Consider the following 57671-nt stretch of genomic DNA (forward strand, 5'->3'; position numbering starts at 1 on the left):
AGTTGATTTGAATAGTGTTTAAATTTTGTTCCCTTTAATGGCATAATAAAATCCCCCAATAGTAGACTGCCCATCCATTTTATCAGATGGGCTTTTTTTCGTGTCTACTATAAGGGGATAATATCAGATCACACAGTCTTCTCATTTTGAAACTTTGCCTCTACGCGATAAATTCGGTTTCCTTTAGATGAAAATTTTTCTTCATATTCAGTCATAATATTTCCTTCAAACTCGCTGTTGTGAAGATCTAAGTTTATGTCCTTCAACAGCATACCATAAGCTGACATACTTATAAGCGAGTACTCAAATAACCCTTGATTATCCGTTTTAAAATGGATTTCTCCTCCTGCTTTTAATACTTGCTCATAGTTATGCAAGAAGCTTTTAGATGTTAAACGGCGTTTTTCATGTTTATTTTTCGGCCATGGATCAGAGAAATTTAAATATACACGGTCAATTTCTTCATCGGCAAAAAACACGGTCAAATCCTTCGCATCTTTATTAATTAGCTTCAAATTGGGTACTTCTTCTTCAATTAATTTATCTAACGCATCTACGATAACACTGGAAAATTTCTCAATACCAATATAATTCACAGCAGGATTTGCTTTTGCCATTTCATAAATAAAACGGCCTCTTCCTGTTCCTACTTCGATATGAATTGGATTGTCATTAGCAAACAACTCTGCCCAGCTTCCTTTATGATCTGCAGGAGAATCAATAACAAATTGAGGATGATTGGTAATCATCTCGATAGCATACGGTTTATGTCTAAGTCGCATAGCTGCACTTCCTTTCAAGCATAGTATTCAAAGAAAAAACCAAGTACATACAGCACTCGGTCAGGCCTGTCTCATTTCTATATAAGAATAAAATACACGGGATTTTCGAAAACTGAAAGTGAATGTTACCAAAGAAAAAGGATGTGTGAACGAATGCCACTGAATCATGAGCATCAAATGGAAATTTTAAAAGATATCTTAACAAATCACCAAACTGATTGCTGCGGGACAGTATCCGAATATGAACAACTAGAACGTCTAATTAAATCATTGATGACAAACGACAATGTTAACAATGAAATGAAAAACATGCTGCCTGATATGTATTCCTACAGTCAATCCGGTAAAAATGCATCTGACTTAGATCAGCATATCACTAGTCACCAAGATGAGCTCTCCAACTGGCTTGGCGGAATGGACAGCTTTTCATAACTATGAAAGCAGCATTTCTAAATAACGTTCCCAGTACTCTGTTTCCACCAGTTTTTGCTTGTTTTTGTACCATTGCATGGAAATGATTGCTTGAGCTGCCACATACCACTTCATGCGGTTTAATAAATTTTCATTTACTTCCATACCATACTGCAGCAGCCAATCATGCCACTCTTGCTTAGGAACATACCAATGCAGCAGCATACCGATATCAAGTGCAGGATCTGCAATAACTGCACCGTCCCAATCAATTAAATACAATTGGTTGTCTTGTGACTCAAGCCAATTGTTATGGTTTACATCGCAATGACAAACAGCGAGCTCTGTTGGCTCAATATCAGGTAAGGATTGGTATAAATAGTGCAGCCCTTTTTGTACAATAGGGCTGCTTTTAATGTCCTCGTCTATCATGGCCTTGATGTGCTTCAAAATTTCCTGCGGATGCAGCGGTTCTTTTCCTAAACGTTTAATCATTTCAACCAACGCTTGAGAAGAATGAATTTTCTTCAATACAGAAGCTACCTGCTCTTTATTCATCTCTTCCGGTTCCAGCTTTCTGCTGCTTAACCAATGCTGAGCTGAAATAACGTCTCCATTTGCAATCCGCTTTGTCCATAACAGCTTCGGTACAATTCCTTCAGCAGACAAAACAGCTAAAAAAGGAGAGGAATTACGCTTAAGAAACAGCTTTTGTTCTCCATGCTGCGCAATGTAAGCATCTCCTGTTGCTCCGCCTGCCGGAGTTATCTTCCATTCTTCTCCTAGTAGATGTTCCATCGATTCCATTCCCATTACCCGTTATACCCTTGTTAGTTTATAGTGTGTACTGACCTTGAACAGTACCTTCTTATTGTATACCGAAAAAATAAAAACCATTATTGTCTTAATAATAAATTACAAGTAAGCCGTCCCTACAATCTTAGGACGTGATGAGCTTACGTCAAAAAGAGACAGCTACTATGGCACTTTACCCCAAATAGCTATCTCTGTCAATTTTAACTTTATTCACTTCTGTCAGTCAAGTAGACAATATTTACAATTTCCCAAGCACGTAGGAACTCACAGGCATAGCTAGCATTGTGTTTCCTTCTATAGATGAAAAAGCTTCTGCAGCAGCTTTCTCATGATTAGCAAGTATCTGCCATTCCCCTTTTTCTGGGAGAAAAACTTGTTGCTGCTGTATATTAATATTAAACAGGACAACCAGCTTATTCCACACTCCAAATTCACCGATATTATTCAATTCACACATCATAATGTTATTGCAATCAATAAATCTCATATGCTTTTGAATAAGAGCGGCGGATGGCAGACGGAATGCACCGTGAGATTTTCGAAGAGCGATAAGCCCTTTAACGTATTCTACCGTTTGTACATATTGCCTCATTCTTTGCCAATCTAGTCTATTCACATCATCTGGAGCATTGTAGCTGTTTTCAATTCCATTTTTCGTTCGATAAAACTCTTGCCCGCTGTGAAGGAAGGGAATGCCTTGCGCAAGCAAAACCATAGAAGTTGCTAGCAAATGTCTCCTTCTTCTCATCTCATCCGTTTCCTCTTTATTACTGATACATATTTTGTCCCACATCGTATAATTATCGTGAGATTCCACATAATTCACTGTTTGATTTGGTTCTAAAAACAAGCTTGACTCTTGCATTTTAAGAGGAATACTGCCAGCTAATAGCCGCTTTACTTCCTCATGGTAAGCATAGTTACCAAACGCATAGCCTTTATCATAAACGTGAAAGGTATTTCCTTTTATAATGTCACGAAATCGATCATTAAAATGAGCAATTCTAGGCATTTTTGCCGCATTCAAAAGGGATGCTTTTTGATCAACGGGTAATGGTGTATTCAATTCCCATCCCTCACCGATAATTAAAATACTTGTGTCTATTTCATCCACAGCACGGCGAATGGCATTCATGGTTTCATAATCCAAAATCCCCATCAAATCAAATCTCAGTCCATCAATCCCATACTCGCGAATCCAATATAAAACCGAATCAATAATAAATTTGCGTACCATCCTTCGTTCTGAGGCAATATCGTTTCCAACACCTGTTCCATTTGACGGCATCCCGTTTGCGTCATGGCGAAAATAATAGCCTGGAACAATCTTTTCAAAGGAAGACAGCTCTCGTATATATACATGATTATACACAACGTCCATCACGACATGAATACCGTTTATATGAAGAGCTTGAATCATATTTTTCAGTTCACGTATACGGGTATACGGGTCTTCGGGGTCTGTGGAATAGCTTCCTTCCGGCGCATTAAAATGGAGAGGATTATAGCCCCAATTGTATAATTTCGATGGGTCCAGCTCGTCTACTCCTGCAAAATCATTAAACGGCAGCAACTCTAAGTGGGTAATACCCAAGTTCTTTAAGTAAGCTAATCCTGTAACCATTCCATCCGAGGCGGCAGTATGTTCTTCTGTCAGCCCTAAATACTTTCCTTTCATACAGACACCGCTGCTTTGATCAATGGTTAAATCCCGAATATGCGCTTCATAAATAACAGCATCTGTAAAGTTCGACAATCGGGGTGGTAAAGCATGGGATGCAGCTTTTACCTTTGAAAAATCAATAACTACACCGTATTCTCCATTAACAGACACCGATTTTGCATAAGGATCTACCGCTTCTCTCCAAACAAGATTAACACATACGAGAAACGTATACAGCATTCCCTCACAGTCTTGTAAAATCGTGCAGGACCATACTCCATTTTGCATCCGTTCCATCTCAAACTCCTGATGGCTCAGGTTTTTTTCATACAATCGCACCTTCACTTTAGCAGCTGACGGAGCCCACACTTTAAACGTGCTGTGTTCTTTTTTGTACGTTACACCCAAATCGTCTCCTGTATAAAAGTAAGCATCATCGAATTCCTTCGTTCGAATCACTGCTCCAATTTGCAGATCTGTCTCACTCCCTCGTTCATCCGCAATTGTATACAGTTCCCCAATTTCTATAAAAGTCTTTACTTTACACTCATACTTAATAAAATGAGCTAAGTATACCTTGTTCATAATTTGAAGCTCCCATTGTTCATTGCCGCGCTTTAAGAAAAAAAAATGGGAGACACCGGAGTGGTAGGTTCGCGGCAATAGAATGGTGATGCTATCCATTTTGTCCAAATATGCTTCAAATGCACGGTCTACTTTTAACATTGCTGTGTTCACCTTCCCCCAGTCTTTTCAACTCTCATAAAAGCAAGATTTTATTTATAGTATATTCATTTTAAGAGAAAACGGTTTCACTTAACTGCTGTGCGAATGCAGGGAAATCTTGAAGTTTTCTTTATACTTTGGAGTCTCTGTTGGGTGTGTTTCAAATAAAACGAGTTGTTCTGCAGAAAAAGAGGCGGTATACAATTCTTCTATCTCATTAGCCTGTAAATCATAAAGCTGCCCTTGCCCTTTCCATCTTCTTGCAACTGTAATATGGGGACGATAAGGTCGGGTTTCTAGTGAAACCCCTGCTTCCTCACATATAGTATGAACTTCTCGTTGCAGTGTGAATAATTCCTTTGAATGCTTCACATCTACCCACAGCACTCTCGGTCGTTCTGATGTTCCAAATGTTCGCAAGCCTTGGAGCTGTAATGAAAAAGGTTTCCACTTATAAACCGCTTTTTCTAATTCCTGTTGGATTGTATGTAAAGAAGAGGGCGGAGCACTCCCTAAAAACGCCAGTGTGATATGATAATCTTCCCAGTGCACCCAGGATTGAAACGAAAGCTGTTGCTGCTGCTTCCATTCATTTAATATTTTTTTGATCTGATTAGGCAATGATAAAGCAAGGAAATAATGCATAGCCATAAGGAACACGCTCCTCACCGGAAATATCTTTTATATCCCATTCAGTATAACCCCGTACTGCAAAATTCATGCCCTGCTAGAATATATCCAGTATATTATTTCCTTTATGTAAAAAGAAGTCCGTCCTTTTCAAAGGACGGATTTCTTTTATCTGGCTAATTCATAAATAGCTTGCGCATAGATGGACGCAGCTTTTATTAATTCCTCTATTTCAATATATTCATCTTTCTGATGAGCCAAGTCTTCTTTTCCTGGGAAGAGCGGACCGAATGCCACGCCAGCTCGCAGAGAACGAGCATATGTAGCTCCGCCAATTGAAAGCAGGGTTGCCTGTTCTCCTGTTTGCTCCTCATATACTCGCTGTAATGTACGAATCAATATATGCTCTTTATCTACATGATGCGGGCGGGAACTTGTCACATCCTGTACCGTAAAATTGGAGGATTCTCCTTTGTTTTTTACAGCTTGCAGCATACTATCGAAATCAGTTGTCACCGGATAACGGATGTTGATTCCAAGCTTCCCTCCTGTCTCCTTACAATAAGAAAACTGGCCTATGTTGGTAGTAAGCTCCCCTGTAATATCATCTCTATGTGCAATGCCAAGCTTCTCTCCTCTTGTATCCCCTAAGCTCATTGTAAAGTTAATAAAGTGTGTGCCATTTTCATCTAAAAGCTGCTTTTCTAAAAATCCAGCTAAGAGCTGCCCTGCATTTCTTCCTTTTTCCGGAGTAGAGCCATGCGCAGAAACACCTTCTATTTCAAAGGTAATTATATCACCTTGCATCATTGCTGTACCTTTGCTGCTCATTTTTGAAAGGTATTCCTCAAAACAGCTCTTCCATTCTTCACTATTCTCGTGTACTTGTACTTTCGCTGTTGCAAGGTCAGGCACCATATTTAAACGTCGACCTGATTGGAAAGAGAGGAGAGTGTTTATTCCTGAAGTTATACTGCTTATTTCCTGTACAAGATACAGATTGCACATTCCTTTTTCAGCATTGATAATCGGAAAGTCTGCGTCCGGAGCAAACCCCATCGTCGGCATTTCCTCATGCTTAAAATAATGATCCACACAACGCCACTGGCTTTCTTCATCTGTTCCTAAAATCATGCGTACCCGCTTTGTCAGCGGAAGCCCTGATTCTTTTACTACCTTCATCGCATAATAAGCAGCCATTGTCGGTCCTTTATCATCTATCGCTCCTCTGGCGAATATTTTACCTTCACGAATATCCGCACTATATGCATCTGTCGTCCATCCGTCTCCTTCTGGCACCACATCCACATGACACAAAATGCCGATTAGCTCTTCTCCTTGTCCAAATTCCACATGTCCAGCGTATCCTTGCAAATTTTTAACTGTGAAACCGTCCTGGTCTCCTTTATTTAATACGTATTCAAGAGCTTTTTGAATGCCTGTTCCAAACGGTGCATTCTCCTGTGCATCTCCTTCATCTAACACGCTCTTGATTTGCAAAAACTGCTGTGTCTCGCGAATCAGTTGTTCTTTTCGTTTCTCTACTTCTTCTACCCAATTGATTGTCATAGTTTCACCCTTTTTACAAAATATGTATATATGTTTTACCTTCTCCTATCATATCAAACCGCTTTTTACAACGCTAGCATACGAAACTGAGTAAATCTCGAACAATCTTCCCGCCACGGAGAATAAAATTGGGATTTTGATAATTTTTTTAATATTTTTAAGAGGATTTTTGACAATTTTCGTAGAATTTTATATAACAAGAATAGAGAGAGAATAAAAACCACCTTATTTTTTATATTCTACACCGCAAGAAAGTTTTGCTTTACAAATTTTGTGGACGTGTTAATTTTGTGTAAAAATTCAGTCAAAACAAGCATGAAATCAGTTTAGCGGAGTAAAATGGAAATGTAGCGGAGAGATTCAACACACATCTTCTTACCTGTTGAATCAACAAAAAATATGGAGGAGTGGTTTTTTGAACTCTACAACTTCTCGTATGTTGACACGTATTAAATCTATTTACATGTACATTAATGAAAAAGGGACTGTTTCCACAAAAGACCTTGTGGATGAATTTGGAATAACACCAAGAACGATTCAACGAGACTTAAATGTCCTACAGTTCAATGATTTAGTTTACAGCCCTAGCCGAGGTAAATGGACAACAACAGGAAAAAGAGTGAAGCTCTCATCATAACCTTCAAACACTATTTTTGAACATACATACCCCTTTCTTCTTTGTGGAGAAAGGGGCTTATTTTATATAGTCTCTTCAATCCGATAGTTTCGCAGTAGGTCTACTTCTTCATCTGTCAATTCACGGTATTCTCCAAGCTCTAAATCTTCATCCAAAGATAAAGGCCCCATCTTTGTACGCTTTAAATAGATCACTTTCTTTCCTACCGATTCGAACATGCGCTTTACCTGATGGAACTTGCCTTCCGTAATAACGAGCTCAATCTCAGAAATATTTCCTTCTTTAATAATCGTTAATTCTGCCGGCTTTGTTTCATAGCCGTCATCAAGTACAACTCCGTTTTGGAAGGCTGTTACATCCCTTTCAGTTACCTGTCCTTCTACCTTTGCATAGTAGGTCTTAGGCACATGCTTTTTCGGAGAAAGCAACTGATGCGCCAGCTGTCCATCATTGGTGATAAGAAGAAAGCCTTCTGTATCCTTATCAAGCCTTCCTACCGGAAACGGTTCAAAAATGATATCTTCCATTTCCAATAAATCAATGACTGTTTCATGTTCATCATCCTCTGTTGCTGAAATGACACCTTGCGGCTTATTCATTAAGAGATATACAAATTCCTTATATTCTACCATTTCCCCATGAACCGTCACTTCCTGTTGTTCTACATTTACATGAAACTTTGCATCCTTGATGACTTTGTCATCTACTTTGACAACGCCGTCTTTTAAGAGCTTTTTCACTTCCTTTCGGCTTCCGAATCCCATATTTGCCAGCAGTTTATCAATTCTCATTATTGCTTCACCTATCCTTTTATGTATAAAGAAAGGGGCTTATGCCCCTTTTACTTTTGCTCTTCTTCTTAATCTGCCCTTAATTTTACTCAAGAACTCCGTACCTAATATTTTCTGAGCTACTCCTGTGCGAACAGCAAGCATAACATACACGACAGCTCCTATCATCGCCGCAAGCGCAACAATGACTATTGATGCGAAACGCCCTTGTTCGTAAGACAAAACAGGCGACAATGCCCATTCCGTCAATTTTGCGACAACTGCCATCGCAGCAACTAAAATGCTGATTTGAAAAATGCGCTTACGTACAAGAGTAAAATCAAACTGCGCATGCTGGCGAATTTTTCTATTTGTATATGCAATCGCCACTAGAAATCCAATTCCTGTAGCCAATACCGCTCCAACTGTTCCCATCATACGGATTAATATAATGTTTAATACAATTTTTAATGTAATTCCCATCAAAAGTGCCACAATGGCATACTTTTGTTTATTGATTCCTTGCAAAATAGCAGCCGTTACGGAGAACACTGAAAATAGTATGGCTACTGGCGCATACCACATAAGCACTTCACCGCCAAACTGATCCTGTCCGTAAAACGCTGTATAAATGGGGTATGCAAGCACGGACATTCCTACAACTGCAGGTAAAGTTAAAAAAGTTGTCACCTGCAAAGTTTGTCCAATTTGTTTTTGCAATACATTCTCATCTTTTTCTGTATACGATTTTGTAATAGCAGGCACAAGCGTTAAACTGAATGCAGTCGCAAGCGACACTGGAATCATCACCAGCTTATGTCCCCACATCGTATAGACAGCAAATGCATGCTCTGCTATTTTTCCTTGCCCGATCGATTCCATGATACGGTTAAAGGTTAAGGAGTCAATTTGCTGAAATAAAGGAATCGCTAATCCCACAAATACATACGGAGCAGAATACGTAAATAACTCCTTGAACATTTGCAGAGTTGTAATGCTTGATGGCTCAACTTTTTGCTGCGTCAATAATTCATCTAGGTGATGCCTTCTCGTATACCAGTACCAAATTAAAATAGCTAATCCGCCAATTGCACCGACAAAGGCTGCAAACGTCGATATACTAATCGCTTGTGCGACTGTCCCTCCAAGAACCTTTATTACAACAAAACTTCCTGCCAGTATAACAATAATACGAACAATTTGTTCAATGATTTGCGAGATTGTAGTTGGTCCCATTGAATGATGTCCTTGGAAAAAACCGCGGATCAAGCTCATGGACGGTACAATAATCAGTGCAAAGCTAACTAATCGTATAACTGTTGTAACTTCTTCTGCAGTATGACCAATTGGTTTTTCTCCGACCATTTGCGCTGCAAACAACGGCGCACTGAAAAATAAGGCTAAAAAAGCAAGTATTCCCGTCAAGGCCATCAATTTCATACCTGAACGAAACATGCGCCTGCTCGTCTCATAATCGCCCATGGCATTATATTTTGAAACAAACTTAGAGACAGCAAGCGGCACTCCTGCCGTAGCTATGCTCAAGAAAATGGTATATGGAATATAACCGTAGTTATACAATGCTCCGCCAGATGTCCCGACGAGCTCTTTAAAAGGGAAAATATAAATCATACCTAAAAACTTTACAAAAAAGGTCCCGCCGGTCAAAATAAGCGTCCCTCTTAAAAATTTTGAATCAGACATGCTTGCACATCCTCCTATATCGCAACCCATCATTTCTAACCTAAGTATTGTAACACAAGTTTGTTTTCAAACAGTAGTAACAAATTCATGAAAAAAAATAAATGGTAACATACATCCTTCTCTATAATTAAGAGGCCTTGCACGGAAAATAGAGGGGTAATCTTTTGCACCAATCTCATTTTTCACACCAAACCCACTCACTAGATGTATTGCTGTAAGACATTGATTTTTCTTTTTCAGGCATTCGTGCTATTCTTTTTTCAGTAGAAAAGAGAGGTTGATATAATGAAATACGATGTAGTCGTGATAGGCGGAGGTCCTTCCGGATTAATGGCAGCTATAGGCGCTGCTGAACAGGGGGCAAAGGTGCTACTTCTAGATAAAGGAGATAAGCTCGGCCGCAAGCTTGCTATTTCCGGCGGTGGACGCTGCAATGTGACAAACCGTCTTCCTGTAGAGGAAATTATTAAGCATATCCCTGGTAACGGTCGATTCCTATATAGTGCTTTTTCCATCTTTAATAATGAAGATATTATACGTTTTTTTGAAAAACTAGGAGTAAAGCTGAAGGAAGAAGACCACGGACGCATGTTTCCTGTTTCTAATAAGGCCCAATCTGTAGTAGATGCTTTGCTGGATAGATTAAATGGACTAGGAGTCAAAATCCGTGTAAATACTGCTGTTGAAACGATAGAATACAAAGACGGACAAACATCCTCTGTCATCCTTCGAGATGGAGAAAAGATTGATACTCATCATGTTGTAATTGCTGTAGGTGGAAAATCTGTTCCTCATACAGGCTCAACCGGTGATGGTTATGCTTGGGCTGAGAAAGCCGGACATACCATTACAGAACTGTTCCCGACAGAAGTTCCCATTACTTCGAATGAGCCCTTTATACGTGAACGAACGCTGCAAGGGTTATCCCTTCGGAGTATCGCTTTAAGCGTAGTAGACCCAAAAGGAAAAATTGTTAAAACTCATCAGATGGACATGATTTTTACGCACTTTGGCATTTCTGGACCGGCAGCTCTTCGCTGCAGTCAATATGTGCTGAAAACGATGAAGAAATTTAAAACGACCGAAGTCGAAGTGCGCATCGATTCCTTTCCGGATGAATCCGAAGAGCAATTATTCCAGCGCATAATCAAGCAAGTAAAGGACGAACCAAAAAAAGCGGTTAAAAATTTATTAAAAGGCTATGCTCAAGAACGATATCTGGCGTTTTTCTTAGAGAAAAATGGTATAGATCTATCTCAAGCTGCCGGTCAGGTACCAAATGATCACCTTCGTTCTTTAGTAAAAGATTTTAAAGCTTTTACCTTTAAAGTAAATGGCACCTTACCTATTGAAAAAGCATTTGTAACAGGTGGTGGTGTTTCTGTTAAAGAAATTCACCCGAAGGAAATGTCATCAAAGCTTATGCGCGGCCTATACTTTTGTGGGGAAATTCTCGATATACACGGGTATACTGGCGGCTATAACATTACCTCTGCTTTAATTACCGGGCGCATCGCTGGTACAAATGCGGGAGAATATGCAGTAGAAGAAAAATAATACAATACAATTCTCAGCGGTACGAAGTTACTCCAAATGTTATAATCTATTAATACGAGAGAAAAAATAAAGCCTAACCCCCATTCACTTATGGGCGTTAGGCTTTATATATAACCATCGCTGTAAAACAATATATTTGATTTTCTTCATCATTGTTACAAATTGCTACTTGATATTTGATATCAATCAGTTTGTCTTCCCCCATCTTCTTTAAAAAGCTGTTGATAGACTCCTCTAAATCCTTTTCATGACTTTCATCAAATACTTTGACACGTATCACCCTAACACCATCCTAGATCGCAGCCTTCTACCGATGGATTCACATCCCGTCTTGTATCAATAATGCGATAAAAGCGGCCGCCTTCATAAATATAGCCATCTTCTAGTACATACTTACTTTCCTCAGCATTTATATAAAATTTTCCTATAATAAATTTATTAGAATATAATTCCAAATATTCTTCTTTGAACTTCGCTACTACTTTTTCAGTAATATCAATTTTTAATGGTTTTCCCATTCATTCCCCCTCCCTTCCATAAAATTGCCATTCAATGTATTTTATTAAAGAAAACAACATTTCATGATAAAGGGATTAGGAATTTCATTAATCATCTGAATCAAGATTTTGGTCTACCGGATCTTCAGATGGTTGCACTAACTTCTGAGGTGTTTGTCCAGTTGCTTGTTGATGCTGTACGCGTTTTCCATTTACAAAATCTGCAATCACAGGACCTGTCGCACCGTTATTGGACTTAGACACTTCTATAGCTCCACTGCTTCCAACAGGACAATTCCCGTAAATGTTCACATTTCCATAATTATTTATAATAATAAACTTTCGAATAAACGCTCCCATGCTGTAACCGACCCTTCTGTTTGTCCTGCTTCATATATATGCAGGAAAAGTAAGAACAGTGCGATTAAGTTTCTATGTCTTGAATTGTCGCCTCCTCAACGACTACATCGCTTAGTCCGCCTGATTCGGTAAAAATCTCAAATAAACTGCCTTCTGTACCTGTTCCCGTTCTTTTTCCATTAACGATCGTCCCGCTGCTATCTCCCCCAGACCCGTTATATCTTTTGGATGCCGTTATTGGAGTAATATTACCGAAGTTTCCGACATGTACATCACCATGATTATTTACAATTCTCAACTTGCGTATAAAAGAAGGCACAGCTCTTTTCCCCTTTCTTTTTTTAGTCTTATTTTCAATATATGTATCGGTTGATGGTAGGGACCATGCAGCAGAGATATTTCCTCCAATTCCCCACTTTTCTAAAGACTGATATTCAACATTTATAAACAAAAAAAAGCTGGCATATGTATGCCAACTCTTTTCTCTTCATCTCTTTATTGTTTGGGCGTGCCTGTATGTTTTAGACTATGTAGAAATATCATCGTTCAAGGTTTTATCTTCCCTGTCTGAATATCAGCTTTTATGAAACTTTCCTTAGAAACTGGAAAACCTGCCATCCTGCGCAGCGTGTACAGCTGACCAATATGAGTCATAACATCCGAAAGAGGACCTTGTATAATTTGTTCTATGGTCAGCGGTGCTGGTACCATTCCTTTGTCTACTGCTTCATCCAGCTTCTCTAGCGATTGGTAAAACCTTTCTGCTTCACCCTCCCAGCTTCCCGTTTCAGTAACACCTTCTGCTTCATATCCATAAGATTGCAGTGCATATGCCAATACATTTCCCATATGGTTCAATATCTCAATCGGCTGACGTACACCTGCTCCAAGTTCAAATTCAGGATAGTTTTCAGGGGCATCTTCGATAGCTTTCGCTGCTCTATATGCAACAGTCGCTATGTAGTGACGAAGGAACTTGCTCTCCATTAGGAACACCTCTCTTTTTATACAAAACTGGCTTTGAAAGGGTCTTCGTGTGGTTTACTTCACTTCTCCAGCCCAGTTCAACATGCCGCCTTCCATGTTAACAACTTTAAATCCTTGCTCTTGCAAATACTCGCATACACGCTCACTGCGCATACCTGAACGGCAAATAAAAATATACTCATTTTCTTTGTCAAAGAAGTCTAACTTTGATGGGATATCTCCCATCTTAATATGAACTGCTTCCGGAATCTTACCGCTTTCTACTTCTTCATCCTCACGCACATCTACTAAGTATAATGTTTCTTCACCTGCGATACGCTTTTGCAGCTCTTCAGTCGTAATAGTTTTAATTGCCATGATAACGCTCCTCCTTAAATATATTCCACCCCATTCTAGCAATTCTGATATATAGAAGTAAAGAAAAGGACCTGCTGTCTAAAGCGATCGATATACACATAAAAATAAAAGAGATATAATGAAAACAAAGTAACTAGGGGGATACAAAAATGTTCTCTGCTTTTTGGCTTTTACTCGTTATTTACCTCATTTACTTTCTCGTTATGATTCCTGTGCAATATAGAATATTGGCTGGATTAAAGGAACGACAAACAAAAACAAGCTTATCCCAGTCAGAGCTGTATGAAAACATGTCCTTTGAAGAAGAACAATTGCACTTTCATAATCAAGGAAACCTCTTCAATTTGCCTTCTGCCATTGTAGCTAACACGATTTATAAACTAAAACACCGTAAGTAAAAATAATAAAAACCCGAGCGAGAATACTCGGGTTTTTTTGTATACTTGAGCAAAATGGGATGCTCTGTAGTTAAAGCAACGATCAGAGAATAAACAATGAAATGACAGCCACACCGTGCAAGTATTACCGCCCATCCCGACATAATACAATTATTTGATACACAACTTCTCAAAGTGACATATTTCTACATTCCTCTTTCGAAATTATATCATTCATGAAACTCGGCTCTAACTTCATTTTATCCTATGCCTTTCACACTAAGATTTTATCCTACCAACCGATAATGTTCACACCTATACCATAGATTTCACCTTCATTTTACTGCATTTTGTAAATTTATTATGAAGTTAGAAAATGTTTCAATGTTAAGATTGTAAAGGTTTTGTAAATTTTTTCGATAAGTTATTCTCAAATTCGACATGTATCATGTAGAATAATGAAGGCAAACTAAGTTTATATTTATAAATGGATGGAGGACTTAGACATGGTTTTCAAGGGAAAGAAAGATAAATTTACAGAACTGTTAAGCAACATCTCTACAAATTTAAAAGAGAGTGCTCAATTTTTTGAAGAGCACAAACTCAACAATGCAAGTGATTTGAAAATCTTTTCAGAAACAATGAAAGAATATGAATCAAAAGGCGATTCATATGTCCATGAAGTGATTATGGAATTGAACAAAGCCTTTATTACTCCAATTGAGCGTGAAGATATCCTTCAGCTTGCAATGAGCATGGATGATATCCTTGACGGCTTAGATCATTGCTCTGCTATGTTTGAAATGTACTCAATTACACAGCCAACTGAATATATGGTGAAATTTGTAGAAGCTATTTATGCTGCTACGATAGAGATTGCTCGTTCTATTGAACTGTTGGGTAATAAAAAGCTAACTGAAATTCGTGAACATGCGATTAAGATTAAAGATTATGAATCCAATTGCGATGCTTTATACCGTACATCTGTGAAGCACTTATTCTCAACTGAAAAAGATGTAATCAAACTTATTCAATTCAAAGAAATTTACGAAAATCTAGAAGATATCGCTGATAGCTGTCAAGGTGTGGCAAACACACTTGAAACAATTATCATGAAGAATGCTTAAGAGGTCCCTTTATTATGGATACTATGTTAATTCTTACTATATTAATTGTTATTGGGGCTTTAGCGTTTGACTTTATTAACGGTTTTCACGATACAGCTAACTCGATTGCTACTTCTGTTTCCACAAAGGCCTTAAAGCCTCGTCAAGCCATTCTTTTGGCTGCAACCATGAACTTTATTGGTGCAATGACATTCACAGGAGTGGCAAAAACGATTACAAAAGATATCGTGGATCCATTCACATTGCAAAATGGATCAGTTGTTATTTTAGCGGCATTGATTGCAGCAATAGCATGGAACTTAATTACATGGTACTACGGAATTCCGAGCAGTTCGTCCCATGCTATTATCGGTTCTATCGCAGGAGCAGCTATCGCTGCTGCAGGATTTAGTGCACTTAACTATACTGGATTCTTGAAAATTTTGAAAGCCTTACTTATCTCACCAATTATCGCTTTTGTACTTGGTTTTATCGTATACAGTATCTTTAAAGTCGTATTTAAAAATGCAAACCTAGCAAAAACAAATAAGCAATTCCGTATTTTTCAAATTGCAACTGCTGCGCTGCAATCCTATACACATGGAACAAACGATGCGCAAAAAGCAATGGGGATTATTACAATGGCTTTGATTGCTAATGGATTTGCAACCACTACAGATATTCCATTCTGGGTACAGGTTGCCTGTGCTACTGCAATGGGGTTAGGTACGTCAGTAGGCGGATGGAAAATCATTAAAACAGTCGGCGGCAAAATCATGAAAATCCGCCCTGTTAACGGTGTAGCAGCTGACTTAACATCAGCAGCCATTATCTTTGGAGCGACATACATTCACTTGCCGGTAAGTACGACGCACGTGATCTCTTCCTCTATTTTAGGGGTAGGTTCTGCTCACCGTATAAAGGGTGTTAAATGGGGAACAGCACAACGCATGTTAATCACTTGGGTGATTACATTGCCAATTTCTGCATCACTTGCAGCTTTAACATACTTTATTTTAAATCTCTTTTTCTAAAAGAAAAGCCTTGGGTAAATCCCAAGGCTTTTGCATGTTTTACAACCCTAAATTTTTAGCAATGATGCTTTTCATAATCTGATTCGTTCCCGCATAAATTGCAGCGACAGGAATGTCTCGATACCGGCGGGCAATCGGATATTCCTCCATATATCCGTATCCCCCGTGCAACTGCATACATTCAACCGCTGTACGTTTCGCCATTTCCGTAGTCCACCATTTTGCCATCGATACTTGCGTAACAATATCCTTGCCTTCCATGTGGTTAGTAATTAAATCATTCAGAAAGGTGCGGCCAATTTCAATTTCTGTTGCCATTTCAGCAATTTTGAATTGTGTGTTTTGAAATTTACTGATAGACTTCCCAAACGCTTTTCTCTCTTTGACATAATCCATAGCCATTGCCAGCATTTCTTCTGCCGCCACTTGTGCGGCAATTGCTACAACCAAACGCTCTTGCTGCAGTTTCTCCATTAAGTAATAAAACCCTTTGTTTTCTTCTCCTAAAAGGTTTTTAGCAGGTACACGTGCATCCTGAAAAATAAGCTCAGCTGTATCTTGACTATGAAGACCAATTTTATCTAATTTCTTCCCTCTTGAAAATCCTGGAGTATCCCTCTCGACAACAAGAAGGCTGATTCCTTTATGCCCCGCCTTCATATCAGTCTTACAAGCCACTACAATTAAATCAGAATGAATACCGTTTGTAATAAAGGTTTTTTCACCATTTACAATGTAGACATCTCCTTCACGCACAGCAGTTGTTTGAATATTAGCAAGATCTGATCCAGTCCCTGGTTCTGTCATAGCAATAGCAGTAATATATTCCCCAGTGATACAACGAGGCAGCCAACGCTTCTTTTGCTCTTCTGTTCCATATGTATCTAAATAAGGTACAACGATATCGTTATGCAATCCGATCCCAACTAAACTGGATCCGATACGCTCTAATTCTTCATGTATGATTACAGAATAAGCAAAATCAGCATTCAATCCTCCATAAGATTCGTCTACCCATGGACATAAAAAGCCTTGTTCACCCATCTTTGTCCAAAATGCACGAGGAATGAGGCGCTCCTTCTCCCATTTCTCATAATAAGGCACAGCTTCTTTTTCTAGAAACTTACGCAAAGAACTGCGAAAAATTTGATGTTCGCGAGTCAAGTATCGTTTAGACATGCTCCCCCTCCTTCTTTCCATGAATGTTTATTTATTTTGGCTGCATGCGAATGGCACCGTCTAAACGAATAGTGTGGCCGTTTAACATCGGATTTTCAATAATACTTTGCACCAGCTTCGCGTATTCATCCGGTCTGCCAAGGCGCTGCGGGAACGGAACCATAGATCCGAGCGCTGTTTTGGCTTCCTCTGGCAACGAATCAAATAATGGGGTTTCAAATAATCCCGGTGCAATCGTCATATTACGAATACCATACCTAGCAAGTTCTCTGGCAATTGGCAGCGTCATGCCAACTATGCCTCCCTTTGAAGCACTATAAGCTGCTTGCCCTATTTGTCCTTCGAAGGCAGCCACAGAAGCTGTGCTAATAATTACCCCTCGTTCGCCTTCTTCATTCGGTTCATTCTGCATCATGCTTTCAGCAGCTAAACGAATCACATTAAAGGTCCCAATCAGGTTGATTTGAATTGTTTTGCTGAACACAGATAAATCATGAGGCTTATTTTTATTGACTACCTTTTCTACAGTCCCAATACCTGCACAGTTCACCACCGCACGCACAGAACCAAACATTTCTTTCGTTCTCTCAAGTGCATGACGTACTTCCTCTTCACGCGTTACATCCGTTTTCATAAATAACACTTTGTCATTCCCTACTTGTTCGGCAAGGAAAAGTCCTTTTTCAACGTTGAGATCAAGAATAACCGCTTTCCCACCGCTCTCTACAATCTTCCGTACAGTTGCTTCTCCCAAGCCAGAGCTTCCACCCGTAACAACAGCTATACAATCCTGTATCTTCATTTCTTTTCCCCCTTATTTACCTCAATCTAATCTTTCAATAATAGTAGCGTTCGCCATACCGTGTCCTTCACAAATCGCTTGCAGTCCATACCGCCCTCCTGTGCGTTCCAGCTCATGCATCAATGTAACCATGACACGTGCACCACTTGCCCCGAGCGGATGCCCAAGTGCAATAGCTCCTCCGTTTACATTCAGCTTGGCAGGGTCTGCCTTTGTTTCTGCAAGCCAAATCAACGGTACAGGTGCAAATGCCTCGTTTATTTCATATAAATCTATGTCATCAATCGTTAAACCTGCTTTTTGTAATACTTTTTTCGTCGCAGCAATCGGCCCGGTCAGCATTAACTCAGGATCAGAGCCGACAACTGAACGAGCAATCACTCGAAAACGAGGCTTCAGCCCATATTCATCTGCTTTCTCACGGGACATTAACAAAATAGCAGCTGCTCCATCACTGATTTGGCTGGCATTCCCCGGATGAATTTTACCGTTTTCTATAAATGCCGGTTTTAAAGCCCCTAATTTTTCTAGAGAAGTATCTCTTCTTGGTCCTTCATCCTCTTTCAGTACTGTTTTTCTTCCATCCTCGAGTGTTACTGCAATCGGAAGAATTTCCCGTTTAAATCTGCCTTCTGCTTGGGCCGCTAGTGCTTTTTCATGACTTTGCAGCGAAAACTCGTCCAACTGTCTACGGCTGAGACCCCATTGTTCGACAATTTTCTCAGCAGATATTCCTTGATTAAACTGGCCAAACCGTTCAGTCAGCTTTTCATTCCACGTTGCTCCTTGCAAATTAGAAAACATCGGTACACGAGACATACTCTCGACCCCTCCTGCTACGACAACGTCCATATCTCCGCTTAAAATGGCCTGTGCAGCAAAATGAACCGCTTGCTGGCTGGAACCACATTGACGATCAATTGTTGTTCCTGGTACTTCAATCGGATATCCAGCAAGGAGTGCAGCAATTCTTGCAATATCTCCTGCCTGCTCTCCAGATTGGGACACACATCCCATAATGACATCTTCCACGATATCTGCAGAAATACCCGCTTTATTCACAACGGCCTTTAATACCTCTGCTGCTAAATCATCTGCTCGAATGCCACTTAACGCCCCTTTTCGTCTCCCCATTGGTGTTCGGACTGCTTCTACAATTACTGCTTCTCGCATACTTTTCACTACCCTTTCTTTTTACAGCTCTTATATTGTTATGTAAATTTATAAACTGAATATTCTATCTATTCTCCCCTTTATTCGACGCTTTATCTTATAATTCCTTCTTATTCCACCGCATCTACCCGAACAGCGACTTTAAAAAGTTCTGCTATGATGATTGTTTCTGTAATGTTCTTGACCGAGTGAAAAACGAGACTATAAAGCAAAATGAACACGGTAAAATTACCCGTGCTCATTTTTGTTATTACATCTATTTATTTAGAATAGCACAACCAACAGACTACACACGCAGTTACTCGGTTTCCAATTGAGCTTCCATCCGTTTCAGCAGCGGCAGCATGATAATAATTCCTACAGCAAAAAGTACAGCAGCCGCTTCAAACATCGCTACAAGAGAGAATGTTTGTTTTAACCATCCGCTAATCCCCATAGTTATAATCATCGCTCCCATAAAGAGCGGATTAAGAATTCCATTCACACGGCCAACAAAGTCCGATTCTGTATTTTTTAAAATCATCGTGTTAATACCAATATGAATACACGGCATAAAAAGACCGCTAATAAATTGCATTGCGAGCGTTAGCCATAGCTGTGTTGATAATCCCATAACCAGGAAACCACAGGCACTTACAGTCATACCAAGCACAAGAAGCATCTGCGGTGTTGTTTTTTTTGATAGACCCATCGCGACCCCTCCGCCTAGAATCATACCAATTCCACTTGCCGCCATCAGCCATTGAAGCTGCTCCTTCGGTAATCCGAGACGTTCCGTAATCAAGAAGATCGTAAGCGGCTGTGTCAGTCCAATAGCCAAACCTGCTGCCGCGAAACATCCCCCAAGCAATGTCAACGATCGATTATTGAGCACATAACGAAACCCTGCCTTTATTTCCTCCCAAAGTGTTGTTTTCTCTTTCCGATTCTCTTCTCGGTCTGGCGGCAGCAGCAACAAAGAAGCAGCAGAGAGCAAAAAGGCCACACCCATAATACCGATAGCCACATTGATGCCGTAATGCTGATATACGAAGGTACCGATAATAGGACCTAAAATCATAAACAAAGCAAAAAGCGTTTGATACATAGACATCCCAAGTTGAATAAGATTTTCTGGTACATGAAGCTTGAACAGCTTCATACCAGATGGCTGTGAAAACTGTGACAATACTGATGAAACAAGCGTCGCGAAAAAGATAGCTTTCCAGCTCCCAAATATTAAAGTCATTAGTACAACAAAAATGGACAGAGCACTAAGCAAATCACACCAGATCATCGTTCGCTTCGGCTTCCAGCGATCGGCGAATGCCCCTCCAATAAATGAAAATAGAAAAATCGGCGTGAATTCAGCTACGGAAATAAAAGAAACCGCCACTGGATTTTCATTCGTTCGTTCGATTACATACAACAAAATTGCATAGTTTCGAACCCAAATACCAATTTGCAGAAAAAATACCGATAAGAGAATGGTACGAATGACTCGATTTTGAAATAATGCTCCTGTTGAAATTTTGGACTCTAAATTAGTCTCAATCATAAAACCCTCCTTATTTTCATCTGTTCTCATATTCGAGCATTGTGTTATACATCGTACGGCACTTTCTAATTCTCTTTCTGCTCTGAGCACCTGGCACAAGATTAAAGGAGAGTTTTTCAGCCATTCACACACCTCCAAACAAGAACGTTAGTTCGTTTTTCTATTTTATAACACAGCTATAAAAATAAACAAGAGGAAATCTCTTGTTTAACATAAAATACTTTATATTTGAATTTCTCTCACAACAGAAGCAGTGTTTTTTCGGAGTAACTATTGAAATATCCATAAAAAACAGATGGAATGTCCATCTGTTTTTTATGGATATTGAATATGGATACCGTTTATCGTTCCCGGCTCATCAACTATCATCATCGAACGCACATACGCTTCAAACTCCTCTTGAACCTCTTCAGGTGCCCCCGATACCAAATGCCAATTCCCCGGTTCATCGATAAAATAGGGACTGTCCATAAAATTCGGTCTTATTCTTGGCATGTTCTCTCTCCTTTCTTTTTCGTAAAAATGCCCCTGTACGAAATGTAAGGGGCTTACGGGTTATTTCTCATTCTTTTTCGTTTGACGCTGCTTTCCTTCTGAGAAATTAGAAGAATCATTAAAGTTCGGTTGTTTTTGGCCAGCGTTATTACTTCTTCCTTTGCCCATCATACAGCCTCCTCTCAATCATTTCTTCTTTATCATGTGCAAAACACCTGCTTATTATGAGAGTGTATGAAAAAGAGATTCTCAGATGAAGGTTTTACTTTATTTGCACCGGTTTCTTCATTAATTGCTCCAGTTCTAAAATACCGGTCCTAAATCTGGCATAATCGCTACAAACATATGATACTTCCTTACATAAAAACGGCTCCCGCACGGGGAGCCGTTTTTTAGTTTGCCACAATATTAACAAGCTTACCAGGTACTGCAATAACCTTGCGTACTGTCTTTCCTTCAATTTGCCCTTTAACTTTTTCGTTTTCAAGCGCTACTTGTTCGATATGCTCTTTTGTAGCATCCTTTGCAACACTTAATTTCGCTTTTACTTTGCCATTAATTTGGACTACAATTTCAACTTCATCCTCCACAAGCTTCGCTTCATCATAAGCTGGCCAGCTTGCATATGTGATTGTATCGCTGTTGCCAAGCATGCTCCAAAGCTCTTCGGAAATATGAGGAGCAACCGGAGCCAATAGCTTCACAAAGCCCTCCATATATGTCTTCGGAAGAACAGGTGCTTTATATGCATCATTGATGAAGACCATCATTTGTGAAATTGCAGTGTTGAAACGCAGAGCTTCAAAGTCTTCCGTTACCTTCTTCACCGTTTGATGATATACCTTCTCCAATACCTCTTCGTTTCCATCTGTAATTTTATCATTCAATGCTCCATTTTCTTGCACAAACAAACGCCATACACGATCTAAGAAGCGACGGGAACCATCCAAGCCATTTTCAGACCAAGCTATGGAAGCATCCAGCGGTCCCATAAACATTTCATAAAGGCGAAGCGTATCTGCACCGTGGCTTGCCACGATATCATCAGGGTTTACAACGTTTCCTTTTGACTTACTCATTTTTTCATTATTCGAGCCAAGAATCATTCCTTGATTAAACAGCTTTTGAAATGGCTCTTTCGTCGGCACCACACCTAGATCATACAAGAACTTATGCCAGAATCGTGCATATAGCAAGTGAAGTACCGCATGTTCCGCCCCGCCGATATACACATCAACCGGAAGCCAATGCTTTAGCTTTTCAGGATCTGCCAGCTGTTCATTATTATTAGGGTCAATATAACGAAGATAGTACCAACAGCTTCCACCCCATTGCGGCATTGTATTTGTTTCACGGCGTCCCTTTTTACCTGTAACAGGATCCACTATGTTTACCCATTCCTCAATGTTTGCAAGCGGGGATTCTCCTGTTCCAGATGGGCGAATGTCCTCTGTTTTTGGAAGCACTAACGGCAGTTGCTCTTCTGGCACAGCCGTTGATGTGCCGTCTTCCCAATGAATGACCGGAATTGGTTCACCCCAATAACGCTGACGGCTGAACAGCCAATCGCGAAGACGGTACGTTACCTTCTTCTCTCCGATGCCTTTTTCTTCAAGCCATGCAATCATTGCTTTGATTGCTTCTTCTTTACCCATTCCATTCAAGAATTCGGAATTTACGTGCTCACCGTCACCAATGTAAGCTTCTGTAGCAATATCTCCACCTGCTACTACTTCTTTTATTGGAAGGTCAAATGTTTTCGCAAATTCATAATCGCGCTCATCATGTGCTGGCACCGCCATGATAGCACCTGTTCCATAGCTTACAAGCACATAATCCGCAATCCAAATCGGCATTTTTTCACCGTTCACAGGATTTACCGCATAGGCCCCCGTAAACACACCCGTTTTTTCTTTTGCCAAGTCTGTGCGCTCAAGATCGCTCTTCACTTTAACTTTATCTAGATATACTGCCACTGCTTCTTGCTGCTCAGTAGTGGTAATCTTTTCTACCAATGCATGTTCAGGAGCTAATACTGCATACTTTGCTCCAAACAATGTATCTGGGCGTGTTGTAAAGACAGTAAACGTTTCATCTGTACCATCTATCTGGAATTGTACTTCCGCTCCTTCTGAACGACCAATCCAGTTGCGCTGCATATCCTTTAAGCTTTCCGGCCAATCAAGCTCATCCAAATCTTCCAATAGACGATCTGCATAAGCAGTGATTTTTAAAATCCATTGCTTCATCGGACGACGTTCTACTGGATGTCCGCCGCGCTCGCTTTTTCCGTCAATGACTTCTTCATTCGCTAGTACTGTACCAAGTGCCGGACACCAGTTAACAGGGATTTCATCAACATATGCCAAGCCTTTTTCATACATCTTCAGGAAAATCCATTGTGTCCACTTATAATAATTCGGATCCGTTGTATTTACTTCACGATCCCAATCATAGGAAAAGCCTAACGATTTGATTTGACGGCGGAATGTATTAATATTCTTCTCTGTAAATTCTGCTGGATCGTTTCCTGTATCAAGAGCATATTGCTCAGCAGGAAGACCAAACGCATCCCATCCCATCGGGTGAAGCACATTATAGCCTTGCATGCGCTTCATGCGTGACAAAATATCGGTAGCCGTATATCCTTCCGGATGTCCTACATGCAGACCTGCTCCAGATGGATAAGGGAACATATCCAATGCATAAAATTTCTCTTTCGCTGTGTCGTCAGTCGTACGGAACGTTTTATTTTCTTCCCAATACGCTTGCCATTTTTTCTCGATTTCATTGTGGTTGAAGCTCATAAAATACCCTCCTTATCATTTGAACCGGCAGGAACACAAAAAGCCCCTCATCCCAAAAGGGACGAGAGGCTGTATATCCTTCCCGCGGTACCACCCAAATTAATGCTAGTGCATTCGCTCAAATTCCGTAACGTGGATAAACGGCAATTGCTACTAATCATTCACAACTGCAACTCCAAGGCGAGTTCGCGAAAATCCATGGGTTGACTCACACCATCCGTCAACTCTCTGAGCCACTTGTTTTCCCTACTACTCCTTGTCACTGTCATTGAGTATTTGTTTAAAGTATATTCTAAATGATTCCGAGCGTTCCGTCAAACAGCGATTTTTTGTTCCACCGGTTCTTCAACTTTCAGCTTGCGATCATATAAACTAGTAATAATTGTTGCTACTACAAGCATGGCAAAAACAAACATAAATAATACATTGATATTAAAATAATCTACAAGAGCTCCGCCGATTACAGGAGCAAACATTCTTCCAAAAGTGGCTGCACTATTTACCACTCCTTGATAGAAGCCAACCTTATCTGGCGGTGCCAAGCTATTAGCAATTGTCGGAATTGCCGGCCAGACAAACATTTCTCCAATAGTAAGAACAACCATAGCTGTGACAAACATCGTAAAACCTTCGGCCATGGTTGTAATAATGTACGAAACAATAAAAATAAAAATCCCAATAATCATTTGTTGCTTTATAGACCGTTTTAAAACCTGAATCACTCCTGTTACAACCGGCTGTGCCACTACAATTAAAGCACCATTGATTGTCCACAATAAGCTATATTGCTTTAAGCTTACATCCAAATCCTGCATATGAGAAGCAAGCGGTCCTTGCCATTGTACATAAACAAACCAACACATCGCATAAGCAATACAAACAGTGATAAGGGCTCCGAATGGACCTGTCAGCTGTATTTTTTCTTTTGTCTGCACTTTTTTCTTATTTTCCACTTTCACTTGCATCGATTTAAAACCAAGCAACGCAATTAGGAAAAAAATAAAATATAACGTCAAGTTCGCCAAAAAAATATAGTCAATACGATATGAAGCAACTAATCCTCCTAATGCCGTTCCAACTGCTACCCCTACATTTTGTGCGACATACATGGCATTAAAGGCACGGCGTCCTCCTTCCGGCCAAACAGCTCCCACCATTGCGTACATCGCTGGAAATACCATACCCGATCCTAATCCAACGAACCCTAGCCACACTACATAAGTCGGCCAATCATGTAAAAAGACAAAACCGATAAGTGCGCTTAATGTCACCAAGATGCCAATTAAAATAGATTTGTAGCCGCCGAGCTTATCAAATAAAACGCCTCCCCATAAATTACCGACTACCCCGGCAAGCGAATTGACCATCAACGCAAATCCCGCCAATGATAATGACTTACCTAAATGATCGTGGATATAAATGGTGTTAAAAGGCCATAAAAAAGACGAGGCTGTTACATTGATAATCATCCCCGTTACTAATAACCAAACCGCCCTTGGCACACGGCACTCCCCCTTTTGCTGATCATTACACGTACGTTTGTGCACCACGTTTGATTGTATTCCTTTTTAATAGGAAGAGCAACAAAGAAAACTTGGTAAAAGAACGAAGCAGAACTATACCCTATACAGTAAATAGTAAACTGTTTTTTTCATAAAAAAGAACCTCCACCTTCACAGTAGAGATTCTTAAGCAAATTTTTAGATTAATACGGCTGCTGCGCTTTTTGGGGCTGTCCCTTTTTTGCATAGTTCTTTTTGGATTGTACTACTGGATCCAATTCATTTGAAAACTCTTGGTTATATCCATTATTCGTTTTTTGCTCAGGGTTGTTTTGCTTAGAACGCTTTGCCATATCTATCTTCCTTTCTTAGTGAGGAGTAGTAATCATTTGATTTTGCAATTGCTGAATTTGCAAGCGGGTTCGATATAAACGCTCTTTTTGTTCAGCATTGGCATGACGCTCCATCTTTTCAACTTCTAAGTATGCTTGTTCAAGATGAACCTGGGCGTCAGTATAATTCAAATCATTATAATGCTCTTGCTTCATTCCTTCTTCTAACTGTTGTTTACCATATTTCAAAGCCTCTTCAGCTTGATGGATACATTGATCAATCGAATAACGATCTGTCATGCACCAATCCTCCTCGCAGTTGTTATCGTGATTATTGTTCCCAAGAGTGTAAACTCTATAAGTATGATATAATGAATTTTGCTTGTATTTTTACTGCAATGTTTTGTTTATATAGATAGTTTTTTGCAAGGAGGAAAGTTATGAATAACCAAAATCCATTTCCATATTCTAATGACAATAAACGTTATCATACATGGAATTATCATTTACGCCAGCAATTTGGCGAAAAGGTATTTAAGGTATCAATTGATGCCGGCTTTGACTGTCCGAACCGTGATGGTACAGTTGCATTTGGGGGCTGTACATTCTGCAGCGCAGCAGGCTCAGGTGATTTTGCAGGAAATCGTACAGAAGATGTGATTACACAGTTCCACAATATTAAAGAGAAAATGCATGAAAAGTGGAAAAACGGCAAATACATGGCCTATTTTCAAGCATTTACAAACACTCACGCACCAGTAGAGGTGTTAAAGAAAACCTTTGAACCTCTTTTGGAGCAAGAAGGAGTAGTGGGTCTTTCCATCGCTACGCGCCCTGATTGCTTACCAGATGATGTTGTGGAGTATTTAGCTGATTTAAATAAACGTACTTATTTGTGGATTGAGCTTGGGCTGCAAACGGTTCATGAACGTACTGCACTCCTCATTAACCGTGCTCATGATTATCAAACGTATGTGGAAGGTGTAGAAAAACTGCGTAAGCATAATATCCGCGTGTGCTCCCACATCATTAACGGCTTGCCTCTTGAAAATTATGACATGATGATGGAAACAGCACGTGAAGTAGCTAAGTTGGATATTCAAGGCATTAAAATTCATTTGCTGCACCTGCTTAAAGGAACTCCTATGGTAAAGCAATACGAAAAGGGAATGCTTGAGTTTCTGTCCCTTGAGGATTACGTAAGCCTTGTTGTAGACCAACTAGAGATTATTCCGTCAGATGTTATTGTGCATCGTATTACAGGGGACGGTCCGCCTGATTTGATGATTGGTCCGATGTGGAGCTTAAAAAAATGGGAAGTATTAAATGCCATTGATGCGGAATTTGTTCGCCGTGGCAGCTGGCAAGGCAAATACGCTGAGAAAGTAGAAAGCGTATGAAGCTAGAGCGTATTTTGCCGTTTGCCCGTACTCTGCTGCAAACAGCCGTGCAGCCAGGAACTTACGCTGTTGATGCTACTGCCGGCAACGGTCATGATACATGCTTTTTAGCCGAGCTGGTCGGAGATACTGGAAAAGTATTCGCATTTGATATTCAGGAACAGGCAATACAAGCTACAGCTGTGCGATTAAAAGAAAACCATCTTGCAGATCGTGCCCAGCTATTCAAAACAGGTCATGAAAATCTTCTTACATGTCTGCCTGAAGACGCGGTAGGTAACGTAACCGGCGCTGTTTTCAATCTCGGCTACCTCCCGGGCGGCGACAAAGACATTGTCACAAAGCCGAATTCTACGATTGAAGCAATCGAGCAGCTTCTTGAAATCATGGCAATCGAAGGCATTATCGTTCTAGTTATATATCACGGTCACCCAGAAGGACAAATTGAGCGTGATGAGGTGCTACATTATGTTTCCACGCTCGATCAAAAGAAAGCACATATCCTTCGTTATCAGTTCATCAATCAAGCAAACAACCCGCCATTTATTGTGGCAATTGAAAAGCGATAACATAGAGCCACTAGTAGAAGAAACCGATACACCTGTATGTATCGGTTTTTTTATTTCTGGAATAAATGAGGATTCCCCTGGACAACGACTTTGATAAAGCTTCACTGATTTCTGCATCTCCTCGCTGATTTCTTCTCCCACTTCGCCGATTTCTGCTCTTGCTTTACCGATTTCTAAAATAACCGCCTCTGTAAAACAATAAAGATTCACAAAATTGAATTGACGCTCATATATTGCGGTGATACAATCCAATTGGTAATTAAATAATCTCTGTTAGGTGAGGCTCTTGTATGGAGATATGCTGCTGCCCAAAAATGTCGAGAGACGCCAATGGGTCAACAGGAACGATCGGCATAAGGTCGTTCTTAATGCAGCTGGTGCAACCCTATGCCATACAATGCTAAAACTCAACGAGGGAGAGGCGGCAAACTGCTTACAAATAAGCAGTTTTATTAGTGCATTTATGAAAAACAGCCTCTGCTCTTAACGAGTAGAGGTTTTCATTTTGAATTCTGGAGGTGAGGAACAATGTCAGTCGGTGATTCGGTGCCGATACCCATATCAATGAGCGAGGCAGGCAGTTGTTCCTCTCTCTTCAATTAGGATAACTGCGGCACCTCGTAACATGAAGAAGAGGTGAACCACAATGATTAAAACATATCTATACAATGCAAAAGAGCAGGTCATGCAGCAAAATATTGCATTGCAAGATATTCGGGAGCATTTGTCCGATCAGGAGAATATGCTTTGGATCGATATATATGATATAAAGACGCATGAGCTTTATGAGATTGCAAAAATATTTAGCTTTCACCCGCTAGCAATTGAAGATTGTCTGCACGACAGCCCGAGAGCAAAAGTGGATGATTATGAGGATTATAAATTTTTCGTATTTCATGCACTTCGGTACAATGAAGAAAGCGATAACGAGATTACGACACTGGAGCTGAATGTGTTTTTAGGACCTAATTATGTGGTAACGATTCATAAGCACACGCTTCGTTGGCTTCGGCAGATGGATGCCGTTTGCTCTGTCAGCGCCAAATATATGAACAGAGGTGCCGATTTTCTTTTATATGCGTTAATAGATGGCATTACTGATGAATATTTTCCGACTTTAGACCGCATCGGGGTGCGTATCGATGAACTAGAAGATGAAATGTATGATGAAGAAGTGAAAGAAGTAACAGAAGAATTTTTGGCCTTGAAACGGACGATTATTTTAATTCGCCGAGTGATTTTGCCTCAAAGAAGGATTTTTCTTACCATCAATGGTCGTTGGAAGTTTAACATTCAGGAAGATAATATTCCCTTTTATACAGACTTGATTGATCATATCGAACGGATTGTGGATTCGACTGAAACCTATCGGGATTTGGTGAACAGTGCGCTTGATACGTACTATTCTATCATTAGCGCAAAGTCCAGCCAAAAGCTAAACGTCTTAACCATCATCTCGACCATTATGCTTCCACTGACATTTGTAACTGGTTTTTTTGGAATGAATGTACCGTTACCGTATCAGCATTCTCCAGTTGCGACAGTTGTTATTTTTGTCAGCTTGATGGGACTGACATGGGGCATGTGGAGATACTTTAAAAAGAATGAATTGTTGTAAAAAAGCTGACGCCCTTTAAGGGTGTCAGCTTTTTCCATTCTTCTATTGCACCTTTCGATACAGCTTTGCATTCATATAAAAGAAATAAGAAGTCATTCCGCCATACTTAACAAGCCGATTCGCGAGCTCACGTATTTCTCTTTGCTCTTGCACCTTTCGATCGGATAAATACAACCCTAACAACCCTCGATTGATGAGACGATGAAACTTTGCATGCGGCAAGCCTTGAATATTACGATCTGCTTCCACTACAAAATGGCGGAAACGCTCCGCTGTTTCTCCATGACTTTCATAATAGCTGCAAAAATTCAAATCTCCACCTTGCCGATCTTCTTCTTGATCAATGAAATAGTCCAGTAAAATATGAAGTCCTTGTACGTAAGGAAAATATCCTTGTTTAATTTTATGAATTTGCTCCTCACTCAATTTGTCATGAAACGCATAGGCGACCAGACAGAAAATCCCGAGAGTAGAACCGGCACAAGCAGAAAATTCAAACCAGTGCATATGAGGAAGCTTTGGTTTATGCATCTCGAACCATGCTTGCAAACGACCTTCTCGTTCTTCTAGCTTCACATGCTTATGTACCTGCAGATCACAATAATACTGTGCCAACTCACGCAAAGTGCTGCCAATTTTATCATAGTGCTTTGTTTTTTTCAGTACATTTTGACAGGTTTGCACTAAAGCTGCCAAATATCCCCCATCATCCTGCTCATCACGGAAACGGTAATAGTTTATTGGTTCACTGCCCGGCGTTAACGCATGGAGCATCGATTCATGTAAAGCTTCAAAATCAATAGGGTCAAGCGAGGTACTTCGATCACAAAGGTTGTCTAAGTAATCACTGATGGTCTGGTATGCCACGACGAATCGAACACATTCTTTAATGTGCTTGCCGGCAAGAAGTGCTAAAATGCCACCGCCTTCACAATGGAATGTCTTATGCTCGATACTGGCAAGCGCTTGCTTTCTCAATTCTTCATTTGGAATTGACCTCGCTAAATGCGTCCAGCCACTCAATTCTTCGTGCACACATGGAAATACTTTACGATATACCTTCCCCATCAAGCTTATAGGATTGTTTGGTACGCCCATTTCTTATCACCTCTTCACAAATGTGCTTCTACATAATGCTTTGCAAATGAAAATACCTTGTCTTTTTCATATTCATCGAACAAATCATGATAGCACTTATCCCACTCTTTATATGCTTTATCCCCTGTTGGAAGCTTATCAAACCACTCCCTGACACGCACTTTGTCCACTAATCGGTCCTCACAGGCCTGCATAATCAAAAGAGGAATATCAGGAAATGTCGCTACCTTCTCATGAGCGATTTTTACAGCTTTTATTAATTCACTATACCATCTCACCGATACTTTTCGCAGGTATAATGAATCATTTTCCATCGAATCGCGAACCTCTCTGTTTCTTGTTGCCATTTCTGCCGTTAAATTTGAATTGAATTGCAAGGTAGGGGCAATAACATTCAGTATTTTGGAAGCAGCACGTAAAGGTGCAGGCAATGGGACACATACCCCTAAGCACGGACAGGACAGAATCACTCCCTCAGCCTTAAAGCTGGATTCTTGAAGAGCTCGAATGATGATAAGTCCTCCCATACTATGACCAAGCAAAAATAAAGGCAGATTGTATTGCTTTGCTTCTGTCACCCATTCCTCGGCTGCTTGAATATATTCGTCAAAGCTATTGATATGTCCTCGTTTTCTCGAACTTGTTCCATGTGCTGGTAAATCTCCCATTACTACATGAAATCCATTTGCTGTCCACATATCAATCAAGCTTAGATACCGTCCGTGGTGCTCCATCGCTCCGTGAACAATGACAAGAACAGCTTTTGCCTGTTCCGCTTCCCACTTCCACATACAATGCCTCCTTACATAAATTTCTTTTGTTTGCTACACTAGAACTAGACTATAGATAAAGGAGCTCGAATGATGATTTATCCCTTTAAAGACAAAGAACCAAAAATTGCAGCCTCTGCCTTTATTGCTGATTATGTAACGATTACAGGTGACGTTGTCATAGGAGAAGAATCCAGTATTTGGTTTAATACTGTAATCCGTGGAGACGTTTCTCCTACTATTATCGGCAACCGTGTTAACGTGCAAGACCAATGCACTCTTCATCAAAGCCCAAAGTATCCCCTGATACTCGAAGATGACGTAACAGTAGGACACCAAGTCATTTTACATAGCTGCACCATAAAAAAAGACGCGTTAATCGGCATGGGATCTATCGTTTTAGATGGTGCAGAAGTTGGCGAAGGTGCATTTATCGGTGCAGGAAGCCTTGTTGCACAAGGAAAAAAAATCCCGCCTAACACATTGGCATTCGGCCGCCCCGCTAAAGTAATACGTGAATTAACAGATGAAGATAAGCAAGATATGGCGCGTATCCGCCGGGAATATGTAGAAAAAGGACAATATTATAAAAGTCTGCAAAACAAGTGAGTATTTTCTCTCGCTTGTTTTTTTATTTATCCTGCACTTGTTAAAATTTCAATTCATCTTACTTATTTAACAGAATTTTCTTTACATTTATTTAGATTTTCTCCACCGTTTCTTTACATTACCTTATCAGTTCCTCAACAAAATCTTATTAAAATGAAGGTGTTGTTCCAAGTATATTTTATTAAGGGGGTGCCGCTGAATGATAGCAAAATCAATCAGCGCCTTATATCAAATAGAGTGTTACATTTTGAGAGGGATTAACCGCCACTTTGACAGAAAAACATTAAATGTGTATTTTCGAACTATTACACATCTCGGCAGTGCCTCTTTTACGATTACAGTTGCACTGGTTACAATGCTGCTTGCAAAAGGAAATTTGCAGCAAACTGCTATCGCAAGTGCCATCTCTCTTGCAATCAGCCACATTCCAGTACAAATTTGCAAAAAGCTATATCCAAGGAAACGTCCATATTTAACGGTGGACGGAATGCGTTATCCATTAAATCCATTGAAGGATCACTCATTCCCATCCGGTCATACGACAGCCATTTTTTCCCTTGTCATCCCATTTATATTATACGCACCGGTGCTCGTGCTCCTTCTCCTCCCGCTTGCTCTGAGTGTTGGCATCTCTCGTATTTATCTCGGTCTTCATTTTCCATCAGATGTATTAGTCGGTGTGGCTTTAGGAACATCAGCGGGCTTCATATCGTACTTTCAACTTATTTTATTCTTGTAAGATGGAGGGTTATTGGATGAAAATTGCAATCTTTACGGACACCTTTGCACCGCAAGTAAACGGCGTAGCTAAAACATTAGAGCGTTTTACTAAATACCTAGAACGCAACAACATGTCCTACCATGTATTCGCGCCTCAAAATACTGCGGAGGAGAATTTTGTTGCCAACGTTAAAAAAATGCGGAGCATTCCCCTCGCATTGTATCCGGAATGCCGCATCGCCATTCCGAATCCCATTTCCATCAAACGTGAATTGCTTGCCTTTCAGCCAGATATCATTCATGTTGCCACCCCTTTTAACATGGGATTGTGTGGCATGTACTACGCAAAAAAACTAGATATTCCTCTTGTAGGCTCCTATCATACTGATTTTGACGCTTATCTCCATTATTACAAAATGGACTTTTTCTCCAATATGCTATGGAATTACTTGAAGTGGTTTCATCGTTCTCTTCAAAAAACCTTTGTTCCATCACAAGAAACATTAAAGCAATTAAAGAAAAAAGGGTTTCAAGACCTTCATATTTGGAGCCGAGGCGTCGATTGCAGCTTGCTGCATCCTCATTATGATGAAGCAACATTGCGAAAACATTACAATATTACTGCCAAGCATATTGTTTCTTATGTAGGGCGTATTGCTCCTGAAAAAGATATCGATACATTATCTTCCATCATGAAACGTACAGAATCCGACGCTTCCATTCATTGGATGATTGTCGGTGACGGTCCGTTAGCGTCCGAATTAAAAGAAGCCTGCCCACATAACGCTACCTTTACTGGATACTTAACAGGAGAGAAATTGGCACATGTATACGCCGCTTCTCATGCGATGGTATTTCCTTCTGCGACGGAAACGTTTGGAAATGTAGTCCTTGAATCTCTGGCATCCGGTACTCCCGTCATTGGCGCCAATGCTGGAGGAGTAAAAAACATCATTACTCACAATAAAAACGGCTATTTATGTGAACCAAAACAAACCGATGAATTTGTTGCACGATTATATGACATCTTATCCAACCCAGAGAAACGAATTTCCTTAGAGCTTCATGCCCGTGAATATGCTCTTTCCCAAAGCTGGGACCAAATTTTTTCAAACCTGCTCATGGAATATGCTGATACAATTCATGCTCCACACAACGAATTATTGGCCTAATTACCTTGGAGGTGTTTTTTCGTCTGGAGCAAAACCTCCAAACAGCAAAAATCATGAATGTCGAGAACACTTATTACATATATCCACCCATAAAAAACCCTTTTACAGTTTCATGCTTTGCTTTTGATTCACTTTCAGTGAAAAATACTAGGACTGTATACAATAAAGAAGCTAAACGAATAAAAACTTGTATGTTGACTTCAGCACCTTTATGTTCCTCTATGAATGCTTATCAGAATATTGATATAACAAACTTCTATATTTAGTCTGTTCAAAAAAAGTGCCCTCACAGGACACTTTTTACTCTTACATAGATATCTCTTCTTTTACAAGCACGGCTTCTCTTTGACGTACAAGACGAGGAAGCACAAGTAAATAATAGAAAGACACAACAAACATTAACAAAGCTAGAACGTAATACATCGTATCCACATTTACCCATCGTGGAAATACGATAGCAACTGCTCCCAATGCTAATGAATGGGCTGACATCATGAGAGGATCAATCCAAGCACTTACACGACCCATAATCTTCGGATCAACAAGCTCCGTCATCCACCCATTTAATGCAATGTTGACAGGAGCTAAAATCAAGCCTGTCACGAAAATTAAAGAGAGATATATCCAGACGTTTTGCGTGAAGCCAAAGGATAAAGTTAACAGCCCTGTTGCAAAAATTCCTCCGATTATCATTTGATACGGCTTCATACTTTTCATAATCGGATTTCCAATTATGCTGCCAATGATAAATCCTGTCCCAAGAAATACAGAAAACAGCGAGGAATAGGTTTCATAGCTGTCAGGAGCAAGCTTGTATTTCATTGTAAAAATTGGAAGTACCGCAAAGCCTCCATTAATTATCCCAAATATAAAGAAACCAAAAATGATGGACAAAAGCAGCTTATACTGGACAATATAGGCAATTCCTTGACGAAAATCAGCCAGTACCGTTCTAAGCTGAATATCCCTCCACTCTGCTTTTCCATTCGGAAGGCGTACTTCATTTGGAATAGTGCAGCTTCGAATAAGAAAGGCTGAAATAATAAAGCTTATGCCATCTGCAATAACAGCTCCTTCAATGCCAATAAACTTATATGCCAGCGCACCTAGACCGACGCCAAACAGCATGAACATTCCAACCACCGTTTGATTCAGACCCGCCGCCTGCATATATTGCTCTTTATTCAATACTCCTTGCACTAAACTCGTTTCCACAGGAGTAAAAAATTTTGCCACCGCACTGCGAATAAATAAAATGAAAAACACAAAAAACAATGCTTCATTGTAAACAGCAATAAACAGAAGCACTGTTAATCCAGCTCGAATCCAATCGGAGTTTTCCGCAATACGCTTCCGATCCATTCGGTCCGCCAAAACACCAACGATAAAAAAGACAAACAAGGTAGGCAGGGCATACATCAATTCTGCCAGTGTCGCATAAGATGGCTGATTGCTAAAGCGATCCAATAAATAAAATGCAAACGCCATATTGCCAACAGTCGTTCCCAGCTGTGATGTAAACATAGCAAAAAACAGTTTTCGAAAGTTGCGGTTTTGAAAGATTCCTATGATAACTCCCCCTTTTCCAGAAAATTTTATCATATTTTAATGCACCTTACACCGGGTATTTACCCTAATATGCTACGGCGCAATGGAATTATTTATTTCACTGATTACTTGCTTTGTTGCACCACTTCCCTCAATTATTTGCTCCATTCCCTCTCTCTTTTTGCACCAACATAAAAAAAGACCCATGCTTTCGCATGAGTCTTCCTATATTATAGTCCTGCTTGTTGTTTTAATGTTTCCGCTTTGTCTGTGCGTTCCCAAGTTAAGTCTAGGTCATTACGGCCGAAGTGACCGTATGCTGCAGTTTGCTTATACACTGGACGGCGAAGGTTCAGCATGTTGATAATGCCTGCTGGACGAAGGTCAAAGTTTTCACGTACTAGTTCCACTAATACTTCTTCAGACACTTTGCCTGTTCCAAATGTGTCAACTGCGATAGATACAGGCTGTGCTACGCCGATTGCATAAGCTAGCTGTACTTCCGCTTTATCAGCAAGACCTGCTGCTACGATGTTTTTCGCCACGTAACGAGCCGCATAAGCCGCAGAGCGGTCTACTTTTGTAGGATCTTTACCAGAGAATGCACCGCCACCGTGACGAGCGTATCCGCCGTAAGTGTCTACGATGATTTTGCGGCCTGTTAGACCCGCGTCACCTTGAGGTCCGCCGATTACGAAACGGCCAGTTGGATTGATGAAGTATTTTGTGTCCTCATCAATTAATTCCGCTGGAACGATTGGCTTGATTACATATTCTTTAATGTTGCGCTCGATTTGCTCATGTGTAATTTCTGGGTGATGCTGTGTAGAAATTACAATTGTATCGATACGAACAGGTTGGTTATTTTCATCATACTCTACAGTCACTTGTGTTTTACCGTCAGGACGAAGGTATGGTAATGTGTCATCCTTACGCACTTCAGTTAAACGGCGCGATAATTTGTGAGCAAGTGAGATTGGCAATGGCATTAACTCTTTTGTTTCGTTACATGCATAACCAAACATTAAACCTTGGTCACCAGCACCGATTGCTTCGATTTCCTCATCTGTCATAGATCCTTCACGAGCCTCTAGTGCTTGATCCACACCCATTGCGATGTCAGGAGATTGCTCATCAATTGATGTTAATACTGCACAAGTTTCAGCATCGAAGCCATACTTAGCACGAGTATAACCGATTTCACGAACTGTATCGCGAACGATCTTTGGGATATCTACATATGTAGAAGTTGTAATTTCACCCGCTACTAATACTAGACCTGTTGTTACTGTTGTTTCGCATGCTACACGTGCATTTGCGTCCTTTTCTAAAATCGCATCCAGAATAGCATCAGAAATTTGATCACAAATTTTATCTGGATGGCCTTCTGTTACAGACTCAGATGTAAATAAACGACGTTTATTTGACATGTGTAAACCTCCCTACTTCCTTTATAAATATGATACGGAACTCATCTCCTAATTGCTGCGACTTGCAGCCGTCATAAAGTAGGTTTCCCAATCTGGAAAAATAAAAAACCTTCCCCTTTTTTGAGGAAAGGTTTAATGTGCTCATTGTTTGCCTTTCGCTCTTATCGTTCAAGGCTTGAGCGCCTTGCATCAGGTTCAGCACCTTTCACTTTTATGTGAGGTTGCTGGGCTTCATAGGGCCTGTCCCTCCGCCAGCTCGGGATAAGAGAGTATCCGTTCAAACGCTATAATATAAAAATGGAACAGATTTGTCAATGAATATTCACATCTTAATACAATATTTTATCTATTTTTGTCGAAAAACTAAAATAGATAAAATTTCATTATAATAACCCAAACAAAATGAAATAAATAGTATACATTATTTATATCAATATGTTATACTTTTTGATGGAGAGAGCATTGATAATTTTCACAATTTAAACAAAGGATGGTATGTATATGAGCACTGTTAATGTCCAGATCGAATTACATGAGCTTTTAAACGGGAAAAATGCGCACGTGCAATTAAGTGTTTCTGAATTAGTAGAAAAAGTACTAATGAGACAAGAGGGTCAATTGACTTCTACAGGTGCGGTTTCTGTGGCTACAGGTAAATATACAGGACGTTCTCCAAAAGACAAATTTATCGTAAAAGAAGCTTCTACAGAGAACAAAATTGATTGGGGCGTAGTAAATCAACCGATCTCTGAAGAGCATTTCAATAACCTATACACGAAAGTATTAGAATACTTAAAAGAAAAAGAAGAGCTGTTTGTATTCAAAGGCTATGCAGGTGCAGATCATAATTATCGCCTGCCTATCCAAGTCATCAACGAGTTTGCTTGGCACAACCTATTTGCACATCAGCTTTTCATTCGCCCTACAAAAGAAGAAATTGGTACGCATGACGCACAATTTACAATCGTATCTGCTCCAACATTCAAAGCAGATCCAATTGTAGATGGAACAAATTCTGAAACGTTCATTATCGTTTCTTTTGAAAAGCGTATCGTATTAATCGGCGGAACTGAGTATGCGGGAGAAATGAAAAAATCTATTTTCTCTATCATGAACTACTTACTGCCTGAACAAGATATCCTATCTATGCATTGCTCTGCAAACGTAGGCGAAGAAGGCGATGTAGCATTATTCTTCGGCTTATCTGGAACAGGAAAAACAACATTGTCCGCTGATCCTCACCGCAAATTAATCGGAGACGACGAGCACGGCTGGTCCGATAACGGTGTATTCAATATTGAAGGCGGCTGCTATGCAAAATGCGTAAACTTGTCTCGTGAAAAAGAACCGCAAATTTTTGATGCTATCACATTCGGTTCTGTATTAGAAAATGTAATTGTTGATGAAAAAACACGCGAAGCAGATTACGATGATACTTCTTTAACGGAAAATACACGTGCGGCATATCCAATGCATGCTATCGACAATATCGTATTCCCAAGTGTAGCAGGTCACCCAAATACAATCGTATTTTTAACGGCTGACGCATTCGGCGTATTACCTCCAATCAGCAAGCTGTCGAAAGAACAAGCTATGTACCATTTCTTAAGCGGTTACACAAGCAAACTAGCAGGCACAGAGCGCGGTATTACATCTCCGCAAGCTACATTCTCTACATGCTTCGGTTCTCCTTTCTTGCCATTAAACGCTTCTCGCTACGCAGAAATGTTAGGGGAAAAAATCGAAAAGCATGACGCAAAGGTCTTCTTAGTAAATACAGGATGGACCGGCGGTGAATACGGCGTAGGAAACCGCATGAAGCTTTCTTACACAAGAGCAATGGTGCAAGCAGCATTAAACGGTGAACTGGACAAAATGGAAACAGTAAAAGACGATATCTTTGGTCTAGAAATTCCGCTTCATGTTCCTGGTGTACCTGACGATGTATTAATGCCTGAAAAAACATGGACGGACAAAGAGGCATACAAACAGAAGGCAACAGAGCTTGCTAACAAGTTTAAAACAAACTTCGAGAAATTCACAAGCGTACCAGAAAGCATTGTAAAGCTAGGCGGACCACTCGCTTAATACTAATAAAAAAGAGAGACTGTGCATTCAGTCTCTCTTTTTATTTTAGTTACATATCCATGTTCTGCTGAATAAACTGATTAGTCTGTTGTTGGGTTTGTGCATATTGCTGAATTTGCTTGGTAACTTCTGAGTTAAACACTGGAGAAGAAGTATTGTACATCCCGTACTGGGACATAAATGTATATACCTGATTTTGTAATAAATGGATAGCTTTATATTTCTATTCTTGAAATACCCTATTACCCAGCCAAATCAAACAATATATCGATTAACGTTCCAACAAAATGGTTACAATTGTAGTAGTTTTTACTCGATTGGAGTTAATAAAAACATGGACTTATTTCATTTAACAACAAAACTTGTTATTGGTTTTTTTCTTTTATTTGTGCTCGTCAAAGTTATGGGAAAGAAAATCATTAACCAAGTTACACCTTTTACCTTTATTGCAGCTGTCGTATTGGGTGAATTGTTAGGAAATGCTTTGTATCAAGAAAAAGTACAAATTCAATATGTAATCTATTCTATGACGTTATGGGCGTTGCTGCTTGTATTTGTTGAAATGTTGGGACAAAAATCGATGCGGCTCCAAACAATATTCGAGGGAAAGCCCTCTATACTAATTCGTAACGGCATTATTGACAGAGAACAGTTAAAGAAGAACAGACTGACCCTAAGACAGCTCCAAAGTCTCTTGAGGCAATCTGAAACGTTTTCTATACGGGAGGTCGCCTATTGCTATTTAGAAACAGATGGTTCCCTGAGCATATTAAAAAAATCACCGTATCAAAAACTCACCCAAGAAGATATTAACCTCTCTCCCGCATCTGTGCATATTCCTCTAACCATCATACGAGACGGAGAACTGCTTCTAGATGCATTACGTGATCTTGATCAAAGTAAAGAATGGCTATTCATTCAGCTTCAAAACCAAGGAGTCATGGATTATCGTGATGTATTTTTGGCAGAGTGGCTGGAAACAGATGGATTATTTATCCAAACATTTGCACAGGTGGTTCAAAAAAAAGGGTAGTACTGTTTCAATAAAAAAGAAAAAAGCGGCCTAGCAGCCGCTTTTTTCTTACTCTCCCATTTAGAAAGTTCACTATATATAATAATGCATTTTATATATCTCTATTTTAAGATTTTAACCCGCACAGTGCGTACGCCCCACTTACGGCCCTCTTCTTTACTCGTAATAAAAACATCGATGCGATTTCCCTTAATGGCTCCGCCAGTATCTAAAGCCTTAGCATATCCATAACCTTCTACCCATACTGTACTTCCAAGAGGAATGATAGACGGGTCTACAGCAATGACCTTTGCATTGGGATTATCAGTTAAGTTAAATCCAGTTTTTGTTAATACTTTTCCATTATAAGTTCCTCCGTTTTCCGATGGGTGAGCGGAATACGCAGTCGCCTTTACATATATTTCACGTCCTCCAGCAGGTTCATTCCCACGTGAAGACAAAGAAGTAGCAGTTTGTTGAGCTTTCTGTAGCTGTTGCTCTTTTTCCTGAAGCTGTTGCTTCGCTTGCTGCAATTCTTGTTCTTTTTGCTGTATAGAATTTTGGATAGTGTCATTTTGCTTTTGCAAGTCTTTCACTTGATTATGAAATTGTTCGTTTTGCTGGCGGATTTCTTGATGCTGTGCTTTCACCTCTTGGTATTGGTTATGCATGCCGACCGTCGTTCCACTGAAACCAATAGCCATAATAAGGCTGGGAATTGCATTGATAGACATCAGTTTTTTTATCCTTCGCAATAACATCACCTTTTTATTCGTATTTGACACTCCTAATGTATACACATGATACCGATTGTAATAACCTTGGGCAAGCAAAGTCACTGAACTGTTATTAGTTTGTTAATAAAGAAATATTACCGTAACATAAAACGACGAACTGTAAGCAAAAAAAGATGAAAAACATCGATATTTCTACAAGAAATCAGCTAATCTTCGACTTTATTACATAGCCGTTACATTACCGTTACATAATTGTAAATATATTCCTAATCCTCTCTTCTCCTCTGAAGTTATGACCTAAAAGCTTCTAGGCATTCACACATTTTTGTCACCCTTCATACTGTACATTAGATTATCTTTTAGGAGGGATGATTTTTGCGTAAATTTTTGATTGTATTAACCATTGTCGTTCTCAGCTTTTTTACTTTTGCTGCTTGTAATAAAAAAGCAGCAACCCAAAAAATCCGTATCGGTGAGGTAACTCGTTCTCTGTTTTATGCTCCATTATATGTCGCTATTAATAAAGGCTTTTTTAAAGAAGAAGGATTGGATATAGACCTGCAGACAACGGCCGGTGGGGATAAGACAATGACGGCTCTCCTCTCCAATAGTATTGATGTTGCTCTTGTGGGCTCGGAAACAACGATTTACGTATATAGCCAAGGAGCAAAGGATCCTGTTATTAACTTTGCACAGCTTACACAAACAGATGGTACGTTCCTTGTTTCTCGAACAAAGCTGGATTCCTTTAACTGGAGTGATCTTATCGGCAGTACATTTCTTGGCCAGCGTAAGGGTGGCATGCCGCAAATGGTAGGAGAATATGTACTGAAAAATCACGGCATCGATCCATTTGCTGATTTAAATTTAATTCAAAACATCGAATTCGCTAATATTGCCAGTGCCTTTGCTTCTGGTACAGGTGATTTTGTTCAATTATTTGAACCTACAGCCAGCATCTTTGAAAAAGAAGGAAAAGGGTATATTGTCGCTTCATTCGGAGCAGAGTCCGGAAAAGTGCCGTATACAACCTTTATGGCAAAAGAAAGCTTTCTAAAAAACAATCCGGAGGCTGCTGAGAAATTCACAAGAGCTTTATATAAAGCACAGCAATGGGTAGATACGCACAGTCCAGAAGAGATTGCAAAAGAAGTGGCAACGTTTTTCCCTGACACACCAGAGGATATTATGATTAAAGTCATCGACCGCTATAAAAATCAGCATTCTTACGCTACAAATCCTATCTTGGATGAAGAAGAGTGGAATAATCTGCAAGCAATTATGAAAGAGGCTGGAGAGCTTCCACAAAAAATCGAACACGATACGTTAGTGAATACAAAGATTGCTGAAAAGGTCGTTAAGTAAAGCATGAGCTGCTTAAGTGTACAAAATGTCTATCATGCTTTTTTTACAAGACAGGAGGCAGCACTCATCTTAGCCAATATAAGCTTGGACATTGAGGAAGGAGAATTTGTCTCCTTTCTCGGTCCAAGCGGCTGTGGGAAAACCACTCTTCTTTCCATTCTTTCCGGGCTTTTAAAGCCTATCGAAGGCGTAGTTTTATTAGAGGGAACACAAATTGAAGATACAGCAGCAGGAATCGGTTATATGCTCCAGCAGGATTATTTATTCCCATGGAAAACAATTGAAGACAATATTTTGATTGGGTTAAAGACTATGGGTCTCTACACTGAACAAACCCATAAAAAGAGCTTGTATTTATTAGCGCAAGTAGGATTAAAAGGAGTTGAAAAACACTATCCTCGTCAGTTGTCAGGCGGAATGCGGCAGCGTGCCTCTTTAGTGCGTACGTTAACGACAGACCCTAAAATTCTGTTGCTGGATGAACCCTTTTCCGCTTTAGATTATCATACAAAAATGAAGCTTGAAGAACTTGTATATGTGCTGTTAAAGCAGTACAAAAAAACATCTGTGCTTGTGACTCATGATATTGAAGAAGCAATTGCGATGAGTGACCGCATCGTGCTGCTGCATGCTAAGCCAGGACGCATCGCTAACATCATTACTGTACCAAAAGAAATTCGCACTCTTTCTCCGTTTCAGGCGAGAGCACACCCAGAATTTACAAAGCTCTTTCAAGTAGTATGGAAGGAGTTTGAAAAGCTTGAACTACAAGAATCTTGACTTGTCCTTTCTTCATCGTAATTATCTAAAACAGGAAACACGTAAAAAACGAGCTGTTCTCTTTATACAATGGTTTCTATTAGTTGCATTTTTCATCTTATGGCAGCTTGCTAGCAATCAGCAATGGATTGATCCGTTGCTTTTCAGCTCCCCCAAAAGCATCTACGAGCTGCTCGTACAAAAGCTGTTTGATGGATCACTATACTCTCACCTTTATGTCACCCTTCTTGAAACCTGCGCCGGATTTTTAATAGGCACACTTCTTGGAACATGTATCGCAACCCTTTTATGGTGGATACCGTTTCTTTCACGTGTATTGGATCCCTATCTCGTTGTCCTGAACGCTATGCCGAAGGTTGCCCTTGGTCCTATCATTATCGTGATTTTTGGTCCTAATATCTCATCTTCAATCGCTATGGGGGTTATTATCTCAATCATCATCACAATTCTCGTCATCTATGCGGCGTTCAAAGAAGTTGATCCAAACTATATAAAGGTACTTCGAACGTTCGGCGCAACAAAATGGCAAAGCTATAAGCAGGTCATCTTACCCGCTTCGTTTCCGACCATCATTTCAACCTTGAAGGTGAATGTAGGGCTATCATGGGTCGGAGTGATTTTTGGAGAGTTACTTGTATCCAAGAAAGGCCTCGGGTATCTTATCAGCTATGGGTTTCAGGTATTTAATTTCACTCTTGTTCTCATGAGTGTTCTACTCACCTGTTTCTTTGCCACCCTTATGTATTTACTCGTCGAGCATTTCGAAAAAATAGTAACAAAAAGCTCTCAAGACCATTCTTGAGAGCTTTCTTTAATTCGCTGCAGCGTATGTACCAGCACATTGTCCCGCATAATGAAGCTGAACCGTCTATCCGTCTTTATATCCTCTGGGAGTTCTTTCAACAAAACCGGCCCCTTTGTTTCCTCATAATGCGTGTACTCTTGTATATCACTTATAAGACCCAAATAAATATTTTTAATAATAATCTTATCTTTACCCGACACCTTATATTGTCCTATATAAGTCAGATGAGATACTATACCGCCTGTTTCTTCTTTCACTTCACGGACCGCAGCTTCCTCCGGTGTTTCCCCAGCTTCCACCTTTCCTCCTGGAAACTCTAGCCCCCTTCGGATATGATGTGTTAAAAGCCATTCATTCTTGTAGCGGCAAATAACCCATACATGTTTTGGCACTTCAGCATATGGATGGTCAGTGAAGGATAATTCTACTTGATTGTGATAGTAATCTTTAAATGTGTACATAACTATACTCCGTTCTTTCCTATTCTCTCCCGATTATTTTGAATTGTAGCACATTATCCTTCTGCTGCCCACTCATTACATGCCGTCAATAATCCCCATTTTTCCAATAAGCTCCTGCGCTTCATCATCGCCGAGCTCATAAACCATACGATACGCCTGCTGTAAGTTCTCATCATACGCATCATTTTGCGGATCATTATGATACTCCTCAAATGGAACATGCGACCGTAAAAACGATTTAACATCAGCCTCATGAGCTCTGTCAAAATACTCCCTAAGCATGATAATTTCGTCATCAGTTGCCTCAATTTTAAAGCTGTAAGTTGTATCTGATTTGGAGCGTGAAATCTCTCCACTCCCCATAGAAATATAATAAGTATGCTTTTCCATAATCTTACCCCCACTCTTTTTGTTACTCAGTTTTTGCAATTACGGGCGAAATATGTAATATTCCATTGCAAATTACCAAAGACTGCAAAAGACATGGTACTATAAAAAGAGAATATCAAAAAGGAGCTAGCATATGTTTACCGTACTGATTATTTCTATTATCGTCGTTATCGTTATTTTGCTTCTATCCGTACTGTCAGTAAATAAGGGCTATTCTTACAAGCACTCTGTCGACAGTGCTGAAGATAGCCCTTATTTAGAAGATGAGGTTTCAAAAAAGAATTAACCGAACACCTTCTCCAATTCATCTTTATCCTGGCTCAACCAATAGTTCATCAAGCGCTTTGCGCCCTCTAAATCATGAAGTTTCGCCTGTCCGCATTGTATTTCGTTGGCAGCCGGAACTTCTGTTATTTTCAGTGCATCCTTCATTGTATCCTCTAATAAGTCGATGATGTCACGCACTGTCGGCGTACCGCTCACCACAAGATAATACCCAGTTTGGCAGCCCATCGGTGAAATATCGATAATATCAAAATGATCGTATTTATAAATATATTTTCTAATGTTAACCGCTAATAAGTGTTCTAACGTATGGATTACATCAGGCTTCATCGCTTGCTTATTAGGCTGGCAAAAACGAATGTCAAACTTATTCACAATCCCATCAGTCCCAACTTTATGCACACCGCAATGTCTTACATACGGTGCTTTTACAATTGTATGATCTAATTCAAAGCTTTCTACTGAAGGCATACTGCTCTCTCCTCATTCCCTTTTAATTTATTGTATTCCGATGTATTTAATATGATATAATCTTTTGATTCATTAGTAAAGAAATATGTGACGTGAGTTCTCTATCCAATATATGCTATAATTTGCGTATCATATGAGTGAAGGAGTAAAAATATGAAGTATGTCTTACTGGGGCTAATTCGCTTTTATCAAAAGTTCATTTCACCGGTGAAGCCGCCGACATGCCGGTTTTATCCGACATGCTCGGCCTACGGAATGGAAGCCATCCAACGTCACGGCGCCTTAAAGGGCAGCTGGCTGACCGCAAAACGTATCGGCAAATGTCATCCGTTTCATCCCGGCGGCTTTGATCCGGTTCCAGAAAAAAAGGAGAGTTAGGCTTCGTACCCGCTTACCATGAGGTCTAATCTTCCTGTTTTTGGGTCAATAACTAATCCATGCACAGGCACATCTTGCGGCATTAACGGATGCTTCCGAATTGTTTCTACACTATGTTTCACACTGTCTTCTACACAGTCAAATCCGTGTAAAAACCGTTCAAAATCTACTCCTGAATACTGCAATGTTTCCAATTTTTCCTCACTTACACCGCGCTCTTTCATCTTCTTTAATGTGCTTTCAGCCTTAAGGCTTGCCATCCCGCAATCATAATGTCCAATGACGCACACTTCATCTGCACCAAGTTCGTAAATCGCCACTAGAATACTTCTCATGATACTTCCAAACGGATGCGATACCAACGCTCCGGCAGTTTTAATAATTTTTGCATCACCGTTGCCCAAATGCATAGCTTTCGGCAGCAGCTCCACTAAACGAGTATCCATACAAGATAAGATAACAAGACGCTTATGAGGGAACTTATCTGTTTGGAATTTCTCATATTCCTTATTTTCAACAAACTGTTCGTTATGGGATAAAATCTCATCTAAAATTTTCATTGTATAATCTCCTTTACTAAAAAAAAATGTATCCTCTTTCATTTTTCTTCTTTTTCTAAAAATAATCAAGTAATTTTACTTTTGTTTTATTAGATCTACACGATAACAATTGCTCCGCTTTAATAAAAGAATTGCTTCCATTCTTTCAATAATTGCTCTTTTTCATCACTCCAATTTCCCGCATCCTTAATAAGCACCTACAATATTTAAAACCTCCTGCGGTGAATGTGCCATATAGTCCGGATTTTTCTTCTGTACCAGCTCAATCGCATCATATCCCCATCCGGCCCAAATGATAGGAACACCGCTTTTTTCGCAAGCTTCAATATCTCTTACCTCATCGCCTATATAAATAACTTCTGATTTATCTAGCTTACGAGTATGAAGAAACTTTTTAATAATCTTATCCTTACCAAAAATTTTACTGGAGCATAAAATTTCTTCAACATGATTGATTTGATTATTTTCAAGAAATTTTTGAATATTATTTGCGGAATTAGAAGAAATAATCGCCATCTTATATCCTCGTCTATTCAGTCCATCTAGTAATTCTTTTATTCCGTCAAATAAAATAACATCCTTAATAGAAACTTGATACCTCTTATAAAACTCCGGTGCCATAATAGGAATTTTGAGAAGAGAAAAATTATAGTGCTTGCAGCGTTCCTTAATCGACAACTTTTGCATTTCCTCAATTTCTTCATATTTAATCTTCTTATATTTATATTTCTCCGAAAGCTGATTCCATATCGAAATAAATACCTCTTTCGAATCTGCCAGCGTGCCGTCAAAATCAAATAGAATGTACTTGATCATGTATTTAGGCTCCTCTCCTTTTTCAGTAACGTGTTAGAGCTATGTTCGTATAAGGCATTTTTTCTCCGTCTGAATCTCCATAATAAGAAAAAAACACCTTAAACAACTTCAATTTCTAGTAATTCACGTTAAAATCCTTCTATATCATACTTATCACGACAGCTAACATTACAAGGAAAGCTAGACTACTTTCCTATTTTGCATAAACTCTACAACAATACATTAGCACTTTCTCAAAATATACTTCCTAAAGGATTCTGCTGATTTTCGAATATGTTCTCATTTCTTTCCATATTTTCGTATATCGGAACTTTGCACAAGGAAAAAACGATCTAAAAGACGAAATCTACTAATGGAAATAAACCGATAAAAACCTTAATTGTAGTCGATGCTCACTTTGCAGCAAAACTCCTCTGAAGATGTTGTATCCGATGTATGTAAGCGGGAACAAGCATAACAGAATGCAGAGCTAAAAAATTGGCCTATCCTCAGAGAAAGAATTGCTAGTATAAGAGAAAAGGGATGATAGTATGGGACTGTTTGATGGATTGATGGGCAATGCTGCCGAGATGAATGTAGAAACAGTGCAAAAAGAACTGACTATGATTTTAGTTAAAGGAGAACAAGTAGAGCAAGCATTTAAACTTATTCGTGATATGTTTGTTTTTACTGATAAACGATTAATTCTAGTAGATAAACAAGGTATGACCGGAAAGAAAGTAGAGTATCACTCCATTCCCTACAAAAGCATTACACACTTTAGTGTTGAAACAGCGGGGACATTCGATTTAGATGCTGAATTAAAAATTTGGATTTCAGGCTCCTCTACACCTGTTTCCAAGGAATTTAAAAAAGACACAAATATTTTTGATGTACAAAAAACATTAGCGACATACACTATCTGCTAAAAAAAGCACGCAACTGCTCTAGCAGCTGCGTGCTTCATATTGTTAACTTTTGCTTCATCACAATTAATAATTGACTGAGTGCTTGCATATATTGCAGCTTAATCCTCTCGCAAATCGGCATAGCCACATCTTCATCGTACGCATGCTGAGCCATATTGCGATCCACAATCATACTGAGCCAATGATCCATGTTATCTAAATGGAGTGCGGTACATGATTCTTTAAAAATTAGGCGCGGCGTATGGATATTGATAATTCCTTCATACTCTAAAAAAGCCTTCATCAACTTTCTTGCTAATTCATATGTAAAGACAAAACGCTGAATAATACCGTCCACAACGATAGATTCCTCAAGCGGTAAATGAATAGCTTGGTCTAATCGTTTTAACGCTTTCTCGTAATCCTCCAATCTGGACTGGAGCTGATCAAGCATATAAGCACCTCCCTGAGCATTAGCTTTTCGTTGCTTGTTACGTTCTCCTTTAAATATATCACGTTGCAGCAAGAATGTCAGATGGAATGATTATCTATTTTCTTTGGAAAACTCCAAGGTTCTCACTGTAACTTCTCTTAGGCGCTCTCTGTCTACAATATGACCCAGTCCAATATTCTGAGGCACAATCACTTTTCCTTTTTCTAATATAACAGGCGGCATAATGATATCCTGCTCCCAATGACGGGAAGATGCCGAAATATCTCCTGGAATCGTAAAATTTGGCAAAGAAGCCAATGCGACGTTTTGCACACGGGAAATACCGGTTTCCAGCATACCGCCGCACCAAACAGGAAGATGATGTCGTTTACAATGATCATGGATTCGAATCGCTTCTGTCAGTCCACCGACTCTCCCCGGCTTAATATTAATAATTTTGCAGCTTCCAAGAGATACAGCAACGCGAGCATCCTCTAAGGAATGAATGCTTTCATCCAAACAAATCGGAGTGACCATCTCTTTTTGCAACATAGCATGTTCAAGAAAATCATTATCTGCGAGCGGCTGTTCGATCATCATTAATCCAAAATCATCCAAGCGCTTAAGCTGCTCTAAGTTTTCCAGCGTATACGCAGAATTAGCATCTGCCATTAACGGTAAATGAGGAAAGGCTTGCCGAATACCCTTTAGCAGTTCATAATCGTTTTCCGGCTTAATTTTCACTTTAAAACGCTGATAGCCTTCTTCAGCATATTGCTCCATCTTTTTCAGCATATTCGAAAGTGTGTCCAACCCGACAACTACACCTACTTCTATTTCTTGTTTCGTACCCCCAAGCGCGGTGGCTAATGACTGTTTACTCCGCTGTGCATATAAATCCCATAGAGCACCTTCTATCCCTGCCTTGGCCATATTATTACGCTTAATAACAGAAAATAACAGCGCCACTTCGGACGGATGTTCAATTTTGTGCTGCAATACTATCGGAATCAAAAAATCCTCCAGTATATGCAAAGCTGTTTGCACTGTTTCTTCGGTATACCATGGCTGCGAAAACGCAACAACTTCCCCCCAACCGATACACCCGTTTTCATCTTCTGCCTCAACCAAAATACTTTGTCTATCGTAATAGGTGCCATAGCTTGTGCCAAATGGTGTAACGAGCTCCATGTTTATTATATGTAACGTAACTTTTTGAATGTCCACATCATAACCTCACAGCAGCTTGCGCAGCTCACGGCGCAGCAATTTTTTAGAAGCATTTCGCGGCAGCTCTTTTACAAAATGAACCTCTTTCGGCACTTTATAACGGGCTAATTTTTCCGTGCAGAAAGTAAGAAGCTCTTCTTCCGTTGTCTCAGTACTGTTTACTATAAATGCAACTGGCACCTGTCCCCATTGCTTATCGTCTTTTCCAATGACTCCCGCTTCTTGGACAGACGGATGCGCTAAAAGGACCTCTTCTATTTGAGCTGGATAAATATTTTCTCCTCCAGAAATGATCAGGTCGCTTCGCCGGTCCAGTACATATAAAAATCCGTCTTCATCTAAATAACCAATATCTCCTGTATAAAGCCAGCCTTCTTTTATACTGCCCTGCGTCGCGTCTTCACGTTTCCAGTAGCCCTTCGTAACATTCGCGCCTTTTACGACAATTTCTCCTGCACCAGTTTCATCTGTATGAACAATCCGCAGTTGGCATGGAAACAAAGGCTTTCCGGCAGATCCAACCTTTTTTAGCATATAATCTGCCGTTAGTGTACAAATTTGCGAAGAGGTTTCTGTCATTCCATATGTTTGGTAAACCGGAATTTGTTTTTTTACACATTCTTGTAGCAATGGCATAGGTGCTGGTCCTCCGCCTAATAACATACAACGAAACGATGATGGGTATGTACTTTCTCCAAGTTCATCTAGCATATCCGTCAGCATTTTTGCAACAACGGAAACAATCGTTACACCTCGTTCCTGTATCAATTCGTTCATACGAATTGGATGGAAGCCTTCCGCTAAAATGATGCGTATGCCATAGATGATGTTTTTCATTAAAATAGACAGCCCGCCGACATGAAAAAACGGCAGACAAGCAAGCCAGCAATCCTTTTCATAAAGCCCGAGATTTAAAGCAGATCCCGCTGCACTCCACCAATGATTTCCATATGTCAGCATGACCCCTTTTGGTTTCCCAGTCGTTCCCGATGTGTAAATGATAGTCATCATATCATCTAATACAAATTCCTCTTGTACTTCATATTCCTGTTCAGGCAGCTGTTCCATTTTTTCAATAGTCATGGTCCGTATACCAGCCCCGCCAAGCTTAGCAATTAACTGTTCTTCTGTTATTAGAAATGTAGCTTCTGCATCTTCTACTTGCCAAAGCAGTTCCTCACGAGAGAGACGAATATTTAATAGCAGTGCAGTTGCTCCTACATATGCCAGCGCATGAATTACCTTCACCATATCAAAGCTGTTATTCATGAACACTGCCACGATGTCCCCCTTTTTTACTGGTAACTGTTTGCTTAACCGAAGCACTATGCTATGGAGCTCTCGAAATGTGTATGTGTCTGCATCTGTTTCGACTGCAACTCGGTCAGGCGTTAAGAAGGCGCGCTGCATAAGCCAGTTTGGTGTAGTCTGTTGCATTTATACCCCTCCTTTATTTTCAATCAGCTTAGTGATAGAAAAAGACTTGATGACAATTCATCAAGTCTTTTTCTCTTTAATCACGGGAAGCGCGGAAATTGGCCAAAATCTGGTTTGCGTTTTTCTTTGAATGCGTCGCGTCCTTCTTTTGCTTCTTCTGTTGTATAGTACAATAGGGTTGCATCGCCTGCAAGTTGCTGTAAACCTGCAAGACCGTCTGTATCTGCATTGAGTGCTGCTTTTAGAAAACGAAGAGCTGTCGGACTCTTTTCTAGCATTTCTTCTGCCCATTGAACTGCTTCTGCTTCTAATTGCTCAAGCGGTACAACTGTGTTGACAAGTCCCATATCCAATGCTTCCTGAGCATTATATTGACGGCATAAGTACCAAATTTCACGCGCTTTTTTATGTCCTACGATACGAGCTAAATAGCCAGAGCCGTAACCTGCATCAAAGCTTCCTACTTTTGGTCCAGTTTGACCGAAGATTGCGTTGTCTGCTGCGATAGTTAAGTCACATACGACATGTAATACGTGACCACCGCCAATTGCGTAGCCTGCTACTGCAGCGATAACTGGCTTCGGAATCACACGGATTAAGCGCTGCAGATCTAATACGTTTAGGCGAGGAATTTCATCTTCCCCAACGTAACCGCCGTGACCGCGTACCTTTTGGTCACCGCCAGAGCAAAATGCGCGTCCGCCCTCACCTGTTAAAATGATAACACCTACGTTTGCATCATCACGAGCGTATGCAAATGCATCAATTAGCTCCATGACTGTTTTCGGACGGAATGCGTTATGTACTTCCGGACGATTGATTGAAATTTTAGCAATGCCATTGTATGTAGAATAAATGATATCTTCATATTCTCTTTCTACTTTCCATTCAATAGCCATTTTTTCTGCCTCCTTCATTTCTTTATTGTAAAAACTCCCTTACTATTGTATCAAACTTTTCTGTTTGTTCCACATGAATTGCATGTCCAGCTTCGGAAATTTGAAACAACTTTGCATTCGGCAGCAATTCTTTCATCCGCTTTAGGATGCGGCAAAATTTTTCATCGTATTCTCCGCACAATAATAAAACTGGCATTGTTAAATTCGGCAGATGCTCCCACCAGGATGGCTGCTTTCCTGTTCCCATACCTCGAAGACTATTAGCTAAGCCCGTCGCATTATTTTGCAAACGCTGCTTTCGGATAGCTGCTTGCTTTTCCCTTGGCAGCCGCTTTTGCGAAGCAAAAAGGGAAATATTCTCCCAATAGTCCATAAAAGCAGAAAGTCCATTCTCTTCTATTTCTTTAGCCAAGGCTTCATCCTGATGAATACGCGCTTGTTTGTCCTGTTCCGTTTCCAAACCTGGAGTACAGCTTTCCAAAATAAGTGATGTAACTCGCTCTAAATATAAACAAGCCATAGTTAAAGCCAAACGGCCTCCCATCGAATAACCGAGAAGATGCACGTTCTGAATCTGCATCCTATCCAATAAGCACCACATATCCTCTGCCACTTTTTCAATTTCGTACCGCTCCGCCTCAGTTGGGCTACCTGTACCCCCGTGACCGAGAATATCGACCGTAATCAAAGTATAGTTGTCCCAAGAAGTCAGAAACGACTCCCAAGTAGTCTTATCGCCAGTAAAACCATGAAGCAGCAGAAGTGGTTCTCCACTTCCCGTTACATCGTACTCATAGAGAACATCATTTATTATTTGTCTCATCTTGCGTTTCCATCCTTCAATAGGGCGGTCAGTTGCGTTGAAATATTGCTCCATAATGAACGATGCATTTTCAGGTTACTTTCACGGTTTGTACGCACTTCTATGACATGCAGCCCATCTGAACCTATACTGTGTTCCATTTCGTTACGAAACTCTTGCCAGTCTTCCGTTCTTACAAATCTTCCTCCATACATCTTAACTGCAAGCTCATAATCTAGACCAAGAGGTGTCCCAAATAAAGATTCAAAATGTTTTTTCTCCGCATATTGAGGCAAAAACGAGAAAATGCCCCCTCCTTCGTTATTCACGACAACAATAGTAGCATTGAGCTTATGAAGCTTCGCGGCAAGCAAACCATTTAAGTCGTGATAAAAGGACAAATCCCCAAGAACAAGCACTAATGGAGATGATGAAACACAAGCTCCTAGTGCACTCGACACGATACCGTCAATGCCGTTAATTCCTCGGTTTGCCATCACCCGAATTGTTTTATCCGTTGTAAAAAAGAACGTATCCACATCACGAATCGGCATGCTGTTTCCGACGAATAAAGTGGATGCATTTGGTAATAGTTCTGCAATTTCCGTAATTACTTTTCCCTCAAATATATCCTCATAATTGTGAATTTCTTGCAATTGCTGCTTCGTAAAAGCATTAATATTCTTCCATTCATCAAGCCAGCTTGTTGGTTCACGCTGCTCCAAAGCCGCGTGAAGTTCTTCACAAAATAACACTTCATTTGCATAGACCATTTCGGTAGACATTAATGCTGGGTCACGCCAGCCTGCTCCTTCGTCTACAACAATAATTTCAGCCTCTTTTTGAAGTGCTATGTATTGTGTTAACGCCTTTGATACAGGCATAGCTCCAAACCGCAAGATTACGTCCGGTTTCCACTGTTCCCGAACTGTTTCATTTCGTAAAAACGTATCGTAGCAATCTACAATATAATTCTTTTCATGTATACCGCTGCGAAGCTGACTCAACGTATCTGCTAAAATTGGATAGCCAAGCTTAGATGCCAGCCTTGTAATGACGCTGCCCAATTCTCCCTCATAATCGCCGCATACGATAATTCCTTTTTCATTATCACCCAAGCTTGCTGCCAGCTGAGCAATATATTGTTTATCCGGATTTCCTTTTGCGACTGTAACAGCAACCTGCTGTGGACGATTGAGCTGTCCTGCTCCCCATATATTAGGTAGTGCTAAATCTGGGATAAGCGGCTCACGAATCGGAAAGTTAAGGTGAACAGCGCCCATAGGAGGAGTCAGTAACGCTGATACAGCTCTTGCCGCCGTTGCTCGTACATAGCGATACATTCGTTCTGATGCTTCAGGCAGTGCCATTTCAGTAAAATTTTTTACAAAGGACCCAAACAGATGAAGCTGGTTCATCGCTTGTGGCGCTCCTACATCGCGCAGCTCATGAGGGCGATCCGCCGTTAAAATTAGAAGCGGCACTCGTGAATGAGCCGCCTCACTTACAGCCGGCATATAATTGGCTGCCGCTGTTCCTGATGTACATAACAGAGCTACGGGCTGTTGTTTGGCTTTTGCCATTCCGAGTGCAAAAAACGCTGCAGACCGTTCATCTACATGCAAATACGTTTGAATATTTTCATGTTCTGCCAATAAAATAGCAAGAGGCGTCGAACGTGAGCCTGGGCTGATTACGACATCTTTAACCTGCAAACGCTGCAGTTCATCAACGAACGCCCCTAAATAATAAGTTAACCCTTCCGTATGATTCATTAAAATCCCCCAAATGCAGTAAGCATAGGCTTAAACTTTATTCTTGTTTCTTCATACTCCGCTTCCGGGTCAGAATCCTTTACCACTCCGCATCCTGCAAACAAAGAAGCTTGACGGCCTTTCATCAACGCCGAACGGATGCCAACTGCGAATTCCCCGTTTCCTTGATAATCTACCCAGCCAATCGGCGCAGCATACCAGCCGCGGTCCAACTGCTCGAGCTCTCGAATACGTTCCAGTGCCACAGAAGTGGGAGTACCGCCCAAAGCTGGAGTCGGATGCATACGTTCTGCTATTGAAAGTAAGCTCTTCCCTTCTTTTACTATCCCCTTAACTGGTGTATATAAATGAAGGACATTTTTCATTTCCTTCAATCCTGGTTCATCTGGTATAGAAACCTCCTTACAGAATTGCTTCATCACTGTACGGATCATCTCTACCACAAAGCCATGTTCTTTAAGATTTTTTTCATCGTTCAATAACATTTGAGCATGAAGGTTGTCTTCTTCAGGTGTATGACCACGCCCAATTGTTCCTGCTAAGCACATCGAAGTAAGTACATCCTCTTCTTTTTTTATAAGACGCTCCGGCGTTGCTCCAATAAAACAGCATTTGTTGTAGTCAAATGAAAACACATAGCAATCTGACTGACTGATACGAAGCACCTGCAGTACATTAGCAGAATCCACTTCCTTTGAAAGAGTAAGCTGCAATTCACGAGCAAGCACTACTTTTTGATACAAACCTTGCTCCATTTCATGTGTTGCCTGTTTTACCGCTTTCATCCACTCAACAGGATCTACCTCATGCTCAATATTAATGGAAGTATCTGTTTCCTGAAGCGGCTGTTTACTTGCCGACATCAGCTTAGCCTCAAGTATTTCCAGCTTCTCGTGAAGATCGGAAACCGAATCCTTATGAGAAACAAGAGAATTGATGGTTAGCCATGCTCCGTCTTCCTTTATCGTCAGCATAAAAGCAGGAACTAACAATAGTGCATCGGCAAACGCTTCCCAAAGCATTGTCTTTTGTTTCATAGGATCGAATGAAAATCCTCCAAATGCAAGCGGTCCCGTACCAAAGCTGTAGGAACCTCCATCAATCAAGCCTGTTTCCAACAGCTTTTCCCATTCATTTTGGGATTCCTCAAATCGATTATGGTGATGATTTGTTATAATATAAGCAGATCCGGCTCCTGCTAACGTAACGCGTTGTTCCGGATCTGACCAATAAAAACGTTCTGTCATGCCAATCTTGGCAGCCGCTGCATAAAAAAGAAGAGGATCAATCCAAGCTACTTTCTTTACTGTGCTGACCAAAACCGCATGATTATTTTTCTTAGCTTGTTGCAGCGCATTGAGGAGCAATACATGCAGACCTTGCTGCTGTGTAGTAATCAAACCTTTCTCCCCCATTCTATCGCAAAATTAGTCGAAATATCCCTTGATTTTAAGATACACCCGCAAGGAAAGTCGTGTCAATGTTAGAGACTCATTCGTACAGAAAACTTGGTTCCTGTGGATTCTCATGAAATAAACATTGACACTCAGTGCCACTTTTCCTAAACTTTAGTTTGTACTTATTTATTTTGTATTAACGGACCAAAAACAGGTGATTGGTTACACTAATCTTAAGCGGCAGAAAAAAGTAGCCGCTTATGGAAACTTCACCTTATAGGATTGAAAAAGGAGGGTTCCCATGCAAACAAATGTACAGACAAAGTCCTCTGTTATAGAACCAAGCCCGAAAAAGCCAAGCTGGCGCGTTTGGTGGAACTTAACACGCCCGCATACATTAACAGCTGCGTTTGTGCCTGTGTTTATTGGTACTGCCTATACACTGCAAAAGTTTGGAAAGATCCATGTAGCTCTTTTTCTTATGATGCTACTTGCCTCTCTTCTCATACAAGCAGCAACCAATATGTTTAATGAATATTTCGACTATAAAAGAGGGCTGGACCACGAAGGATCAGTCGGAATCGGCGGCGCTATCGTAAGAGAAGGTGTAAAACCAAAAACAGTACTGTATTTGGCTTACAGTTGCTTCGGCATTGCAATCTTGTTAGGGGTTTATATTTGTATAAATTCTAGCTGGTGGCTTGCCGCAATTGGATTGGTTTGTATGCTGGTCGCTTATTTGTATACAGGCGGCCCTGTTCCGATAGCCTACACACCGTTTGGAGAATTGACAGCCGGGTTATTTATGGGTGTCATCATCATCGGAATTTCCTTCTTTATCCAAACAGGAACAGTTACCGATGATATCATTCTCATTTCTGTTCCGAGCTCTATTTTAATCGGGGCCATTTTGCTCGCAAACAACATTCGTGACTTAGATGGCGATAAGGAAAATGGACGAAAAACGATGGCTATTCTTGTGGGTCGAAAAAATGCTATCCTTGTGCTAGCAGGCATGTTTATCGTAGCTTATCTTTGGACAATCGGTTTAGTAATCTCTGGTATCGCTTCTGCTTGGGTGTTAATTACAGCCTTAAGCATACCGAAAGCAACGGGTGCGGTGCAAGGCTTTCATGGAAAGACCCAACCTGTTGAAATGATGCCTGCTATGGCAGCAACAGCAAAAACTAATACCATTTTCGGCTTTTTATTTGCTCTCGGTTTATTATTAGGATATTTATTATAAAACACGGTCACACGGCCGTGTTTTTCTTTTCCTTATAATTTGCATGAAGTCGTTCATACTACATATGAGAGCATATTTAGAAAAGCGGGCACAGCCCGCAGGAGCTAGACAAGCCTCATAATTTCTGATTTTCTAAAAAGGAGGAAATCGAATGCTTTCTCCACAGCAAGTAGAGCATTTCAAAACGGTTCTTCTGAAGCAAAAAAAAGAGCTTGAAGCAAGCATACAAATGAGAGAAACAAATGAGCGGGCAAATGAACGAGAATCTGTTGGAGAGCTTTCTCTTTATGATAATCATCCGGGCGATATGGGCACAGAGCTGTTTGAGCGCGAGAAAGATTTAGGGCTGCATGAGCTGATGCAAAAGCAATTGGATGATGTGAACCAAGCACTGCAAAAAATTGAAAAGGGAACATATGGTGTATGTGACGTGTCTGGAAAGGAAATTCCTCTGGAGCGTTTGGAAGCGATGCCGGCCGCGATAACCTGCATTGAACACGCTTCGAACAAACTGAGCTTAGGCGCACGTCCGATTGAAGAAGAATTGATTTTTCCTCCATTCGGGAAATACGATATGGACAGCGCGGTCGGGTACGATGCAGAAGACTCCTGGCAGGATGTGGCCAGCTACGGTACATCAGAAACTCCATCCGACCTTGAACGACGTGATTCC

At 40.2% G+C, this 57671-nt stretch carries 60 protein-coding genes, 1 pseudogene, 2 riboswitches and 1 other annotated feature (1 of these 64 running past the window's edge); of the genes and pseudogenes, 22 read left to right on the forward strand and 39 right to left on the reverse strand.

The window, feature by feature from the left end; all coding sequences use genetic code 11:
• Window positions 1-128: 128 nt before the first annotated feature.
• Window positions 129-782, reverse strand: coding sequence for a tRNA (guanosine(46)-N7)-methyltransferase TrmB (trmB, locus tag J7Q84_RS14380; RefSeq protein WP_209095272.1), 654 nt, complete (start codon window positions 780-782; stop codon window positions 129-131).
• A 153-nt stretch (window positions 783-935) separates the two neighbouring features.
• On the opposite strand from trmB, the gene J7Q84_RS14385 reads away from it, so the two are divergent.
• Window positions 936-1214, forward strand: a complete 279-nt coding sequence (locus J7Q84_RS14385) for a YtzH-like family protein (protein ID WP_209095274.1) — start codon at window positions 936-938, stop codon at window positions 1212-1214.
• Here J7Q84_RS14385 and J7Q84_RS14390 read toward each other — a convergent pair whose 3' ends face one another.
• The 4 genes from J7Q84_RS14390 to pepV all read right to left on the reverse strand — a co-directional run bounded on the left by J7Q84_RS14390 (window position 1215) and on the right by pepV (window position 6597).
• Window positions 1215-2006, reverse strand: coding sequence for a phosphotransferase family protein (locus J7Q84_RS14390; protein ID WP_209095276.1), 792 nt, complete (start codon window positions 2004-2006; stop codon window positions 1215-1217). It abuts the gene before it with no gap.
• A gap of 241 nt (window positions 2007-2247) precedes the next feature.
• On the reverse strand, window positions 2248-4398 hold the full coding sequence (gene pulA / locus J7Q84_RS14395) for a type I pullulanase (protein WP_209095277.1): 2151 nt from the start codon (window positions 4396-4398) through the stop codon (window positions 2248-2250).
• 90 nt (window positions 4399-4488) lie between these two features.
• A complete protein-coding gene (thpR, locus tag J7Q84_RS14400) occupies window positions 4489-5049 on the reverse strand; it encodes an RNA 2',3'-cyclic phosphodiesterase (RefSeq protein WP_209095279.1) in 561 nt (186 codons plus the stop codon).
• 147 nt (window positions 5050-5196) lie between these two features.
• Window positions 5197-6597, reverse strand: a complete 1401-nt coding sequence (pepV, locus tag J7Q84_RS14405) for a dipeptidase PepV (RefSeq protein WP_209095281.1) — start codon at window positions 6595-6597, stop codon at window positions 5197-5199.
• A 436-nt stretch (window positions 6598-7033) separates the two neighbouring features.
• On the opposite strand from pepV, the gene J7Q84_RS14410 reads away from it, so the two are divergent.
• The gene (locus tag J7Q84_RS14410; protein ID WP_481747559.1) at window positions 7034-7234 is read left to right on the forward strand and encodes a DeoR family transcriptional regulator; all 201 of its coding nucleotides are present in this window, start codon (window positions 7034-7036) and stop codon (window positions 7232-7234) included.
• Window positions 7235-7296: 62 nt separating this feature from the next.
• Here the strand turns inward: J7Q84_RS14410 and J7Q84_RS14415 are convergent, their stop codons facing one another.
• A complete protein-coding gene (locus J7Q84_RS14415) occupies window positions 7297-8025 on the reverse strand; it encodes a pseudouridine synthase (RefSeq protein ID WP_209095285.1) in 729 nt (242 codons plus the stop codon).
• A gap of 39 nt (window positions 8026-8064) precedes the next feature.
• The gene (locus tag J7Q84_RS14420; protein WP_209095287.1) at window positions 8065-9708 is read right to left on the reverse strand and encodes a putative polysaccharide biosynthesis protein; all 1644 of its coding nucleotides are present in this window, start codon (window positions 9706-9708) and stop codon (window positions 8065-8067) included.
• 285 nt (window positions 9709-9993) lie between these two features.
• Here J7Q84_RS14420 and J7Q84_RS14425 point away from each other — a divergent pair, with 285 nt between their 5' ends.
• A complete protein-coding gene (locus tag J7Q84_RS14425; RefSeq protein WP_209095289.1) occupies window positions 9994-11265 on the forward strand; it encodes a BaiN/RdsA family NAD(P)/FAD-dependent oxidoreductase in 1272 nt (423 codons plus the stop codon).
• A 97-nt stretch (window positions 11266-11362) separates the two neighbouring features.
• On the opposite strand, the gene J7Q84_RS14430 is transcribed toward J7Q84_RS14425, so the two are convergent.
• The 6 genes from J7Q84_RS14430 to J7Q84_RS14455 form a co-directional block, all read right to left on the reverse strand.
• The gene (locus J7Q84_RS14430; protein WP_209095291.1) at window positions 11363-11545 is read right to left on the reverse strand and encodes a sporulation protein Cse60; all 183 of its coding nucleotides are present in this window, start codon (window positions 11543-11545) and stop codon (window positions 11363-11365) included.
• Between the two features lies 1 nt (window position 11546).
• A complete protein-coding gene (locus J7Q84_RS14435) occupies window positions 11547-11783 on the reverse strand; it encodes a DUF2553 family protein (protein ID WP_209095293.1) in 237 nt (78 codons plus the stop codon).
• A gap of 87 nt (window positions 11784-11870) precedes the next feature.
• The gene (locus J7Q84_RS14440; RefSeq protein ID WP_209095295.1) at window positions 11871-12122 is read right to left on the reverse strand and encodes a hypothetical protein; all 252 of its coding nucleotides are present in this window, start codon (window positions 12120-12122) and stop codon (window positions 11871-11873) included.
• A gap of 64 nt (window positions 12123-12186) precedes the next feature.
• Window positions 12187-12441, reverse strand: coding sequence for a spore germination protein (locus J7Q84_RS18630; protein ID WP_209095297.1), 255 nt, complete (start codon window positions 12439-12441; stop codon window positions 12187-12189).
• Window positions 12442-12668: 227 nt separating this feature from the next.
• On the reverse strand, window positions 12669-13109 hold the full coding sequence (locus J7Q84_RS14450) for a hypothetical protein (protein WP_209095298.1): 441 nt from the start codon (window positions 13107-13109) through the stop codon (window positions 12669-12671).
• Between the two features lie 54 nt (window positions 13110-13163).
• Entirely contained in the window at window positions 13164-13469 is a 306-nt protein-coding gene (locus J7Q84_RS14455; protein ID WP_209095412.1) for a rhodanese-like domain-containing protein, read from the reverse strand.
• Window positions 13470-13615: 146 nt separating this feature from the next.
• Here J7Q84_RS14455 and J7Q84_RS14460 point away from each other — a divergent pair, with 146 nt between their 5' ends.
• The 3 genes from J7Q84_RS14460 to J7Q84_RS14470 all read left to right on the forward strand — a co-directional run bounded on the left by J7Q84_RS14460 (window position 13616) and on the right by J7Q84_RS14470 (window position 15983).
• Entirely contained in the window at window positions 13616-13864 is a 249-nt protein-coding gene (locus J7Q84_RS14460; RefSeq protein WP_209095300.1) for a DUF3949 domain-containing protein, read from the forward strand.
• A gap of 485 nt (window positions 13865-14349) precedes the next feature.
• Complete coding sequence (locus J7Q84_RS14465; protein WP_209095302.1) at window positions 14350-14970, forward strand: DUF47 domain-containing protein; 621 nt, start codon at window positions 14350-14352, stop codon at window positions 14968-14970.
• A gap of 14 nt (window positions 14971-14984) precedes the next feature.
• The gene (locus tag J7Q84_RS14470; RefSeq protein WP_209095304.1) at window positions 14985-15983 is read left to right on the forward strand and encodes an inorganic phosphate transporter; all 999 of its coding nucleotides are present in this window, start codon (window positions 14985-14987) and stop codon (window positions 15981-15983) included.
• 39 nt (window positions 15984-16022) lie between these two features.
• On the opposite strand, the gene J7Q84_RS14475 is transcribed toward J7Q84_RS14470, so the two are convergent.
• From J7Q84_RS14475 to J7Q84_RS14515, 9 genes are all read right to left on the reverse strand, one after another.
• Window positions 16023-17162, reverse strand: coding sequence for an acyl-CoA dehydrogenase family protein (locus tag J7Q84_RS14475; RefSeq protein ID WP_209095306.1), 1140 nt, complete (start codon window positions 17160-17162; stop codon window positions 16023-16025).
• Window positions 17163-17193: 31 nt separating this feature from the next.
• Complete coding sequence (locus J7Q84_RS14480) at window positions 17194-17964, reverse strand: 3-hydroxyacyl-CoA dehydrogenase (protein WP_209095308.1); 771 nt, start codon at window positions 17962-17964, stop codon at window positions 17194-17196.
• Window positions 17965-17985: 21 nt separating this feature from the next.
• The gene (locus tag J7Q84_RS14485) at window positions 17986-19137 is read right to left on the reverse strand and encodes a thiolase family protein (RefSeq protein ID WP_209095310.1); all 1152 of its coding nucleotides are present in this window, start codon (window positions 19135-19137) and stop codon (window positions 17986-17988) included.
• 298 nt (window positions 19138-19435) lie between these two features.
• Window positions 19436-20674, reverse strand: coding sequence for an MFS transporter (locus J7Q84_RS14490; RefSeq protein WP_247739289.1), 1239 nt, complete (start codon window positions 20672-20674; stop codon window positions 19436-19438).
• A gap of 315 nt (window positions 20675-20989) precedes the next feature.
• Window positions 20990-21169, reverse strand: a complete 180-nt coding sequence (locus J7Q84_RS14495) for a hypothetical protein (protein ID WP_209095314.1) — start codon at window positions 21167-21169, stop codon at window positions 20990-20992.
• 392 nt (window positions 21170-21561) lie between these two features.
• Window positions 21562-23976 (reverse strand): leucine--tRNA ligase, encoded by a 2415-nt coding sequence (gene leuS / locus J7Q84_RS14500; RefSeq protein ID WP_209095315.1) that lies wholly within the window; start codon window positions 23974-23976, stop codon window positions 21562-21564.
• A gap of 54 nt (window positions 23977-24030) precedes the next feature.
• Window positions 24031-24248: a binding site (T-box leader), on the reverse strand.
• Between the two features lie 42 nt (window positions 24249-24290).
• On the reverse strand, window positions 24291-25478 hold the full coding sequence (locus tag J7Q84_RS14505) for an MDR family MFS transporter (protein WP_209095317.1): 1188 nt from the start codon (window positions 25476-25478) through the stop codon (window positions 24291-24293).
• Window positions 25479-25681: 203 nt separating this feature from the next.
• Window positions 25682-25831 carry a glycogen biosynthesis protein GlgD gene (locus J7Q84_RS14510; protein WP_209095318.1) on the reverse strand — a complete coding sequence of 50 codons (150 nt, stop codon included), beginning with the start codon at window positions 25829-25831 and terminating at the stop codon, window positions 25682-25684.
• Between the two features lie 15 nt (window positions 25832-25846).
• Window positions 25847-26110: a YtzC family protein gene (locus J7Q84_RS14515; RefSeq protein WP_209095319.1), complete on the reverse strand. Its 264-nt coding sequence runs from the start codon at window positions 26108-26110 to the stop codon at window positions 25847-25849.
• Window positions 26111-26250: 140 nt separating this feature from the next.
• Here J7Q84_RS14515 and mnmL point away from each other — a divergent pair, with 140 nt between their 5' ends.
• The 3 genes from mnmL to corA all read left to right on the forward strand — a co-directional run bounded on the left by mnmL (window position 26251) and on the right by corA (window position 29397).
• A complete protein-coding gene (gene mnmL, locus J7Q84_RS14520; protein ID WP_209095320.1) occupies window positions 26251-27210 on the forward strand; it encodes a tRNA modification radical SAM protein MnmL/YtqA in 960 nt (319 codons plus the stop codon).
• Window positions 27207-27779 (forward strand): tRNA 5-(aminomethyl)-2-thiouridylate-methyltransferase MnmM, encoded by a 573-nt coding sequence (mnmM, locus tag J7Q84_RS14525; protein ID WP_209095321.1) that lies wholly within the window; start codon window positions 27207-27209, stop codon window positions 27777-27779. The genes mnmL and mnmM overlap by 4 nt, the downstream gene beginning before the upstream one ends.
• A gap of 262 nt (window positions 27780-28041) precedes the next feature.
• Window positions 28042-28204: riboswitch (M-box (ykoK) riboswitch) on the forward strand.
• A 221-nt stretch (window positions 28205-28425) separates the two neighbouring features.
• Entirely contained in the window at window positions 28426-29397 is a 972-nt protein-coding gene (corA, locus tag J7Q84_RS14530) for a magnesium/cobalt transporter CorA (RefSeq protein WP_209095322.1), read from the forward strand.
• Window positions 29398-29439: 42 nt separating this feature from the next.
• Here corA and J7Q84_RS14535 read toward each other — a convergent pair whose 3' ends face one another.
• Window positions 29440-30495 (reverse strand): tetraprenyl-beta-curcumene synthase family protein, encoded by a 1056-nt coding sequence (locus J7Q84_RS14535; RefSeq protein ID WP_209095323.1) that lies wholly within the window; start codon window positions 30493-30495, stop codon window positions 29440-29442.
• Between the two features lie 14 nt (window positions 30496-30509).
• Window positions 30510-31286: an alpha/beta hydrolase gene (locus J7Q84_RS14540; protein ID WP_209095325.1), complete on the reverse strand. Its 777-nt coding sequence runs from the start codon at window positions 31284-31286 to the stop codon at window positions 30510-30512.
• A 72-nt stretch (window positions 31287-31358) separates the two neighbouring features.
• On the opposite strand from J7Q84_RS14540, the gene J7Q84_RS14545 reads away from it, so the two are divergent.
• From J7Q84_RS14545 to J7Q84_RS14555, 3 genes are all read left to right on the forward strand, one after another.
• A complete protein-coding gene (locus J7Q84_RS14545; RefSeq protein ID WP_209095327.1) occupies window positions 31359-31874 on the forward strand; it encodes a gamma carbonic anhydrase in 516 nt (171 codons plus the stop codon).
• 199 nt (window positions 31875-32073) lie between these two features.
• Window positions 32074-32613: a phosphatase PAP2 family protein gene (locus tag J7Q84_RS14550; RefSeq protein WP_209095329.1), complete on the forward strand. Its 540-nt coding sequence runs from the start codon at window positions 32074-32076 to the stop codon at window positions 32611-32613.
• Between the two features lie 16 nt (window positions 32614-32629).
• Window positions 32630-33766 (forward strand): glycosyltransferase family 4 protein, encoded by a 1137-nt coding sequence (locus tag J7Q84_RS14555; RefSeq protein WP_209095334.1) that lies wholly within the window; start codon window positions 32630-32632, stop codon window positions 33764-33766.
• A gap of 306 nt (window positions 33767-34072) precedes the next feature.
• Here J7Q84_RS14555 and J7Q84_RS14560 read toward each other — a convergent pair whose 3' ends face one another.
• The gene (locus J7Q84_RS14560; protein ID WP_209095414.1) at window positions 34073-35335 is read right to left on the reverse strand and encodes an MFS transporter; all 1263 of its coding nucleotides are present in this window, start codon (window positions 35333-35335) and stop codon (window positions 34073-34075) included.
• Window positions 35336-35544: 209 nt separating this feature from the next.
• Window positions 35545-36744, reverse strand: a complete 1200-nt coding sequence (gene metK, locus J7Q84_RS14565) for a methionine adenosyltransferase (protein WP_209095336.1) — start codon at window positions 36742-36744, stop codon at window positions 35545-35547.
• A 158-nt stretch (window positions 36745-36902) separates the two neighbouring features.
• Window positions 36903-37012: riboswitch (SAM riboswitch) on the reverse strand.
• A gap of 233 nt (window positions 37013-37245) precedes the next feature.
• Here metK and pckA point away from each other — a divergent pair.
• Both pckA and J7Q84_RS14575 read left to right on the forward strand, forming a co-directional pair.
• Window positions 37246-38832 carry a phosphoenolpyruvate carboxykinase (ATP) gene (gene pckA, locus J7Q84_RS14570; protein ID WP_209095338.1) on the forward strand — a complete coding sequence of 529 codons (1587 nt, stop codon included), beginning with the start codon at window positions 37246-37248 and terminating at the stop codon, window positions 38830-38832.
• 334 nt (window positions 38833-39166) lie between these two features.
• Entirely contained in the window at window positions 39167-39865 is a 699-nt protein-coding gene (locus J7Q84_RS14575; protein WP_209095340.1) for a DUF421 domain-containing protein, read from the forward strand.
• Between the two features lie 101 nt (window positions 39866-39966).
• Here J7Q84_RS14575 and J7Q84_RS18440 read toward each other — a convergent pair.
• Window positions 39967-40287: pseudogene (locus tag J7Q84_RS18440) on the reverse strand (3D domain-containing protein); the annotation flags it as partial.
• 669 nt (window positions 40288-40956) lie between these two features.
• Between J7Q84_RS18440 and J7Q84_RS14585 the strand changes: the two are divergent.
• From J7Q84_RS14585 to J7Q84_RS14595, 3 genes are all read left to right on the forward strand, one after another.
• On the forward strand, window positions 40957-41946 hold the full coding sequence (locus J7Q84_RS14585; protein ID WP_209095348.1) for an ABC transporter substrate-binding protein: 990 nt from the start codon (window positions 40957-40959) through the stop codon (window positions 41944-41946).
• A gap of 3 nt (window positions 41947-41949) precedes the next feature.
• Complete coding sequence (locus tag J7Q84_RS14590; protein WP_209095350.1) at window positions 41950-42726, forward strand: ABC transporter ATP-binding protein; 777 nt, start codon at window positions 41950-41952, stop codon at window positions 42724-42726.
• A 64-nt stretch (window positions 42727-42790) separates the two neighbouring features.
• Window positions 42791-43528 (forward strand): ABC transporter permease, encoded by a 738-nt coding sequence (locus J7Q84_RS14595; protein WP_209095418.1) that lies wholly within the window; start codon window positions 42791-42793, stop codon window positions 43526-43528.
• On the opposite strand, the gene ytkD is transcribed toward J7Q84_RS14595, so the two are convergent.
• Window positions 43513-43992, reverse strand: a complete 480-nt coding sequence (gene ytkD, locus J7Q84_RS14600) for an RNA deprotection pyrophosphohydrolase (RefSeq protein WP_209095352.1) — start codon at window positions 43990-43992, stop codon at window positions 43513-43515. The two genes, J7Q84_RS14595 and ytkD, sit on opposite strands and share 16 nt — an antisense overlap.
• 75 nt (window positions 43993-44067) lie before the next feature.
• Window positions 44068-44382 (reverse strand): hydrolase, encoded by a 315-nt coding sequence (locus tag J7Q84_RS14605; protein ID WP_209095354.1) that lies wholly within the window; start codon window positions 44380-44382, stop codon window positions 44068-44070.
• A 133-nt stretch (window positions 44383-44515) separates the two neighbouring features.
• On the opposite strand from J7Q84_RS14605, the gene ytzI reads away from it, so the two are divergent.
• Window positions 44516-44668: a YtzI protein gene (gene ytzI / locus J7Q84_RS14610; protein ID WP_209095356.1), complete on the forward strand. Its 153-nt coding sequence runs from the start codon at window positions 44516-44518 to the stop codon at window positions 44666-44668.
• Here ytzI and J7Q84_RS14615 read toward each other — a convergent pair.
• A complete protein-coding gene (locus J7Q84_RS14615) occupies window positions 44665-45138 on the reverse strand; it encodes an S-ribosylhomocysteine lyase (RefSeq protein ID WP_209095358.1) in 474 nt (157 codons plus the stop codon). The genes ytzI and J7Q84_RS14615 overlap by 4 nt on opposite strands.
• 153 nt (window positions 45139-45291) lie before the next feature.
• Here J7Q84_RS14615 and yidD point away from each other — a divergent pair, with 153 nt between their 5' ends.
• Window positions 45292-45516, forward strand: a complete 225-nt coding sequence (gene yidD, locus J7Q84_RS14620) for a membrane protein insertion efficiency factor YidD (protein ID WP_209095360.1) — start codon at window positions 45292-45294, stop codon at window positions 45514-45516.
• Here yidD and J7Q84_RS14625 read toward each other — a convergent pair.
• Both J7Q84_RS14625 and J7Q84_RS14630 read right to left on the reverse strand, forming a co-directional pair.
• A complete protein-coding gene (locus tag J7Q84_RS14625; RefSeq protein WP_209095368.1) occupies window positions 45513-46076 on the reverse strand; it encodes a beta-class carbonic anhydrase in 564 nt (187 codons plus the stop codon). The genes yidD and J7Q84_RS14625 overlap by 4 nt on opposite strands.
• 186 nt (window positions 46077-46262) lie before the next feature.
• Window positions 46263-46892: an HAD-IA family hydrolase gene (locus J7Q84_RS14630; protein ID WP_209095370.1), complete on the reverse strand. Its 630-nt coding sequence runs from the start codon at window positions 46890-46892 to the stop codon at window positions 46263-46265.
• Between the two features lie 530 nt (window positions 46893-47422).
• Here J7Q84_RS14630 and J7Q84_RS14635 point away from each other — a divergent pair.
• Window positions 47423-47800, forward strand: coding sequence for a PH domain-containing protein (locus J7Q84_RS14635; RefSeq protein WP_209095372.1), 378 nt, complete (start codon window positions 47423-47425; stop codon window positions 47798-47800).
• Between the two features lie 34 nt (window positions 47801-47834).
• On the opposite strand, the gene J7Q84_RS14640 is transcribed toward J7Q84_RS14635, so the two are convergent.
• The 7 genes from J7Q84_RS14640 to J7Q84_RS14670 form a co-directional block, all read right to left on the reverse strand.
• The gene (locus J7Q84_RS14640; RefSeq protein WP_209095374.1) at window positions 47835-48233 is read right to left on the reverse strand and encodes an HI0074 family nucleotidyltransferase substrate-binding subunit; all 399 of its coding nucleotides are present in this window, start codon (window positions 48231-48233) and stop codon (window positions 47835-47837) included.
• A gap of 90 nt (window positions 48234-48323) precedes the next feature.
• Window positions 48324-49439, reverse strand: a complete 1116-nt coding sequence (gene menC, locus J7Q84_RS14645; protein ID WP_209095376.1) for an o-succinylbenzoate synthase — start codon at window positions 49437-49439, stop codon at window positions 48324-48326.
• Between the two features lie 9 nt (window positions 49440-49448).
• Complete coding sequence (locus J7Q84_RS14650) at window positions 49449-50879, reverse strand: o-succinylbenzoate--CoA ligase (protein WP_209095378.1); 1431 nt, start codon at window positions 50877-50879, stop codon at window positions 49449-49451.
• 80 nt (window positions 50880-50959) lie between these two features.
• Complete coding sequence (menB, locus tag J7Q84_RS14655) at window positions 50960-51778, reverse strand: 1,4-dihydroxy-2-naphthoyl-CoA synthase (protein WP_209095380.1); 819 nt, start codon at window positions 51776-51778, stop codon at window positions 50960-50962.
• Window positions 51779-51800: 22 nt separating this feature from the next.
• Complete coding sequence (gene menH / locus J7Q84_RS14660) at window positions 51801-52601, reverse strand: 2-succinyl-6-hydroxy-2,4-cyclohexadiene-1-carboxylate synthase (protein ID WP_209095382.1); 801 nt, start codon at window positions 52599-52601, stop codon at window positions 51801-51803.
• The gene (gene menD / locus J7Q84_RS14665; RefSeq protein ID WP_209095384.1) at window positions 52598-54355 is read right to left on the reverse strand and encodes a 2-succinyl-5-enolpyruvyl-6-hydroxy-3-cyclohexene-1-carboxylic-acid synthase; all 1758 of its coding nucleotides are present in this window, start codon (window positions 54353-54355) and stop codon (window positions 52598-52600) included. Before menD ends, menH begins: the two co-directional genes overlap by 4 nt.
• Window positions 54355-55755 carry an isochorismate synthase gene (locus J7Q84_RS14670; protein ID WP_209095386.1) on the reverse strand — a complete coding sequence of 467 codons (1401 nt, stop codon included), beginning with the start codon at window positions 55753-55755 and terminating at the stop codon, window positions 54355-54357. Before J7Q84_RS14670 ends, menD begins: the two co-directional genes overlap by 1 nt.
• A gap of 298 nt (window positions 55756-56053) precedes the next feature.
• Between J7Q84_RS14670 and J7Q84_RS14675 the strand changes: the two genes are divergently transcribed.
• Both J7Q84_RS14675 and J7Q84_RS14680 read left to right on the forward strand, forming a co-directional pair.
• Entirely contained in the window at window positions 56054-56998 is a 945-nt protein-coding gene (locus tag J7Q84_RS14675; protein ID WP_209095388.1) for a 1,4-dihydroxy-2-naphthoate polyprenyltransferase, read from the forward strand.
• Between the two features lie 151 nt (window positions 56999-57149).
• A protein-coding gene (locus J7Q84_RS14680) for a TraR/DksA C4-type zinc finger protein (protein ID WP_209095390.1) crosses the window boundary here: on the forward strand, window positions 57150-57671 show its 5' portion. 210 nt of this gene lie beyond the right edge of the window; 522 of the gene's 732 nt are visible here — the first part of the coding sequence; the start codon lies at window positions 57150-57152; the stop codon falls past the right edge of the window.

The organism is Bacillus sp. 165, from assembly GCF_017742235.1.
Taxonomy (GTDB): Bacteria; Bacillota; Bacilli; order Bacillales; family Bacillaceae_G; genus JAGHKQ01.

Coding starts and splice junctions, on each gene's coding strand:
- J7Q84_RS14385 (WP_209095274.1), top strand. CDS start 936: ATGCCACTGAATCATGAGCATCAAATGGAAATTTTAAAAGATATCTTA.
- J7Q84_RS14510 (WP_209095318.1), bottom strand. CDS start 25,831: ATGGCAAAGCGTTCTAAGCAAAACAACCCTGAGCAAAAAACGAATAAT.
- J7Q84_RS14615 (WP_209095358.1), bottom strand. CDS start 45,138: ATGCCTTCAGTAGAAAGCTTTGAATTAGATCATACAATTGTAAAAGCA.
- J7Q84_RS14640 (WP_209095374.1), bottom strand. CDS start 48,233: ATGCTTGATCAGCTCCAGTCCAGATTGGAGGATTACGAGAAAGCGTTA.
- J7Q84_RS14545 (WP_209095327.1), top strand. CDS start 31,359: ATGATTTATCCCTTTAAAGACAAAGAACCAAAAATTGCAGCCTCTGCC.
- J7Q84_RS14590 (WP_209095350.1), top strand. CDS start 41,950: ATGAGCTGCTTAAGTGTACAAAATGTCTATCATGCTTTTTTTACAAGA.
- J7Q84_RS14630 (WP_209095370.1), bottom strand. CDS start 46,892: ATGATCAAGTACATTCTATTTGATTTTGACGGCACGCTGGCAGATTCG.
- trmB (WP_209095272.1), bottom strand. CDS start 782: ATGCGACTTAGACATAAACCGTATGCTATCGAGATGATTACCAATCAT.
- J7Q84_RS14420 (WP_209095287.1), bottom strand. CDS start 9,708: ATGTCTGATTCAAAATTTTTAAGAGGGACGCTTATTTTGACCGGCGGG.
- mnmM (WP_209095321.1), top strand. CDS start 27,207: ATGAAGCTAGAGCGTATTTTGCCGTTTGCCCGTACTCTGCTGCAAACA.
- yidD (WP_209095360.1), top strand. CDS start 45,292: ATGAAGTATGTCTTACTGGGGCTAATTCGCTTTTATCAAAAGTTCATT.
- J7Q84_RS14475 (WP_209095306.1), bottom strand. CDS start 17,162: ATGTCTAAACGATACTTGACTCGCGAACATCAAATTTTTCGCAGTTCT.
- J7Q84_RS14675 (WP_209095388.1), top strand. CDS start 56,054: ATGCAAACAAATGTACAGACAAAGTCCTCTGTTATAGAACCAAGCCCG.
- J7Q84_RS14555 (WP_209095334.1), top strand. CDS start 32,630: ATGAAAATTGCAATCTTTACGGACACCTTTGCACCGCAAGTAAACGGC.
- J7Q84_RS14490 (WP_247739289.1), bottom strand. CDS start 20,674: ATGATTGAGACTAATTTAGAGTCCAAAATTTCAACAGGAGCATTATTT.
- J7Q84_RS14605 (WP_209095354.1), bottom strand. CDS start 44,382: ATGGAAAAGCATACTTATTATATTTCTATGGGGAGTGGAGAGATTTCA.
- J7Q84_RS14465 (WP_209095302.1), top strand. CDS start 14,350: ATGGTTTTCAAGGGAAAGAAAGATAAATTTACAGAACTGTTAAGCAAC.
- J7Q84_RS14535 (WP_209095323.1), bottom strand. CDS start 30,495: ATGGGCGTACCAAACAATCCTATAAGCTTGATGGGGAAGGTATATCGT.
- J7Q84_RS14495 (WP_209095314.1), bottom strand. CDS start 21,169: ATGCCAAGAATAAGACCGAATTTTATGGACAGTCCCTATTTTATCGAT.
- corA (WP_209095322.1), top strand. CDS start 28,426: ATGATTAAAACATATCTATACAATGCAAAAGAGCAGGTCATGCAGCAA.
- J7Q84_RS14435 (WP_209095293.1), bottom strand. CDS start 11,783: ATGGGAAAACCATTAAAAATTGATATTACTGAAAAAGTAGTAGCGAAG.
- metK (WP_209095336.1), bottom strand. CDS start 36,744: ATGTCAAATAAACGTCGTTTATTTACATCTGAGTCTGTAACAGAAGGC.
- pckA (WP_209095338.1), top strand. CDS start 37,246: ATGAGCACTGTTAATGTCCAGATCGAATTACATGAGCTTTTAAACGGG.
- J7Q84_RS14575 (WP_209095340.1), top strand. CDS start 39,167: ATGGACTTATTTCATTTAACAACAAAACTTGTTATTGGTTTTTTTCTT.
- J7Q84_RS14440 (WP_209095295.1), bottom strand. CDS start 12,122: ATGGGAGCGTTTATTCGAAAGTTTATTATTATAAATAATTATGGAAAT.
- J7Q84_RS14460 (WP_209095300.1), top strand. CDS start 13,616: ATGTTCTCTGCTTTTTGGCTTTTACTCGTTATTTACCTCATTTACTTT.
- ytkD (WP_209095352.1), bottom strand. CDS start 43,992: ATGTACACATTTAAAGATTACTATCACAATCAAGTAGAATTATCCTTC.
- J7Q84_RS14550 (WP_209095329.1), top strand. CDS start 32,074: ATGATAGCAAAATCAATCAGCGCCTTATATCAAATAGAGTGTTACATT.
- leuS (WP_209095315.1), bottom strand. CDS start 23,976: ATGAGCTTCAACCACAATGAAATCGAGAAAAAATGGCAAGCGTATTGG.
- mnmL (WP_209095320.1), top strand. CDS start 26,251: ATGAATAACCAAAATCCATTTCCATATTCTAATGACAATAAACGTTAT.
- ytzI (WP_209095356.1), top strand. CDS start 44,516: ATGTTTACCGTACTGATTATTTCTATTATCGTCGTTATCGTTATTTTG.
- menB (WP_209095380.1), bottom strand. CDS start 51,778: ATGGCTATTGAATGGAAAGTAGAAAGAGAATATGAAGATATCATTTAT.
- menH (WP_209095382.1), bottom strand. CDS start 52,601: ATGAGACAAATAATAAATGATGTTCTCTATGAGTACGATGTAACGGGA.
- J7Q84_RS14425 (WP_209095289.1), top strand. CDS start 9,994: ATGAAATACGATGTAGTCGTGATAGGCGGAGGTCCTTCCGGATTAATG.
- J7Q84_RS14485 (WP_209095310.1), bottom strand. CDS start 19,137: ATGCGAGAAGCAGTAATTGTAGAAGCAGTCCGAACACCAATGGGGAGA.
- menD (WP_209095384.1), bottom strand. CDS start 54,355: ATGAATCATACGGAAGGGTTAACTTATTATTTAGGGGCGTTCGTTGAT.
- J7Q84_RS14540 (WP_209095325.1), bottom strand. CDS start 31,286: ATGTGGAAGTGGGAAGCGGAACAGGCAAAAGCTGTTCTTGTCATTGTT.
- J7Q84_RS14650 (WP_209095378.1), bottom strand. CDS start 50,879: ATGCAACAGACTACACCAAACTGGCTTATGCAGCGCGCCTTCTTAACG.
- J7Q84_RS14515 (WP_209095319.1), bottom strand. CDS start 26,110: ATGACAGATCGTTATTCGATTGATCAATGTATCCATCAAGCTGAAGAG.
- pulA (WP_209095277.1), bottom strand. CDS start 4,398: ATGTTAAAAGTAGACCGTGCATTTGAAGCATATTTGGACAAAATGGAT.
- J7Q84_RS14625 (WP_209095368.1), bottom strand. CDS start 46,076: ATGAAAATTTTAGATGAGATTTTATCCCATAACGAACAGTTTGTTGAA.
- J7Q84_RS14450 (WP_209095298.1), bottom strand. CDS start 13,109: ATGGAGAGCAAGTTCCTTCGTCACTACATAGCGACTGTTGCATATAGA.
- J7Q84_RS14410 (WP_481747559.1), top strand. CDS start 7,034: ATGTTGACACGTATTAAATCTATTTACATGTACATTAATGAAAAAGGG.
- J7Q84_RS14390 (WP_209095276.1), bottom strand. CDS start 2,006: ATGGGAATGGAATCGATGGAACATCTACTAGGAGAAGAATGGAAGATA.
- J7Q84_RS14470 (WP_209095304.1), top strand. CDS start 14,985: ATGGATACTATGTTAATTCTTACTATATTAATTGTTATTGGGGCTTTA.
- J7Q84_RS14480 (WP_209095308.1), bottom strand. CDS start 17,964: ATGAAGATACAGGATTGTATAGCTGTTGTTACGGGTGGAAGCTCTGGC.
- J7Q84_RS14635 (WP_209095372.1), top strand. CDS start 47,423: ATGGGACTGTTTGATGGATTGATGGGCAATGCTGCCGAGATGAATGTA.
- J7Q84_RS14415 (WP_209095285.1), bottom strand. CDS start 8,025: ATGAGAATTGATAAACTGCTGGCAAATATGGGATTCGGAAGCCGAAAG.
- pepV (WP_209095281.1), bottom strand. CDS start 6,597: ATGACAATCAATTGGGTAGAAGAAGTAGAGAAACGAAAAGAACAACTG.
- thpR (WP_209095279.1), bottom strand. CDS start 5,049: ATGGCTATGCATTATTTCCTTGCTTTATCATTGCCTAATCAGATCAAA.